The organism is Celeribacter baekdonensis (assembly GCF_003047105.1).
GTDB classification, from domain to species: domain Bacteria; phylum Pseudomonadota; class Alphaproteobacteria; order Rhodobacterales; family Rhodobacteraceae; genus Celeribacter; species Celeribacter baekdonensis_B.
The window spans coordinates 230,687-288,357 of the sequence record NZ_CP028472.1 but is presented as its reverse complement, the minus strand read 5'-3'; the positions used below and the strand labels follow the sequence as shown (position 1 = coordinate 288,357).

General features: G+C 57.4%; 49 protein-coding genes and 5 pseudogenes (2 of these 54 running past the window's edge). 22 read left to right on the top strand and 32 right to left on the bottom strand.

From position 1 onward, the window contains the following. The 3 genes from DA792_RS01360 to DA792_RS01350 all read left to right on the top strand — a co-directional run. Positions 1-145: the 3' end of a RidA family protein gene (locus tag DA792_RS01360; protein ID WP_107717720.1), read on the top strand. Its footprint begins 284 nt before the window's first position; only the last 145 of its 429 coding nucleotides appear in the window; its start codon lies off the left edge, out of view; the stop codon is at positions 143-145. Further along, on the top strand, positions 138-515 hold the full coding sequence (locus DA792_RS01355; protein WP_159075130.1) for a hotdog domain-containing protein: 378 nt from the start codon (positions 138-140) through the stop codon (positions 513-515). The genes DA792_RS01360 and DA792_RS01355 overlap by 8 nt, the downstream gene beginning before the upstream one ends. 142 nt (positions 516-657) lie before the next feature. Beyond that, positions 658-1,122 carry a MarR family winged helix-turn-helix transcriptional regulator gene (locus tag DA792_RS01350; RefSeq protein WP_107717716.1) on the top strand — a complete coding sequence of 155 codons (465 nt, stop codon included), beginning with the start codon at positions 658-660 and terminating at the stop codon, positions 1,120-1,122. A 15-nt stretch (positions 1,123-1,137) separates the two neighbouring features. On the opposite strand, the gene DA792_RS01345 is transcribed toward DA792_RS01350, so the two are convergent. Then, complete coding sequence (locus DA792_RS01345) at positions 1,138-1,671, bottom strand: winged helix DNA-binding protein (protein ID WP_107717714.1); 534 nt, start codon at positions 1,669-1,671, stop codon at positions 1,138-1,140. 126 nt (positions 1,672-1,797) lie between these two features. Here DA792_RS01345 and DA792_RS01340 point away from each other — a divergent pair, with 126 nt between their 5' ends. Continuing rightward, positions 1,798-2,886 carry an LLM class flavin-dependent oxidoreductase gene (locus DA792_RS01340; protein ID WP_107717962.1) on the top strand — a complete coding sequence of 363 codons (1,089 nt, stop codon included), beginning with the start codon at positions 1,798-1,800 and terminating at the stop codon, positions 2,884-2,886. A 63-nt stretch (positions 2,887-2,949) separates the two neighbouring features. Here the strand turns inward: DA792_RS01340 and DA792_RS01335 are convergent, their stop codons facing one another. The 3 genes from DA792_RS01335 to DA792_RS01325 all read right to left on the bottom strand — a co-directional run bounded on the left by DA792_RS01335 (position 2,950) and on the right by DA792_RS01325 (position 5,087). Beyond that, entirely contained in the window at positions 2,950-3,759 is an 810-nt protein-coding gene (locus DA792_RS01335) for an SDR family NAD(P)-dependent oxidoreductase (RefSeq protein ID WP_107717712.1), read from the bottom strand. Then, positions 3,756-4,598 (bottom strand): fumarylacetoacetate hydrolase family protein, encoded by an 843-nt coding sequence (locus DA792_RS01330; RefSeq protein WP_107717710.1) that lies wholly within the window; start codon positions 4,596-4,598, stop codon positions 3,756-3,758. Before DA792_RS01330 ends, DA792_RS01335 begins: the two co-directional genes overlap by 4 nt. Before the next feature lie 63 nt (positions 4,599-4,661). Beyond that, the gene (locus tag DA792_RS01325) at positions 4,662-5,087 is read right to left on the bottom strand and encodes a cupin domain-containing protein (RefSeq protein WP_107717708.1); all 426 of its coding nucleotides are present in this window, start codon (positions 5,085-5,087) and stop codon (positions 4,662-4,664) included. Between the two features lie 558 nt (positions 5,088-5,645). Between DA792_RS01325 and DA792_RS01320 the strand changes: the two genes are divergently transcribed. The 11 genes and pseudogenes from DA792_RS01320 (at position 5,646) to DA792_RS01270 (ending at position 19,066) form a co-directional block, all read left to right on the top strand. After that, on the top strand, positions 5,646-6,440 hold the full coding sequence (locus DA792_RS01320; protein WP_107717706.1) for a cyclase family protein: 795 nt from the start codon (positions 5,646-5,648) through the stop codon (positions 6,438-6,440). 16 nt (positions 6,441-6,456) lie between these two features. Further along, on the top strand, positions 6,457-8,022 hold the full coding sequence (locus DA792_RS01315; RefSeq protein ID WP_107717704.1) for a phytoene desaturase family protein: 1,566 nt from the start codon (positions 6,457-6,459) through the stop codon (positions 8,020-8,022). Continuing rightward, complete coding sequence (locus DA792_RS01310; RefSeq protein WP_107717700.1) at positions 8,019-8,465, top strand: MarR family winged helix-turn-helix transcriptional regulator; 447 nt, start codon at positions 8,019-8,021, stop codon at positions 8,463-8,465. The genes DA792_RS01315 and DA792_RS01310 overlap by 4 nt, the downstream gene beginning before the upstream one ends. An 11-nt stretch (positions 8,466-8,476) precedes the next feature. Continuing rightward, a pseudogene (locus tag DA792_RS01305) lies at positions 8,477-10,620 on the top strand (thiamine pyrophosphate-dependent enzyme). An 11-nt stretch (positions 10,621-10,631) separates the two neighbouring features. Continuing rightward, positions 10,632-12,182 (top strand): indolepyruvate oxidoreductase subunit beta family protein, encoded by a 1,551-nt coding sequence (locus DA792_RS01300; protein ID WP_107717698.1) that lies wholly within the window; start codon positions 10,632-10,634, stop codon positions 12,180-12,182. A gap of 3 nt (positions 12,183-12,185) precedes the next feature. Continuing rightward, positions 12,186-13,730 carry a phytoene desaturase family protein gene (locus DA792_RS01295; protein ID WP_107717695.1) on the top strand — a complete coding sequence of 515 codons (1,545 nt, stop codon included), beginning with the start codon at positions 12,186-12,188 and terminating at the stop codon, positions 13,728-13,730. A 128-nt stretch (positions 13,731-13,858) separates the two neighbouring features. Continuing rightward, positions 13,859-15,397, top strand: coding sequence for an ABC transporter substrate-binding protein (locus DA792_RS01290; RefSeq protein ID WP_107717693.1), 1,539 nt, complete (start codon positions 13,859-13,861; stop codon positions 15,395-15,397). Between the two features lie 67 nt (positions 15,398-15,464). Then, on the top strand, positions 15,465-16,472 hold the full coding sequence (locus DA792_RS01285) for an ABC transporter permease (RefSeq protein WP_107717691.1): 1,008 nt from the start codon (positions 15,465-15,467) through the stop codon (positions 16,470-16,472). Then, positions 16,465-17,328: an ABC transporter permease gene (locus tag DA792_RS01280; RefSeq protein WP_107717690.1), complete on the top strand. Its 864-nt coding sequence runs from the start codon at positions 16,465-16,467 to the stop codon at positions 17,326-17,328. Before DA792_RS01285 ends, DA792_RS01280 begins: the two co-directional genes overlap by 8 nt. Beyond that, complete coding sequence (locus tag DA792_RS01275; protein ID WP_107717688.1) at positions 17,325-18,224, top strand: ABC transporter ATP-binding protein; 900 nt, start codon at positions 17,325-17,327, stop codon at positions 18,222-18,224. The genes DA792_RS01280 and DA792_RS01275 overlap by 4 nt, the downstream gene beginning before the upstream one ends. Further along, positions 18,221-19,066, top strand: coding sequence for an ABC transporter ATP-binding protein (locus tag DA792_RS01270; RefSeq protein ID WP_107717686.1), 846 nt, complete (start codon positions 18,221-18,223; stop codon positions 19,064-19,066). Before DA792_RS01275 ends, DA792_RS01270 begins: the two co-directional genes overlap by 4 nt. A 5-nt stretch (positions 19,067-19,071) precedes the next feature. Here DA792_RS01270 and DA792_RS01265 read toward each other — a convergent pair whose 3' ends face one another. Further along, positions 19,072-20,079: an AraC family transcriptional regulator gene (locus DA792_RS01265; RefSeq protein WP_107717684.1), complete on the bottom strand. Its 1,008-nt coding sequence runs from the start codon at positions 20,077-20,079 to the stop codon at positions 19,072-19,074. 164 nt (positions 20,080-20,243) lie between these two features. Between DA792_RS01265 and DA792_RS01260 the strand changes: the two genes are divergently transcribed. The 3 genes and pseudogenes from DA792_RS01260 (at position 20,244) to DA792_RS01250 (ending at position 22,780) form a co-directional block, all read left to right on the top strand. After that, positions 20,244-21,020, top strand: coding sequence for an SDR family oxidoreductase (locus DA792_RS01260; protein ID WP_107717682.1), 777 nt, complete (start codon positions 20,244-20,246; stop codon positions 21,018-21,020). Between the two features lie 26 nt (positions 21,021-21,046). Continuing rightward, a pseudogene (locus DA792_RS01255) lies at positions 21,047-22,287 on the top strand (styrene monooxygenase/indole monooxygenase family protein). A 1-nt stretch (position 22,288) separates the two neighbouring features. Next, positions 22,289-22,780 carry a flavin reductase family protein gene (locus tag DA792_RS01250; RefSeq protein WP_159075129.1) on the top strand — a complete coding sequence of 164 codons (492 nt, stop codon included), beginning with the start codon at positions 22,289-22,291 and terminating at the stop codon, positions 22,778-22,780. A 60-nt stretch (positions 22,781-22,840) separates the two neighbouring features. On the opposite strand, the gene DA792_RS01245 is transcribed toward DA792_RS01250, so the two are convergent. From DA792_RS01245 to DA792_RS01175, 15 genes and pseudogenes are all read right to left on the bottom strand, one after another. Then, entirely contained in the window at positions 22,841-24,868 is a 2,028-nt protein-coding gene (locus DA792_RS01245; RefSeq protein ID WP_107717678.1) for a sigma-54-dependent Fis family transcriptional regulator, read from the bottom strand. A 57-nt stretch (positions 24,869-24,925) separates the two neighbouring features. Continuing rightward, positions 24,926-25,414 (bottom strand): hypothetical protein, encoded by a 489-nt coding sequence (locus DA792_RS01240; RefSeq protein WP_107717676.1) that lies wholly within the window; start codon positions 25,412-25,414, stop codon positions 24,926-24,928. Positions 25,415-25,765: 351 nt separating this feature from the next. Beyond that, positions 25,766-27,967: a catalase/peroxidase HPI gene (gene katG, locus DA792_RS01235; protein ID WP_107717673.1), complete on the bottom strand. Its 2,202-nt coding sequence runs from the start codon at positions 27,965-27,967 to the stop codon at positions 25,766-25,768. A gap of 108 nt (positions 27,968-28,075) precedes the next feature. Next, positions 28,076-29,646 (bottom strand): annotated as a pseudogene (locus tag DA792_RS01230) (GMC family oxidoreductase). Between the two features lie 12 nt (positions 29,647-29,658). Then, complete coding sequence (locus tag DA792_RS01225) at positions 29,659-30,183, bottom strand: Twin-arginine translocation pathway signal (RefSeq protein ID WP_107717670.1); 525 nt, start codon at positions 30,181-30,183, stop codon at positions 29,659-29,661. A 20-nt stretch (positions 30,184-30,203) separates the two neighbouring features. After that, positions 30,204-30,599: a VOC family protein gene (locus tag DA792_RS01220; RefSeq protein ID WP_107717668.1), complete on the bottom strand. Its 396-nt coding sequence runs from the start codon at positions 30,597-30,599 to the stop codon at positions 30,204-30,206. Between the two features lie 128 nt (positions 30,600-30,727). Further along, positions 30,728-31,771 carry an NAD(P)-dependent alcohol dehydrogenase gene (locus DA792_RS01215; RefSeq protein WP_107717666.1) on the bottom strand — a complete coding sequence of 348 codons (1,044 nt, stop codon included), beginning with the start codon at positions 31,769-31,771 and terminating at the stop codon, positions 30,728-30,730. A gap of 71 nt (positions 31,772-31,842) precedes the next feature. Then, positions 31,843-33,473 (bottom strand): annotated as a pseudogene (gene groEL / locus DA792_RS01210) (chaperonin GroEL). Positions 33,474-33,538: 65 nt separating this feature from the next. After that, positions 33,539-34,342 carry an iron-sulfur cluster assembly protein gene (locus DA792_RS01205; protein ID WP_107717664.1) on the bottom strand — a complete coding sequence of 268 codons (804 nt, stop codon included), beginning with the start codon at positions 34,340-34,342 and terminating at the stop codon, positions 33,539-33,541. Positions 34,343-34,346: 4 nt separating this feature from the next. Further along, on the bottom strand, positions 34,347-35,369 hold the full coding sequence (locus tag DA792_RS01200; RefSeq protein WP_107717662.1) for an amidohydrolase family protein: 1,023 nt from the start codon (positions 35,367-35,369) through the stop codon (positions 34,347-34,349). Positions 35,370-35,460: 91 nt separating this feature from the next. Further along, positions 35,461-35,829, bottom strand: a complete 369-nt coding sequence (locus tag DA792_RS01195; protein ID WP_107717660.1) for an MmoB/DmpM family protein — start codon at positions 35,827-35,829, stop codon at positions 35,461-35,463. Positions 35,830-35,850: 21 nt separating this feature from the next. Further along, positions 35,851-36,912 (bottom strand): aromatic/alkene monooxygenase hydroxylase subunit beta, encoded by a 1,062-nt coding sequence (locus DA792_RS01190; RefSeq protein ID WP_107717658.1) that lies wholly within the window; start codon positions 36,910-36,912, stop codon positions 35,851-35,853. A gap of 48 nt (positions 36,913-36,960) precedes the next feature. Then, entirely contained in the window at positions 36,961-38,019 is a 1,059-nt protein-coding gene (locus DA792_RS01185) for an NADH:ubiquinone reductase (Na(+)-transporting) subunit F (RefSeq protein ID WP_107717656.1), read from the bottom strand. A gap of 78 nt (positions 38,020-38,097) precedes the next feature. Continuing rightward, a complete protein-coding gene (locus tag DA792_RS01180) occupies positions 38,098-39,762 on the bottom strand; it encodes an aromatic/alkene/methane monooxygenase hydroxylase/oxygenase subunit alpha (protein WP_009572589.1) in 1,665 nt (554 codons plus the stop codon). Positions 39,763-40,374: 612 nt separating this feature from the next. Then, the gene (locus tag DA792_RS01175) at positions 40,375-41,619 is read right to left on the bottom strand and encodes an RNA polymerase factor sigma-54 (RefSeq protein WP_254679187.1); all 1,245 of its coding nucleotides are present in this window, start codon (positions 41,617-41,619) and stop codon (positions 40,375-40,377) included. Between the two features lie 213 nt (positions 41,620-41,832). Between DA792_RS01175 and DA792_RS01170 the strand changes: the two genes are divergently transcribed. After that, positions 41,833-42,711: a hypothetical protein gene (locus tag DA792_RS01170; RefSeq protein WP_254679186.1), complete on the top strand. Its 879-nt coding sequence runs from the start codon at positions 41,833-41,835 to the stop codon at positions 42,709-42,711. Here the strand turns inward: DA792_RS01170 and DA792_RS01165 are convergent. From DA792_RS01165 to DA792_RS01155, 3 genes are read right to left on the bottom strand one after another with little or no spacing between them, the layout of a single operon-like run. Beyond that, positions 42,708-42,887 (bottom strand): hypothetical protein, encoded by a 180-nt coding sequence (locus DA792_RS01165; protein ID WP_009572592.1) that lies wholly within the window; start codon positions 42,885-42,887, stop codon positions 42,708-42,710. The genes DA792_RS01170 and DA792_RS01165 overlap by 4 nt on opposite strands. Before the next feature lie 19 nt (positions 42,888-42,906). Beyond that, a complete protein-coding gene (locus DA792_RS01160) occupies positions 42,907-44,046 on the bottom strand; it encodes a WD40 repeat domain-containing protein (RefSeq protein ID WP_107717650.1) in 1,140 nt (379 codons plus the stop codon). After that, a complete protein-coding gene (locus DA792_RS01155; RefSeq protein WP_107717649.1) occupies positions 44,047-44,337 on the bottom strand; it encodes a hypothetical protein in 291 nt (96 codons plus the stop codon). A 50-nt stretch (positions 44,338-44,387) separates the two neighbouring features. Between DA792_RS01155 and DA792_RS01150 the strand changes: the two genes are divergently transcribed. Beyond that, positions 44,388-44,666, top strand: coding sequence for a hypothetical protein (locus tag DA792_RS01150; protein ID WP_107717647.1), 279 nt, complete (start codon positions 44,388-44,390; stop codon positions 44,664-44,666). 344 nt (positions 44,667-45,010) lie between these two features. Next, entirely contained in the window at positions 45,011-45,859 is an 849-nt protein-coding gene (locus tag DA792_RS01145) for a GNAT family N-acetyltransferase (RefSeq protein WP_159075128.1), read from the top strand. On the opposite strand, the gene DA792_RS01140 is transcribed toward DA792_RS01145, so the two are convergent. The 7 genes from DA792_RS01140 to DA792_RS01115 form a co-directional block, all read right to left on the bottom strand. After that, entirely contained in the window at positions 45,838-47,664 is a 1,827-nt protein-coding gene (locus DA792_RS01140; RefSeq protein ID WP_107717644.1) for a sigma-54-dependent Fis family transcriptional regulator, read from the bottom strand. The two genes, DA792_RS01145 and DA792_RS01140, sit on opposite strands and share 22 nt — an antisense overlap. 189 nt (positions 47,665-47,853) lie before the next feature. Beyond that, positions 47,854-48,969, bottom strand: coding sequence for a Fic family protein (locus DA792_RS01135; RefSeq protein ID WP_107717641.1), 1,116 nt, complete (start codon positions 48,967-48,969; stop codon positions 47,854-47,856). Between the two features lie 117 nt (positions 48,970-49,086). Then, positions 49,087-49,536 carry a WGR domain-containing protein gene (locus DA792_RS22380; RefSeq protein WP_199908048.1) on the bottom strand — a complete coding sequence of 150 codons (450 nt, stop codon included), beginning with the start codon at positions 49,534-49,536 and terminating at the stop codon, positions 49,087-49,089. Continuing rightward, a complete protein-coding gene (locus DA792_RS01125; protein WP_159075127.1) occupies positions 49,427-50,713 on the bottom strand; it encodes an RNA polymerase factor sigma-54 in 1,287 nt (428 codons plus the stop codon). Before DA792_RS01125 ends, DA792_RS22380 begins: the two co-directional genes overlap by 110 nt. Then, entirely contained in the window at positions 50,710-50,832 is a 123-nt protein-coding gene (locus DA792_RS23010) for a hypothetical protein (RefSeq protein ID WP_302664910.1), read from the bottom strand. Before DA792_RS23010 ends, DA792_RS01125 begins: the two co-directional genes overlap by 4 nt. A gap of 25 nt (positions 50,833-50,857) precedes the next feature. Next, complete coding sequence (locus tag DA792_RS01120; RefSeq protein WP_107717635.1) at positions 50,858-52,024, bottom strand: thiolase domain-containing protein; 1,167 nt, start codon at positions 52,022-52,024, stop codon at positions 50,858-50,860. Between the two features lie 69 nt (positions 52,025-52,093). Continuing rightward, positions 52,094-53,350: a CobW family GTP-binding protein gene (locus DA792_RS01115; RefSeq protein WP_107717633.1), complete on the bottom strand. Its 1,257-nt coding sequence runs from the start codon at positions 53,348-53,350 to the stop codon at positions 52,094-52,096. 475 nt (positions 53,351-53,825) lie between these two features. Between DA792_RS01115 and DA792_RS01110 the strand changes: the two genes are divergently transcribed. Further along, complete coding sequence (locus DA792_RS01110) at positions 53,826-55,832, top strand: sigma-54-dependent Fis family transcriptional regulator (protein ID WP_107717631.1); 2,007 nt, start codon at positions 53,826-53,828, stop codon at positions 55,830-55,832. 127 nt (positions 55,833-55,959) lie between these two features. Here the strand turns inward: DA792_RS01110 and DA792_RS01105 are convergent, their stop codons facing one another. Together DA792_RS01105 and DA792_RS01100 are read right to left on the bottom strand one after the other, a co-directional pair. Continuing rightward, complete coding sequence (locus DA792_RS01105; RefSeq protein WP_107717628.1) at positions 55,960-56,781, bottom strand: hypothetical protein; 822 nt, start codon at positions 56,779-56,781, stop codon at positions 55,960-55,962. Next, positions 56,778-57,671: pseudogene (locus tag DA792_RS01100) on the bottom strand (hydantoinase B/oxoprolinase family protein); it runs 1,376 nt beyond the window's last position. The gene DA792_RS01105 and the pseudogene DA792_RS01100 overlap by 4 nt, the downstream one beginning before the upstream one ends.

The following is a 57,671-nucleotide window of genomic DNA, read 5'->3' as shown; positions in this document are numbered from 1 at the left end:
GTTTGGCGCCGCTTACCGCGAGGTGATTGGGCGGCATTTCCCGGCGATGGCCGTTGTTCAGGTCGTGGCCTTGATGGAAGATGCCGCCAAGATCGAGATCGAAGCCACGGCGGTTATTCCCCATGACGTTACACCCCATGACTGAGGCGCTTCAACGTCCTGACACGGCCCCCATCCTGGTCACTGTCGCTCCGCACAGCCATGCGACGCCGCGTGGGGCGGTCACCGGGGCGTGGATCATGGGGCAGCTCGATGTGGCGGCGGGGCTTGCCGGGCGTAAGATTGCACAGGGCGATGCCTTGATCCTGTCGATCAAAGAGCTGACCTTTCATGCCGCTCTGAGCGCAGGTGCGGAATTTGTGATCCATGCCGAGCTGACACGGCGCGGCAACAGTTCCTTTAACCTGTTTCTTTCCGCATGGGCTGAGCCGGACAGGGATTGCAGCCTTGTCATGAGTGCTGATGTGGTGCTTGTTGCGGTTGACGCCGATGGTAAGCCACGGAAACTGAATTAAAAAATAGTAAAACAGTGCGCTTTACATAGACCTGACAGAGAAAAACCCATGTGAATTTCATGTGGGTTTTCGCTTTACCTGCGCGTCTATAAATTGATACTTAAAATAAGTTTTGTACGGTAATTCGAAATGGACAGGTGAAATGACTGCGCAAGAGACCCATTTGGTTGAGGATGAAATGCTCGCGCGTCAACGGCTTCGGCTTTGGTTGCAAATGCTCAAGGCCGTGCGCTACGTTGAGGGCTCTTTGCGTGAACGCCTTCGTTCAGGGTATGCCACCACCCTCCCCCGCTTTGATGTCTTGGCCGCTCTTCATTCGGAACCGGAGGGCATGAAAATGAGCGAGCTGTCGCAGCATCTTGTCGTGTCCAATGGCAATGTCACCGGCGTGGTGGATCGGCTGGTCAGTGAGGAGCTTGTTGAACGGCAAACGCTCGAATCAGATCGTCGTGCTTTTCTGGTGCGGATCACCGACAAAGGCCGCGCGTTGATGGATGAAATGACGGCGGAGCACCTCGGTTGGATCGACGAAATGTTCACTGATGTGTCCGAGTCCGACGCGGCGCGGGGCATTTCCATCATGCTCGACATCCGCCACAAAGGGTAACGGAGCTTTGCGTGATCAGCGTCTGTGTGTCGCGATCACGCGCGAGGCCTCCTCATACAGTCCCGAAAGAATATTGAGCGTCCGCACCGCGTCTTTCATCCGTGCGGTGAATTCCGGCAATTCGGCAATCTCGGAAATCAACTGACTGCGGCGTATCTCTGCGTATCTGTCGGTGATTTCACAGCCCCGATCCGTGGCCGCGTAGGTGACCCCCGTCCGACTTGATCCATGTTTGGACACAAGCCCATCGGAAACCATTTTTCGGATAGAATACTGAATGTTAGGAATGTCGTCCCGGTTCATGAGACGGGCGATTTCTTTGATCGTTTTGGCGCGGTCATTCATGCGGATCACATGGAGCAACGCGTTGTCTGGGCCACTGGCGACATAGCCCGATGAGGCGACCAGACACTCAGATTGCCAGCGGCCAAAGCTTTCAAATGTGCGCATCAAGGCGAATTCAAATTCAGTTGCCGCGACCTCTGGCTCATCGGCCGCAAGGTGCCATGTGAAGTCGATGTTTTTGGGCGCTGCTTTTTTTTCCGACATGTGCGGGCCTCCGGTATGGATTTCGATTTAAACAAGTTTTCACAGCAAAATTATCTTGACTCAATGTCTTTTTTAAATGCACTTTTAAATCAAAAATCTATTCAAAACCAACATGGAGAACTGCACATGACCAAGAATAAAATGTCTCAAAAGAACGGGTTCAAACTCGGCACTTTCTCATCCAACTGCTCCTCTGGGATGACGGTGAGCAAAGCGCCGGAACGCTGGGTGAACAGCTGGGAGAACAATCTCAAGCTCGGCAAGATGCTTGACGAGGCCGGGATGGATTTCATTTTGCCGATTGCCCGCTGGATCGGCTATGGCGGCGAAACCGATTTCCACGGTAGCGTGTTGGAAACGGTGACCTGGGCCACGGCTCTTTTGGCCAACACCAAAGACATCTCAGTTTTCGCCACCATTCACACAGCGGCCAATCACCCGGTTGTCGTCGCCAAACAGATTGCAACGATGGATCAAATCGGTGCAGGCCGCGCGGGCCTCAACATTGTCGCGGGCTGGAACAAACCGGAATATGAGGCGCTTGGGCTCACGCTGCCCGACGATCATGAGTCGCGCTATGGCTACGCTCAGGAATGGTTCGACATCGTTCAAAAACTATGGGCCAGCCACGAACATTTTGACTGGGATGGCGCGTCCTTTACCCTCAAAGGCGTTAAGGGTGATCCGTGGCCGATCGAAGGCAGTGTTCCGATCCTGAACGCTGCTGGTTCCGGTTTGGGACGCGAATTTGCCACTCAAAACGCCAACTACCTGTTCACTCCGGCCATTGACCTGACCCGCTCCGTCGATGAGATCAAAGAGCTGAAACAAAAGGCAACGGATAAGGGTCGCGATGTGGGCGTGCTGACATTCAGCCACGTGATTTGCCGCCCCACCGAAGAAGAGGCCCGCGCCTATCACGACAAGATCATGAGCGAAATCGACTGGCCCGCCGTCGACAATCTGGTGAACCTTCAGTTCGCTCATGCACAGTCTTTCCCGCATGATCTTTTGGCGCAAATCCGTGATGTGATGGCGCTTGGCCATGGTGGCTTCCCCCTGATCGGGACACCGCGGCAAGTGGCCGATGGCATCATCAAGCTGCATGACACAGGCTTTGCGGGCACCACCCTGTCCTTTGTCGACTACGTTGAGGAATTCCCCTATTTCCGCGATGAAGTGCTGCCGCTTCTGGCCGAAGCTGGCATCCGCTAACGCCAAAGCAAAGCCCCGATCTCTGAGAGACCGGGGGCTTTTTATCGTGTCGGTGGAGGCGGCTTACAGCAGGCCTGTTTCCTTGGCAACACGGCGATATGCGGCCCCGGCGGTAAAGCCGCCGTCGATCACGAAATCCTCTCCGGTGATGAAAGCGGAGCCCTCGGAGGCGAGAAACAGCACCAATTGGGCGACCTCATCGGCCTCACCGGAGCGTTGCATCGGCGTCAGGTTGATCATCGGCGCAAGGTGTGGCGAATTGCGATTAAGGTCCGTCACAATCAGGCCCGGACAGATGGCATTGACCCGAATGCCCATATCCGCGAACTCCATCGCGGCTGTGCGCGTCAGGCCCCGGAGGGCCCATTTGGACGATGTGTAGGCCGGATCATAATGCCCGGAAAAGCCGCTGTTGGACGAAATGTTGACGATGCTGCCGCCCCCGGTTTCGGCCATGAACGGCGCCGCATGTTTGATGCCGATGAACGCACCTGTGGCATTCACATCCATCACTTTACGCCACTCTTCCACGGACATGTCTTGGATGATCTTGCGATTGATGATCCCGGCGTTGTTCACAAGAATATCCAGCCGCCCGGTCCACTCTCGAACAAGTTCCAAGGCGGCGCACCATGCCGCCTCCGAGGTCACATCGAGCGTTACAAAGCGCACATTATGACCCGCATCATTCAGACGTTTTGCAAGAGCAACTCCGTCCTCTTCCAACACATCACACAATAGCACAGAGGCCCCCGCCGTGGCCAAAAGCTCGGCCTCGATCGCACCTTGGCCGCGCGCAGCTCCGGTCACAATTGCGGTTTTGCCCGACAGATCTGTCAGGGCATTTTTGACGTTCTCGAAATTGATACTCATGCTTGCACCATCCTTTGGCGTTGTTCCCCAAGCCCGTCCGCGCCGAGTGTGACCACCTGTCCGGCCCGCAGGAAAGTCGGCGGCTTCATCCCCAAACCAACGCCCGGAGGGGTGCCGGTTGCAATGATGTCGCCGGGCTCCAGGGTCATGAACTGCGAGATATAATGCACCAAATACGCCACCCCAAAGATCATCGTCTTGGTGTTGCCGGTCTGGCGGCGTTTGCCGTCCACATCCAGCCAAAGATCAATGTTTTGAATGTCGTCAAATTCGTCTTTTGTCACCATCCATGGGCCGACAGGACCAAAGGTGTCGTGGCTTTTGCCCTTGACCCACTGTCCGCCGCGCTCGGATTGAAACGCGCGCTCGGAGACGTCATTGACCAAAGCGTAGCCTGCAACATAGTCCAGCGCCGCGACCTCTGAGACGTATTTGGCGCGGGTGCCAATCACGATGCCCAGTTCAACTTCCCAATCGGTCTTTTGAGACGTGCGCGGAATTTCGACATCATCATTTGGGCCGCAAATTGCGTTCGACGCCTTGGCAAACAGGATTGGTTCGGCGGGCGGTTCTTTGCCCGTTTCTTTGGCGTGATCGGCATAGTTCAGACCGACACAGAGAAATTTTCCCGGTCGTGCGATCGCTGACCCCAGACGCGGTGTGCCCTCAACCACGGGCAAATCCGCCAGATCAAGAGCGGCCAGTTTGACGAGGCTCTCTGGTGACAGGCTCTCGCCATTGATGTCTGCAACAACACCGGAGAGGTCGCGGATTTTGCCCTCGGCATCCAGACAGGCAGGGCGTTCCGAGCCGATTGGCCCATAGCGAAGAAGCTTCATAAAGCATCCTTTCGTAGGACGTCTCCGGGGTTTGATGCACCGGAGACGACAAGGGGATGAATGTTACGCGCGACGATAGCCTTCGAGGGCTTCGTCGGGCACATCAGGCAGGTTGGTGACGAGGTTGTCCGGGGTCCGGCAGGTCAGCCAAACGAGTTCCTCGGTGGTGCTCATGTTGACTTCAACATGCGGCATATACGGCGGCACGAACACAAAATCGCCCTCGTACATGTCGAGGTACTCTTTGTAATCTTCGCCAAAATAGATACGCCCGTGACCTTTCAGGACATATCCGCCGGTTTCGCATTCTTCATGGTGATGCGGCGGCGAGCGGTGACCGGGCTCGTTGCTCACGCGGCCAAACCAGATTTTGGTGGCCGGTGTGTGCTGTGGGCTTACACCCGATTTGCGAACGCATTCGCCAGATTGCAATGTGCTGTCGTCCAGTTCGGTGGAACGGGTGACGACGGGAACAACTTTGTCCGTCATGGGTAGTCCTCCTCTTAAAATAGGTGGGTGCATCGCACCCATGACAGGACAGTGGCACATGATGTTTTAGGCTTCAAGTAAATCTTTGAATGTGCCATATGGTGTTTAAACTCCAAAGACGACCAGAAGGCCTAATCAATCGCGCGCGCTAGGGTGTAGGGCATTACATATGGCCAAAGGCAGGCAGAATCCGGGTCACGGCGGAATGACTGATGCCCCACTCTGATGCCCGATTCTCCTCAAATCCGCCTGAATACTCATATTTTTAGTGGTGTTTAATTTTTAATCGACAGTCGGATACATCACGGAACCCTCAAATTCTCTGAGGTCATCGGATGAGGGAGAGGCCAAAACACCGTTTGTTTTCATGTGGTTTTCTCCGATAACGGCTGGCGCTGAGCACCCATTCCGACGGGTTCGAGACAGGATTTCGTGCAAGAATCTCCGCCAATGCGAAAGATTTTTATCCCAAAATAAACTTTGTACTTGAAGAAAGTTTATATATGCATTTGCATATTAATAATCAAAAACACAATCCACCTGAACAGGGAGCCTCATATGTCCACCCAAGAAACACTCGCAAGCGTTGCTGCTGGCCTGCTTGACGGAACCATCAAAGTCGTCGATTGCACCGCCCCGCTCGGCCCCGATACACCGCTGTTGAAACTGCCGCCAGAGTTTGCCGACGACACGCCCAAAATCGAGATTCATAAGATTTCCGAATATGGTGACCGCGGTCCGTTTTGGGCTTGGAACTGGCTGAAACTCGGCGAACACTCCGGCACCCATTACGATGCCCCGCATCACTGGATCACCGGCAAAGATTTCCCCGACGGCTCCGTCGACACCATCAATCCGCAAAATTTCGTCGCTCCGGCCAATGTGATTGATTGCTCCAAAGACGCCGCCGAAAATCCCGATTTCCTTTTGACCGTTGCGCATGTGAAGGCGTGGGAAGCCGAGCATGGCGAAATCAAAGAAGGCGAATGGGTGCTGATGCGTACCGATTGGGATCAGTACAACACGGATGAGGACAAATACCTCAATGCCGACGAAAACGGCCCGCATACACCTGGTCCGACGGCGGAACTCATCACCTATCTGATGGAAGAGAAAAAGGCACTTGGCTGGGGTACTCAGTGCATCGGCACCGACGCTGGCGCTGCGGGTGGCTTTGACATTCCGTTCCCGGCGCACAACTTGCTGCACAAACACAACCGCTATGGCCTTGCCTCTCTGACCAACCTGAAAGAGCTGCCCGCCAAAGGCGCGATCCTTGTCACAGCGCCGCTCAAGATCGTCAAAGGCACCGGCTCGCCGATCCGCGCGCTTGCGCTCATCCCCGCCGCTTGATCCGGGAGACATGTCCATGACCGCATCCACAGACATTGCCATCATCGGGACCGGGATCAACGCCTTGGTCGCCGGGGCCCTGCTGGCCAAATCCGGGAAACGTGTCGCGATGTTTGAACGCGAAGCCGTGGCCGGCGGCTGTATGCGGTCCGAAACCTTGGCGGAGGGGGTCACCTATGATCCCCTTGCCACAACATTCGTGCTTTGGGTGACGGGCGCGGCCCATGGCGCGCTCGGGGCCGATCTGGCCCGGCATGGGGTTGAATTTTGTGCCACAGACACCCCAACTGGCGTGCTTTTGCCCGATGGCCGGGCGCTGACCTATAAAATGGACCGCGCCGCCAATATGGCCGCTTTTGACGCGGTGCACAGAGGCGATGGCGCACAGCTTGGTGCTGATCTTGACGCTTTTGGTGCCGATGCCGAGCTTTTGTTTGGTCTGATGGGGGGCGACCCTTGGTCAAAATCCACCGCAAAGCTTTTGGGCAAAGAAGCCTGGAAACGCAAACCGCACGGGCTTGCCGCCACCATGGGCGGCGCTTTGCAATCCATGCGCGGCTGGTTGGAAACCTCTTTTGAGGATGAGTTGACGCGGGCGCTTTGGGCCCCTTGGTGCTTGCACGCGGGACTAGGTCCAGAGGCGGCGTTTTCCGGCCAAATGGGTCAGGTGATCGGCTTTGCCTTGGAGGCGGCAGGCGCGCCGATCGTGAAAGGCGGCGCGGCCAATATGGTGCGCGGGCTGATCGCGATCATCGAGGAAAACGGCGGCACCGTGCGCACCTCTGCTGAGGTGTCTGAAATTCTGGTCTCAAACGGCAAAGCGACCGGTCTCAGACTGTCAAACGGCGAGACAATCAAGGCGGGCAAACTGCTTGCTTCCGTCACGCCGCATCAACTCTATGACAGGCTCGCCCCCTCCTCCAAACACCGCGACAACCTACGCAAATACAAATACGGCAAAGGAAATTTCCAGCTTCACTATCTGCTCAACGGCCCTGTGAAATGGAACACTCCGGGGCTTGAGGCCGTTCAGCTTTTGCACATCACGCCCGGTCTGGATGCCGTGTCAAAAGCAGGCAACGAAGCCGAACGCGGGATGTTGCCGGATGTGCCAACGATCTGTGTGGGCCAACCCACAGCTGCCGATCCCAGCCGTGCACCAGAGGGTCAAACTGTGCTCTGGCTGCAACTGCCCGAAGCGCCACGCAGCGTCAAAGGCGATGCACGCGGCGAGATCACCGTGCCCGCCGATGGGCAATGGACAGAGGCCCTGCGCGAAACCTTTGCCGACCGCGTTGAGGCCATCCTGAGCCAGCATATCGACGGGTTCAAAGATCAGATTGTCACCCGTCGCGCGATCTCTCCGGCGGATTTGGAAGGCTACAACATGAACCTTGTTGGCGGCGATCCTTATGGCGGCGCTTGTGCTCTTGATCAGTTCTTCCTCTGGCGTCCGTTTGCTGACACCCTGCGTCACGACAGCGGCATCAAAAACCTCTATCACATCGGCGCGTCCACCCATCCGGGGCCGGGCCTGTCCGGTGGCTCAGGCTTTCTGACGGCCAAGGAATTGGGCGCATGATGGACCGTCCCGAGGATCTCGAAGAATTCACGCCCTATCTGATGAACCGGGTCATGGCGCGCTACAACAAAGGCGTCGAAGCGGCGCTCAAAGAGGTGGGTGTCTCCGTGGCTCAAATGCGCGCGCTCGTCGTTTTATTCGATGGCGGCCCCTGCACGATCAGCGAGCTGTCGGTGCTGACTGTGATCAAACAATCCACCCTCTCGCGCACACTCGATTCAATGGAAAAAGCCGATCTGATCCGCCGCGAAGGACAAGATGGCGACAGCCGCGTGCGCCAAATCAGCCTCACCGATGCCGGACGCGCCGCCTATGAGGCCGCGTGGCCCGCGATGATTGGCATGCGCGACACCATGCTTGCCGCTCTGACGCAAGACGAACGCGCCCTGCTCAACACAATGCTTTTGCGGGTGTTCTACGACATCCGCCATCACGATTTTTAAAGGAGACCCCCATGGCCGAAAGATCATTTGCCAAGGAAGTCCAAAAACTAAAACAAGGCGAAGGTGACACCTTTGCCGGAGAAGGCATCTTAGCCATCACCAAGGCGCTGTTGGAAAACGGCGTAGGCTATGTGGGCGGCTATCAAGGCTCGCCGATTTCGCACCTCATGGATGTGCTTGCCGATGCCGAAGAGATCCTCAGTGAGCTTGGGGTGCATTTCGAGGCCTCAGCCAGCGAGGCCACCGCCACGGCGATGCTTGCGGCCTCAGTCCATTATCCCATTCGCGGCGCGGTCACTTATAAATCCGTCGTCGGCACCAATGTGGCCTCGGACGCCCTGTCCAACCTTGCGTCTGGTGGCGTCACGGGCGGCGCATTGATCATTGTGGGCGAAGATTACGGCGAAGGCTCGTCGATCATGCAGGAACGCACCTATGCGTTCGCGATGAAATCTCAGGTCTGGATGTTGGACCCGCGTCCCAATCTGCCCGCGATTGTCAAAGCCGTCGGGGATGGGTTTGAGCTGTCCGAAGTGTCGAACACGCCTGTGATGTTGCAGGTCGGCATCCGTTCGTGCCACGTCCACGGCCATTTCGAGGCGCGTGACAACAAACGCCCGCACATGACGGTGTCAGACGCGCTCGAAAACCCGGCGCGCAAACTGGACCGGATCGTGTTGCCGCCCGCGACCTATCTGCACGAAGAAGAAAAGCTGACCAAACGTCTGCCCGCCGCGCAGAAATTCATTCTCGATCGTGAGATCAACGAACGGTTCGGCGCAGCGGGCAGCAAAGTGGGCCTGATCCTTCAAGGCGGCACATACAACACCGTGATCCGCGCGCTCAACCGTTTGGGACTGGCCGATCTCTATGGCGACACAGAGATGGATATGTTGGTGCTCAACTGCGTCTATCCCCTCGTCGACAGTCAAATCATGGCCTTCTGTGAGGGCAAGGATGCGGTTTTGATCATCGAAGAAGGTCAGCCCAACTACATCGAACAACAGATCGCCCATATGCTCTACAAAGCGGGAAAATCGGCCAAACTCGAAGGCAAGGGCATGTTGCCGATGGGCGGGGAGTACACCGGGCAAGTCATGGTCGATGGGATCGGCGCATTCCTCTCCGAATATGCGTCGGAGATGCTGCCAGTGGCCAAACTGGCCTCTAACGAAGACCCGATCGCGATCCCTGATCTTTCCAAGGTGCTGCCTGCCCGCCCCCAGGGTTCTGCACCGGCTGCCCGGAACGTCCGATCTTTGCCGCCACCAAATTGGTCGAAGAGGAACTGGGCGAACATCACATCTCCTCTGACATCGGCTGTCACCTGTTTTCCATCATGCCGCCCTTTGATTTGGGCGCGACGACGATGGGCTATGGCCTTGGCCCGGCCTCCGCCGCGGCGTTCCACAATGAGAATAAAAAGGGCCGTCGCTCGATTTCCTTCGTCGGTGATGGTGGGTTCTGGCACAACGGCCTGACCAGCTCGGTCGGCAACGCGGTGTTTAACAAATCCGACAACGTCATTGTCATCGTCGACAATTTCTACTCGGCGGCGACAGGTGGTCAGGACATCTTGTCCTCGCGCGCCACGAACAAAACCAAACAGACCCAAAACTCCATCGTTGAGGCCTGCAAAGGCATGGGCGTCAAATGGATTCGTCAGATTGATCGCACCTATGATGTGACCAAAGTCCGGGACACATTGAGAGAAGCGCTGACCACCGAGCAAGAGGGGCCGAAAGTGATTGTCGCCTCCTCGGAATGTATGCTCAACAAACAGCGCCGGGTGAAACCCGAACTGGCCAAAGCCGCCAAAGAGGGAAAACGCGTGGTGCGGCCCCGCTTTGGTGTGGATGAGGATATTTGCACCGGCGATCACGCTTGTATGCGCCTGTCGGGCTGTCCGTCTTTGTCGGTCAAGGACACGGGTGATCCCCTGCGCGATGATCCGGTGGCCGCGATTGATCAAACCTGCGTCGGCTGTGGCAACTGTGGTGAGGTGGCGGATGCGGCTGTGCTCTGCCCCTCGTTCTTTCAGGCCGAAATCGTGTCTAATCCAAGTGCTGGCGAAAAACGCCGCGCCCGTCGTAGCCAAAAAATCATCTCTTGGCTGCAAAGCCGTCGCGACGCGAAACGCGTGGCTTTTGCCTAAGGAACCGCCTCATGAACATCCAAGCAAACCCGATTGTCGCCCGCCGCTCTCCCGGCCCTGACGGAGAAAAAGTCATTACCTTGGCCGCACTGGCTGTTGGCGGGCAAGGCGGCGGCGTGCTCACCAACTGGATTGTGGCCGTGGCCGAAGCCAACGGCTATCGCGCCCAATCCACCTCGGTCGCGGGCGTGGCCCAGCGGACGGGCGCAACCATTTACTATGTTGAAATGTGCCGCGACACAGGCCGCGCGCCGGTGTTCTCCCTATCCCCCTCGATTGGGGACGTCGACATTCTCATCGCCTCGGAATTGATGGAAGGCGGGCGGGCGATCATGCGCGGTTTTGTGACGCCGGGCCGCACCACGTTGATCACCTCCACCCACCGCATCGCTGCCGTGTCGGAAAAAATCAACCCCGGCGACGGTCGCGTCGATGGCGCAGACGTGGTCGCCGCCATGGGCATCGCGGCGGATCATGTCGTCGCCTTTGATATGGAAAGCGTGGCGAAAAAAGCCGGGTCGGTGATTTCGTCGTCCTTGCTTGGCGCGTTGGCGGGATCAGGCGCGCTGCCGTTTCCGCGCGACAGTTTTGAGGACGTGATCCGTGGCTCTGGTCGTGGTGTTGAGGCAAGTTTGCGGGCGTTTGGCGAGGCCTACGAGATTGCAAAAGGCACCAAATCTGCGCCGCTCCCAGAAGAAGCCACCGCCCCGATCGTTCCGGTGTTGCATATCCCGCAAAAGCTCGCCGCCAAATGGGCCGCCCTTGAGGCCCGCGTTGCGGCCCTGCCGGATGCGGTCAAGGAGATGACGGCCCTGGGTTTGAAAAAAGTCGTGGACTACCAAGATGTTGCTTATGGCGCAGACTATCTCGACATGGTCGAAAAGATGGTCGCGCTGGATGCCGCACCGTTTGATCTCAGCGTAAATGCCGCCAAATATTGCGCCCGCGCATTGTGTTATGATGATCTGTTGCGGGTCGCGGATATCAAAACACGGGCATCGCGGTTTGAGCGCGTCAAAGACGAGGTGGTCGTCAAAGACGATCAAGTCCTGATGCTCACCGAATATTTTCACCCGCGCTTTGAGGAATTCACCACGACCTTGCCCAAATCCATGGGGAAATGGCTGCAAAGACGCAAAGGCATTGAAGCGTTTTACACCAAGCGTTTCGATAAAGGCCGGCGCATTCGCACCGATAGTTTGCGCGGCTTTATGATGCTTTGGGTGGTGTCTTCCCTGCGTCCGATCCGCCGCACATTGCTACGTCATGAAAGTGAGATGGCGCATATGACCGCATGGTTCAACACGGCTATGGACGTGGCCAAAACCGACCCGGCACTCGCCTGTGAAGTGCTGGCCAATTATCGCCTGATCAAGGGCTATTCCGACACCCATGCCCGTGGCCTGTCGAAATTTGCCCGCGTGATGGGCGCGCTTGATCTCTTAAAGGGCCGCAATGATGCTGCCGACTGGATGCGTCGTTTGCGCGTCGCGGCCCTCGACGATGTCAAAGGCGACAAACTTGATGGGGCTTTGGCCACTGTCAAAAGCTTTGCGGGGTAAGGGATGAGCACGCCGATCGTCATCATTGGGGCCGGGATCAACGGCCTTGTCGCTGCGGCCGATCTGGCCGCAAGGGGCAAAAAGGTTCGTGTTTTCGAGCGCGCGCCAACCCCCGGCGGCGCGGTGCGCACCGAAGAGTTGACCCTCCCCGGCTTTCGTCACGATGTCGCGGCGATGAACCTGTCGATGTTCGCAGGCTCGGCCTTTATGGCCCGCCACGGGGAGGAAATGGCACGGCATGGAATGGCATTTGTCCCCATCTCGCGCCCCTTTGCACAGGCGATGGCGCCGGGCGATTATGTCGGCGTGACCACGGATGTGGAGGAGACACTGTCCACCTTTGCCTCCGACAGAGACAAGGCGACATGGCGCGACCTGATGGCGGCGTTTCCCGCCCGCGCCGGTGTGGTCGGTGGGTTGCTTGGCACCCCGATGCAACGCTGGCCCCTGCTCAAATTCATCTGGAAAACATGGCGGTCTCTGGGGACGGCGAAAAGTCTTGAGGTGGCGCAATTTTTGACAAACTCGCCGCGCGCGTGGTTGGAAGAGACCTTTGAAGACCCGCGCCTGCGCACCGCGCTTTCAACATGGGGGATGCACCTTGATTTTGCCCCCGACATCGCCGGCGGTGCGATTTTCCCCTATCTCGAAGCCATGGGTGGTCAGGCCATGGGGATGGTGATTGGTCAGGGTGGTGCCGATGTTGCTACTCGCGCATTGGTCACCATGATTGAGGCGCGCGGCGGTACCGTCGAATGCAACGCCGATGTGACAGAGATCCTGCACACAAATGGCAGGGCCACAGGCGTTGTCGTGAATGGCAAAAAGGTCGAAGCCTCAACCATTTTGGCAGGTCTGGCCCCAAAACACCTGCTGCGCCTCACGGGTGGCACACAGGATGCGCGATTTGACACAGGTCTCGAAAAATTCCGTCATGCGCCCGGAACAATGATGATCCATCTTGCCTTGGACGGCCCTGTGCCATGGGCGGCTAAGGCGCTTGGCAGCTTCGCATATGTCCATATCGGGCGCGACATTGACACCGCCTCGCGCACCTATACCCAAGCGCTTGCCGGGCTTTTGCCGGACACGCCGCTTCTTGTCGTCGGTCAGCCGACAGTGTTCGACCCCACGCGTGCGCCGGATGGAAAGCACACGCTTTGGGTTCAGGTCCGGGTGGTTCCGGCGGAGATCAAAGGCGATGCAAAAGGAGAAATTACCTCACAAAATTGGGAAGATGCAAAGGTTCTGATGGCAGAACGCGCGCTTGATCTGATCGAAGAGCAAGCGCCCGGGTTTCGCGCCACCATCCGCGCACAGTCGCTTGTCTCGCCGCTCGATCTCGAGGCGGAAAACCCCAATCTCGTTGGCGGCGATCAAATCTGTGGCTCTCATCACCTGAGCCAGAACTTTCTCTTTCGCCCTGTGCGCGGCTTTGCCGACGGACACACGCCGATAGAGGGGCTGCATATGATTGGTGCCGCGACCTGGCCGGGAGCCGGGACCGGTGCCGGATCGGGATTTTTTGCGGCACAAATGATCAAGTGACAGACAAATCGACATCAATGTCGTTTGAGTTCTAAGTTTATGCTTTAACTTTAAACTTTATATGCTCAAACTATCGTCAGAAACAGAGCCCGAAAATGGGCCATCTTCAACCAATGGGAGCTTCGCATATGACTGCAAAGACACAACTGACACGGCGCGGATTTATCGGCGCATCGGCGGCCCTGACCGCCTTGATCGCAACGGGTGCACCTGTTTTGGCACAGAGTGCCGACAGCCTGACCATCGCCTATAATATTCCGGTGCAAAGCTGGGACCCGACCACGGGCCCGGCGGCGGTTAACCCGGCGCTGCAATCCATCTATCTCGCCGTGTTCGACCGTTTCATCGACCAAGCCCCTGACCTGTCGTTTGGCCCCGGCCTTTTGACCGAATGGGGTTTCAATGACGACAAAACCAAGATCACCATGACCGTCCGCGAAGGCGTCAAATGGCACAACGGCGACGATTTCACCCCCGAGGATGTGGTGTGGTCCCTGACCCGCGCGGCAAATCCCGAAACCGGGAACCCGATGCAATTCGTCTGGTCGAAAATTGGCAACTTTTCCATTGAGGGCAATGTGATCACCGGCGATGTGTTCAACTTTGAACCGGCGTTGTTCAAATGGATGGCCTTCCTGACCGCCTTTGTCCTACCGAAGAAATACTACGAAGAGGTTGGATCAGACGGGTTTGAAAAGGCACCCATCGGCACTGGCCCCTATATGGTCGATGCTTTTGAGCAGGGGGCCTATGTGCGGCTCAAGGCCTTTGCGGATTATTGGGGTGGCGCACCAGAGTTTGACACCGTGACCCTCAAATTCGTCACCGATGCCGCCTCGCGTGTGGCAGAAATTGAATCGGGCAATGTCGATGTGACCTCGAACATGCCTTATGAGGAATACGACCGTTTGATCGCCAAAGACGGCCTGTACGGTGTGGCCGTGCCGATCACCGATATTGGTATGATTTTTCTGAACGACATTGACGTGATGTTGGACAAGAACGTCCGCCTTGCCGCCCATCACGCGATTGACAAACAGCTCATCATTGATCGCCTGTTGCGCGGATATGGCGTGGCCCTGTCCACCCTCGAAGTGCCCGGCTACGCCGCCTATGACGACAGCATCGTGGTGGAATACGACCCTGAAAAATCCAAAGAGCTTTTGGCCGCATCCGGCTATTCCACCGACAATCCGGTGCGCTTTACCATTCAAACCACACGCGGGTTCAAACCCAAGGATTACGAGATGATCCAAGCCATCGTTGGCATGTGGCGCAAGGTTGGGATCGAAGCCGAAATTGAGGTCTATGAGATCGCCAAGCACTATGAGCTGCGCGCCTCTGATACCTTGGCCCCGGCAGCGTTTTACAACTGGGGCAACTCGATCGGGGATCCCTCGACCTCCACAGGGTTCTCAATGTTCGGCCCGTCGCCCCATGCGGTGTGGGACAGCCCTGATTTGGTTGAAAAAATTGGTCCGCTTTTTGTCGAAGCCGACGAAGACAAACGCATTCAGGGCTACAAAGATGTGTCGCGCTACATCGCCGAAGAGGGCTATGTCATCCCGATTTTGCAATATGTGATGCCGATCGTCTACGCGTCCACGGTGAATGTGGTGCCCTACACGTCTGGCGACTTGCTGCCCCAAGCCATGACCAAATCCTGAGACCCATCAGGCCAAGCACCCGGTCCGCATAGCCTGCGGCCCGGGCCCTAATTCATGTGAGAACCCCATGCTCCTGAAAACCGTCTTTGTGCGGCTGTTGACGACTGCGATCACGCTTTTTGGCGTGGCTGTTGTGGTCTTTATCCTCGTCCGCGTTGCCCCCGGAAATCCGATTGCCATGATGTTGCCGCCCGGCGCGACGGAAAAAGACATTGCCGCCCTCAACGCGGTCTATGGCTTTGACAAAAGCCTGATCGAACAATTCATCATTTGGTTGGGCGGCGTCTTGCATGGCGATTTTGGCACCTCTATCACCCTGCGCCAACCGGTGGCCGAGCTTGTGCTGGGTCGATTGCCCGCGACACTCGAACTGTCCAGTGTGGCGCTGTTGCTCGCGCTGATGCTTGGCGGGTGTGTCGCCGTCATCGGGGCCCGCAAACGTGGGACAGGGACAGAAGTTGGGCTTGATCTGACGAGTGGCGCGATTTTGTCGGTGCCGGATTTTCTCTGGGGTCTGATCTTTGTTTTGGTGTTTGGTGTGCTCTGGCCGGTCCTGTCGATCTCGGGCCGTGTTGATCCCCGCATCGACATTGATTTCACAACGAATTTCTACATTTTCGAAGGGTTGCTGCGGGGGCGGCTCGACGTCGTTGGCTCAACCTTATCGCATATGCTCATGCCTGCGATGTCGCTGGCGCTGCCTTTGGCCGCGATGATCGCGCAACTGTTGAAACAGAACCTCAAAGAGGCGTTGACGCAGGATTACACAACGCTGGCGCGGGTGCGCGGCTTTTCAGAGACCGCAGTGATCTTGCGCGAAGCCCTGCGCAATGCCGCCTTGCCAACCTTGGCGCTTGTGGGGGTTCAGTTCACCTTTCTCATCGGCGGCACCGTGATTGTCGAACGCCTGTTCGCCTTTGAGGGGCTTGGCAACATGGCCATTGATGCCGTGATCAACCGTGACCTTCCGCTCATCCAAGGCATTGTGTTGCTCTTTGCCGCGCTCTTTACCGTGATCAACCTGTTGGTCGATCTCTCATACACATTCCTGAACCCGAGGTTGCGCCATGGCTGATGTCACCACAAATTCCCCCCGGCTGATCCTCACCGACACCAACTTTCGGTTGTGGTTGCCGCTGTTCTGGATCGGCTTGATTGCGGCGGCGGCTCTGTTTGCACCGTTGATTGCGCCGCACGACCCTCTGGCCCAAGATTTGATGATGGAACGCCTTCCGCCGTTTTTCATGGCGGGCAGTGAACCCGGATATTGGCTGGGCACCGACAGCCTTGGCCGCGATGTCCTCTCGCGTATCATTTACGGCGCGCGCATCGCCCTTTTCGTCAGTCTGATTGCCGCCACGACCACGGGGATTTTTGGCTCTGCCCTAGGTCTGATTGCGGGCTATTATGGCGGTTGGGCCGACCGGGTGATTTCCCGGTTGGTCGACATTTGGATGGCCTTCCCGCCGGTCCTGTTTGCCGTGCTTTTGGTGGCCGTGATGGGCACCGGGCTTGGCTCCGTCATCGCCGCGATCGCTTTGATTGATTGGACCCGGTTCGCGCGGGTGATCCGGGCCGAAACCATGGTTCAGGCCCGGATGGATTATGTCGACAGCGCCCGGATTGGCGGCGCGCGGCGTGCCGCCACGTTGGTCAGTGAAATCTTGCCCAATGTGATGCCGTCGATCATCGCGCTTTTGATGCTGGAAATGGGCATTGCGGTGATTGTCGAAGCGATCCTGAGCTTTGTGAACCTGTCGATCTCGTCAGATGATCCCACCTGGGGGTCGATGATTGCCGAAGGGCGAGGTGCCATCCACTTTGCATGGTGGGTGCTTTTGTTCCCACTGATCGCCCTTTTCATGACCGTTCTGAGTTTTTCGACGCTTGGCGAAGGTCTTAAACAACGTTTTGATCCGGTGCTCAAATGACCATGACCACAGCTCACGCCCACACGCTTGACATCATCAACCTCAACATCGCCCTACCGCGTGGACAACGGCTTTTGCGCAACGTGTCGCTGCAATTGGAACCCGGCGAGGTGCGCGCCCTTGTTGGTGAAAGCGGGGCCGGAAAGTCGATGATCGGCAAGGCCGTTCTTGGCATTCTTCCCCATAAGATCAAAAGGACCGAGGGTGAAATTCTCTTGGAGGGGGCGCATCTCAACGCGATGTCCCCGACCACGCGGCGTAACACCGTGGCCAAGATGTCGGCCCTCATTCCGCAAGACCCGCTGACCGCGCTCAATCCGGTGCGTAAAATCGGGCCACAGATCACCGATCCTTTGACCCGGATTCACGGTTGGAGCCATCAGCATGCGCTTGCCCGTGCCCGCGAGCTTTTGGACCGCGTGCATATTCGCGCACCTGACCGGGTGATGCACAGTTATCCGCATGAGCTGTCCGGTGGGATGCGGCAGCGGATTTTGATTGCTGCGGCCTTTGCGCCCTCCCCGCGCCTGATCGTGGCCGACGAACCCACCACGGCGTTGGATGTGACGGTTCAAAAACAAATTCTACGTCTCATTCGTGAATTGCAGCGGGAAACCGGCACCGCCGTTTTGTTTGTCACCCATGACATGGGCGTGGTGGCCAAGATCAGCCAAAAAGTCACCGTGCTCTTTGCCGGGCGCGTGATCGAGGATGCCGCAACGCGGACCGTTTTTGAAAACCCTGCGCATCCGTACACACAGGCCCTCATCGCCGCGACGCCGACACCAAACGTCAGCGCCGAGCCGTTTCAACCGGTGCCTGCGGCACTGATCACCGAATTGCACCGCGAAACACTGGCCGCAGATGCCCTTTATGCTCAGAGAGGTCGCCGATGAACCAGATGACGCACCCCACGCCCCCTGCCCTGTTTTCCATCCGCGATCTGCGCCTGTCTTTTGCGGATCGTGCCCATAAACCCCTGTTTGGTCCGGCTCCGCGTGTCGAGGTTCTCAAAGGTCTCAGCCTTGACATCCCAGAGGGGCGTATCACAGGAATTGTCGGAGAAAGTGGATCGGGAAAGTCGACCTTTGGGCGCATTCTGGTGCGCTTGTTAGCCCCCGAGTCCGGTCAGGTTCTGTTTGACGGCAAAGACATTGGCGCACTGGATGAGGCCGCCCTGCGGCCGCTGCGCCGGGATCTGCAAATGATTTTTCAGGACCCGATGTCATCGCTCAACCCCCGCCACAAGGTGTGGCGTATCATTGCCCAACCGATGAAACGCTATGGTCGGGGTGGCGGACGCAGCGATGCCATCCGAGCCTTGGAAAAGGTTGGCCTGTCTGCGCATTTTGCCGATCGCTATCCGCACGAACTGTCCGGCGGACAACGGCAACGTGTCGGGATTGCGCGGGCAATCGCTTTGGAGCCGCGGTTCATTTTGGCCGATGAAATCGTCTCTGGTCTCGATGTGTCCAGTCAGGCACAGGTGTTGTCGCTCCTGGCCGAACTGGCGCGGGATATGGGGCTGACCTTGGCCTTTATCAGCCATGATTTATCCGTGATCCGCCATCTGTGCGACACGGTTGTGGTTTTGCACCATGGGGAAATCGTGGACCAAGGCCCCGTTGAAGACGTTTTTGAGCACCCACACTCAGAGATCACCAAAGGTCTGCTGTCCGCGATTCCACGCCCGGAGATGGACGAAAGGTGGTGGGATGATATGCCTGAGTCCGCCTGATTGACCTAGGGACGTTTGGCAGCGCGCAGTGTTTCAATCGGGGTGCAGCCAAATTTCCCGCGGTAATGCTCTGAGAACCGACCAAGGTGAAAGAACCCAAGCGCCATCGCCACCGTCGTGACGCTTGTGTCCGGCTTTGGGTTCGACAAATCTTCCCAGGCTTGATCAAGCCGCAGATCGCGCAAAACCGTCATCGGCGCGCGGCCATACCGCGCCCGGCACATACTTTGCAGGGTTCGAACGCTGGTTCCCGCAGCTTGGGCAATGTCTTCAATCATGATCGGATTTTGCAAGTTCTCGCGCATGAACTCTTCGGCCCGGCGGAGGATGCGCGGGACGGGCCCCGATGCGCCTCTCATCACTGGATCAAGATTATGGGTCTGCGTTTGCAACACCCCAATCATCAACGTGCGCTCAAGCTGACGCGCCAAAAGCGTGTCTCCATCGACCAGGTTGGTCCCCTGTTCAGCCTCACGCATCACAAAATCCAAGACGCTCATAAAGGCACGGCCTTCGCCGCCGCGCATGTCATTGGCACCGTCAAAATGAAGCGTCTGACCAGAGGGCAAACCAAATTCGGCGCGCGCGGCATCGAGCAGGGCCGCCTTCTCTATCTGCACCAGCACTTGCACGCAGCCTTCGCTCCAGATCATGCAGGTCGGTGCATCCGGGTTGAGCACACCGCCAAACCCACCGCCAATTTCATGCTGGTTCGATCCATTGGCCACCGAGGCCGAGCCACGGATTGGAAATTGAAACAGGTAGAACCGTTCAAGCTCGCCCGGCGCAATCAGGGTTTTGGCACCATAGGTCATGACATTGATGGACAGGGACCGCCCGGCAAGACGGTTGTGCCGCGCCGCTAGGTGGCCCGACCCGATGGTCTCCAAACGATGATCGCAATACACCCGCGCCACGCAGTCGCGGGTTTCATCCAAATCATCACTCGAAAACAGCGGATGCGCCCCAAGAGGCAAGCCCTCCGTTGCTGGCTGTCCGTCGAAACGAGTCATGCGCCTCCCCTGTTTATGGTCATTCGGGACGTCTGTGCGGTCACCTATTTTAGGCCTAAAGCATATTTTTTCGCAATATGGACTCTGCCCGCGCGAACAGGATAGCGCGCTCCCCCCTCTCTCCGCAAGCTTTCTTTTTATAAAACCAACAAAGGGAGCACAAAATGCGGGGTCTGAAAGACAAAGTGGCGATCATTCCCGGTGGCGCCACGAAAATTGGCGTTGCCGTGGTCGACGCGTTTAAATCCCACGGCGTCAAAGTGGTCGTGGCCGACATTGATGCCGAAAATGGGGAGAAACTTAACAGCGATGGTGTGCATTTTATCCGCGCGGATTTGCGCTCAGATGCGGATATCGACGCCCTCGTCAAAGGCACTGTCGACACCCATGGCCGGATTGATTTTCTCGTCAACGTGGCCGCGACATATCTGGACAACGGGGTTGAAAGCACGCGGGCCGAATGGCTCGAAGCTTTGGATGTAAACCTTGTTGGGTCGGTGATGCTGATGCAATCCGCCCGTGCCGAACTGGCGAAACACAAAGGGGCCATTGTCAATTTTGGGTCCATATCCGCCCGCGTCGCCCAAACAGGCCGATGGCTTTATCCCGTGTCCAAGGCCGCGATCCTGCAATTGACCCGCAATCAGGCAATGGATTTGGCCCCCGATGGTATTCGCGTCAATGCCGTCTCCCCCGGCTGGACCTGGTCCAACATCATGGACAACCTCACCGGTGGCGACCGCGCGAAAACCGACAAGGTCGGTGCCGACTACCATTTGTTTGATCGCGTTGGAGACCCGGAAGAGGTCGCAAACGCCATTATGTTCCTGTGCTCAGACGAAGCCGGGTTCATCACAGGCACCGATATCCGCGTCGATGGCGGCTATACCACCATGGGACCAGAGGGAAAAACCCCGGCCATCCCGCGCCTCATCGACTGACACATAAACCCAACAGGAGAGACACAATGAAACGCATCACAATCGTCGGTGGCGGTCAGTCCGGCCTGCAACTTGGCATTGGCCTTTTGCAAAAGGGCTATGACGTTAAAATGATCCAAGACCGCACCGCACATGAAATCGCCAACGGGCGCGTGACCTCATCGCAATGCCAGTTCGACGCCGCCCTCACGCTGGAGCGCGATCTTGGCATCAATTTTTGGGAAGACGCATGTCCGCCCGTGGAAGGCATTTCCTTTTCCGTCCCCAATCCCGAAGGACCGGGCAAGGTGATTGAATGGTCCTCACGTCTGGATCAAAAGGCCCAGTCTATCGACCAAAGGGTGAAAATGCCGCGCTGGCTTGCGGAATTCGAACGTTTGGGCGGCAAGTTGATCATCACGCAGGCCGACATCCCAATGCTCGAAGCCGAAGCGAAAGCCGCCGATTTGGTGATTGTCGCCTCCGGCAAAGGCGACATCGGCAAGCTGTTTGAACGGGACGCAGAGCGGTCGCCCTTTGACGCGCCGCAACGCGCGCTGGCGCTGACGTATGTGCATGGCATGACCCCCGCGACAATTTTTCGGCCGTCAGTTTCAACCTCATTCCCGGTGTCGGCGAATATTTCGTGTTTCCGGCGCTGACCAAGTCTGGTCCTTGCGAAATCATGGTCTTTGAAGGCGTGCCGGGTGGCCCGATGGATTGCTGGCGCGATGTCAAAACGCCCGCCGAACATCTTGCCAAATCAAAGGACATTCTCAACACGTTCTTGCCTTGGGAAGCGGATCGGTGCCGTAATATCGAACTCACGGATGGGGACGGCATCCTTGCCGGACGGTTCCCGCCGACCGTGCGCAAACCTGTGGGCACGCTGCCGTCCGGGGCGCTGGTTTTGGGGATGGGCGATGCGGTCTGTCTCAACGATCCGATCACGGGTCAGGGCGCAAACAACGCCGCCAAGGCGGCCGGTGTTTACCTTGATGCGATCTTGCGCCATGGCGAACAGCATGGCGATCACCCCTTTGACGCCGCTTGGATGCAGGCCACGTTTGAGCGGTTTTGGGAGTATGCGCAATGGGTTGTGCGTTGGACCAATATGATGCTGTTGCCGCCGCCGCCTTTTGTGCTGGAGATCATGGGCTCAGCTCAGGTCCTGCCGGGGCTGGCGCATCGCATTGCCAATGGGTTTGACGACCCGCGTGATTTCTTTCCGTGGTTTGCCGATCCGACCGCTGCACAAGAGTATCTCACGAGCCTACAGGCAGCGTGACATGACCATCGACACAGCAACCTTTCGCACCACAATGGGGCTGTTTCCGGGGGCGGTGACATTGATCACAACCGGCACCGGCGAGATGCGCCGTGGCATCACCGCCACCGCCGTCTGTTCAGTCAGTGACGCCCCTCCGAGCCTTTTGGTCTGCGTCAACAATCGCACCGGCACCTGTTCGGAAATCATCCGATCTGGTCGCTTTAGTGTGCAATTGCTGGCCCAACATCAAAGTGATGTGGCCATGACTTTTGCCGGGGCGAATGGGCACAGCGGGCTTGCCAAGTTCGACATTGGCGACTGGCAAGAGTGCCCGCGCGGATTACCGCGTCTGCCGGGGGCGCTTGCCAGCCTGTCTTGTGATGTCTTGACCGAAACAACGTCCGGCACCCACCGGATTTTCATCGGCCGCATCGAAGATGTCGTTCAGACCGCAGGCGAGCCTTTGATCTACGCTGGGGCCCAATTTCATCGGCTGCAAAAAGTCGCCTGACGGCAGAAACATAAAGAGGCCAGCGCCCAAGGCCTGGCCTCTTTGCATAGCGCATAACCCTTAAGCCTCAGATGAGGACGGCTTGCGAATGTGATATTGCTTCATTTTGCGATATAGCGTCGGGCGAGAAATCCCCAAAACCGCCGCAACCCGCGTCAAGTTGCCGTTTTCCGAAATCATTGTCTGACGGATGGCCGAGGCCTCAATGCTTTCGAGATCACCAGAATGGCCTTTGAGAATGTTCGGAAGCGGATCTTCTTCGCAGCTGGCGAAATCGTCCTGTAGTTCGGGCGGCAAGTCCCTCAGGCGGACAATGTCATCTGTCTTGATCAGATAAACCCGCTGCACCACATTGCGCAATTCACGCACATTGCCCGGCCATTGATAGGCCATAAACCGTTTGATGACCTCCTCAGAGAAGGTCATCGGCGGACGCCCGGTTTCCTTGGCATAGCTGTCCGAAAAATGCGTAACCAGTTCAAGTAAGTCATTCGCGCGATCCCGCAGGGGCGGCACTTCAATGGTCACCACACCCACGCGATAAAACAGATCGCGCCGGAAATTGCCTTTTTCGATCTCTTGCCGCAGGTCGCGGTTTGTCATCGCCACCAGCCGAACGTCCACCGGGCGGCGTTGACTTCCACCGACCCGATAGATCGCGCGTTGTTCAAGCGCCCGCAGCAGATAGGGCTGTAATTCAATCGGCATGTCACCGATTTCGTCAAGACACAGCACGCCGCCATCGGCCAATTCAAACTTGCCCGCGCGTCCGCCACGCACTGCCCCGGTGAAAGCCCCGTCCTCATAGCCAAAGAGTTCGGCCCCGATCAGTTCGCCGGAAATTGCCGCACAGTTCACCGGCACGTAAGGTGCCTTTTCTCGCGGCAACCGACTATGGATCAACCGCGCGAACAGCTCTTTGCCGACCCCAGTTTCCCCGTGGATCAGCACGGAAACATTGGCTTGCGCCACCCGTTCGGCCAATTCAATCGCGTCCACCATCTTGGGCGAACTGCCGATGATCTGAATCTCATTCTCCGCCACATTGTTGCGCGGTTTGATCGTACAAGACGCAGGCACACGCGCCGCACTGTTGTTATTCTTTAGAAACAACGCCGCTCCGCGATAGATGCCCTCAAACTTCAACCGCTCAACACCTTCCGTCTCTATACTCAGCGGCAGAAGGCGCGTGATCTCCCCGTCTGACAGCTCCTCAAGTTTTGGCAACAGCTTGTGACCGACCTCTAACTCTTTGGACTGTAACAAGGTTTTCTCATCAACCCCACGCCGAAACAGGATGTGCCCGTTTTTATCCAGCAGGATCACGCCCCGATGCACCCGACTGTATTCGGACATCATGAAGGCTTCGAGCAACATGGCGCGCTCGTCTTTCTGCTGCTCTGCGAGCGCAATCTCAATTTCGCGGGCTGAGGCCAAAACCAGAGCAATATTGTGCTGTCGGAAAATCTGGGGCGGACCAGACAGATCGACAACGCCGATGACCTCTTGCGTAAACGGATCGCGGATCGGCGCACCCGCGCAGGTCCAAGCCTGTACGCCTTCCACGAAATGCTCGGCGGCATGCACATAGGCGGGCTTTCCCGTCTTCAGCGCGGTGCCAATGCCGTTGGTCCCGATGGTTTGTTCATTCCAATCTCCACCGATCTCAAGATGGATGCCCTGACCTTCGTCCAGGATCAACTCGTCGCCAATGGCGTCGATGATGACGCCCTGATCATCCGCAAGGATCAAGATCGTTTTGGCCTCTCTGAGATAGGGTTCAAGGCGCTTAAAGGCGGCCGAGGCCGCCTTGCGCAAAGCGGCGTTGCGTTCTTGGCGCAGGAACACCCCGTTCTCGTCAATGATCTTGCGCGACGCCTGCCCCCCGGCATTGACCCCGAGTTCCCGACTGCGCTGCCATGAGGCAAGGATTTCCTCGCGCACAGTGTCAGGTCGCGCCTCAGCATTTTGACCGGAGGACACAAAGCGCTCCCACGCCTCACGGGTATGCTGTTCCGAATAATCGGAACCGCATATCAGCCCCGCAGCTTTGTCATTTTGCATATTGTAATAACTTGTACGGGTCATGATGAGAGAACACGCCTTCCTTTCTCATAGCTGAAGATTCAAAAAGCGCGCCTGTACTCACGTGCTTTTCAGGTCCAACACAGTCTCAAGCTCATTCGCCAGATCCTTTTCGGTGAATTCGCGAGTGATCTCAACGCCTTCCAAGTGTTTCAACAGGGCGTAAAGAGCGTCATCAAGCGGGGAGAAAAATCCGTTTTCCTTGGTTGCAAGAACCAGTTTTTTAGACATGAAGTTACCGCGAATTTCGCCCAGCATCTGAATCTGCAGCCCACTGGATTTATCCGCCAACACAACGCGGTTGTTCAGGCTGACTTTCACATAGGGGTCGGCAACGTCATTGCGTACAGCGGCTTTGAGATCATAGATCATCAACCCGTCGAGCTTAGGCGTCTCGCGCCGTTTCGCCTCTTGTTGGCGCATACGGGTGTAGCCACCGCCGCTGAGCTGGTCGGCGAGTTTGCGGATCACGGGCATATTTTCAGAGATCAGGCGCTTTGCCTTCACATCTTCCGCACGTGGACCTTCTCTCTTCGAGAAAATATCCAATTTCAGTTCCTCCCTGATTAAAAGATTAGCAGTAGTTGTCTCGTCTCACCAAGAGAAAAGACGGGCGTAGATCCGCGAAACACATCAGCAATTTCATGACGAAAAAGACTGAAACACGCCGTATTTTGGAAAAAGATGCAACGGATCAGATGGATGCAGCCTTCTGCGAGACGCCTCATTTCCACAGTATCGGGGCATGAGTGTGCAGAAACTGAACAACGTTTTCTCCGCAGATACGGACGAGAACACGCGGTGGCCTGTGCCAAAGGCGCATTTCCGACGCAGGAAAGGCCAAGACCGAGGTCTGCCAAAGGCCGAAATCCGGCCTCTGGCACTCTTATTCAACTCGGATCAACGCAGATCGAAACGGTCCGCATCCATCACCTTGACCCATGCCGCAACGAAGTCTTTTACAAAGCCTTGCGCATTTGTGCGGCTGCCATAGACCTCGGACAAAGCCCGCAGTTGCGAGTTCGATCCGAAAGCCAGATCAACCCGCGTCGCACTCCATTTCTTTGCCCCCGATGCCCGGTCACGCCCTTCGAACAGCGTTTCAGAGTCATCCACCGGCACCCATTCGGTGTCCATATCCAGAATGTTGACGAAGAAATCGGTGCTGAGCGTGCCGGGACGTTTGGTCAAAACGCCGTGGTCCGATCCGCCTTGATTGGCCCCAAGCGCCCGCATGCCGCCAACCAGGGCGGTCATTTCCGGCGCACTCAATGCCAAGAGCTGTGCCTTGTCCACCAAAAGCGCCTCGGCAGGATAGGTATAGGCGGCTTTTTCGTAGTTGCGGAACCCATCCGCGACAGGTTCCATCGGCACAAAGGACTCCGCATCGGTTTGCTCAGCGGAGGCATCCGTACGACCCGGCGTGAAGGGCACCGAAACGGCAGTGCCGCCGTCTTTGGCCGCCTTTTCAATGGCCGCATTGCCACCCAACACGATAAGATCCGCCAAAGACACGGCCTTGCCACCGCTTTGCTTGGCGTTGAAACCCGTTTGGATCGTGCTCAGCGCGTCCAGAACCTTGGCCAAACGGGCAGGATCATTCGCCTCCCAATCCTTTTGCGGTGCCAGTCGGATACGCGCCCCGTTGGCGCCACCACGTTTGTCCGACCCCCGGAATGTCGAGGCCGAAGCCCATGCGACAAAGACCAAATCCGAGACAGAAAGGCCTGAGGACAGGATCTCTGCTTTGAGGGCAGTGGCATCCGCATCCGTGATCAGGGGATGATCCGCCGCTGGGATCGGATCTTGCCAGATCAAATCTTCGGCGGGAACCTCATCACCAAGGTAGAGCGCTTTTGGCCCCATGTCGCGGTGGGTCAGTTTGAACCAGGCGCGCGCAAAGGCTTCGGCAAACGCCTCGGGGTCTTCATGGAACCGTTTCGAGATTGGCCCATAAATCGGGTCCATCCGCATCGCCATATCGGCGGTTGTCATCATGACTGGAACCGTCGCACTCGACCCGTCGACTTGCGGCGCGTGATCGCCCTCAGACAGGTCCTTGGCATGCCAAATATGCGCGCCAGCCGGGCTTTTGGTCAGCTCCCACTCATAGCCGAACAGCAGGTCGAAATAGCCATTGTCCCACTCGATCGGGTTCGCGGTCCAAGGGCCTTCGATGCCCGAGGTGGTGGTGTCCACGCCTTTGCCAGAGGCATGTGCGTTTTTCCAGCCAAAGCCCATCTCTTGCAGCGGGGCCGCCTCAGGTTCCGCCCCCACGAGCGCGGGATCACCGGCACCATGTGCTTTGCCAAACGTGTGGCCGCCTGCCACCAACGCGACCGTTTCCTCATCGTTCATCGCCATCCGTGCAAAGGTTTCGCGGATGTCACGGCCAGAAGCGATCGGATCAGGCGTGCCGTTCGGACCTTCGGGATTGACGTAGATCAGACCCATCTGCACAGCGGCCAACGGATTTTCCAAATCGCGCTCGCCCGAATAGCGTTTGTCGCCCAACCATTCGGTTTCCGAACCCCAGTAAATGTCTTCTTCGGGTTCCCACACGTCTTGGCGACCGCCACCAAAGCCAAAGGTCTTGCCGTTCATGCTTTCGATCGCGACGTTTCCGGCCAGGATCATCAGATCGGCCCAAGACAGCGCATTGCCGTATTTTTCCTTGATCGGCCACAGCAGACGGCGGGCTTTGTCAAGGTTGCCGTTGTCCGGCCAGCTGTTCAGCGGCGCGAAACGTTGAGTGCCTGTTGAGGCCCCGCCACGTCCATCCGCGGTCCGATAGGTGCCGGCGGAATGCCACGCCATGCGAATGAAAAACGGACCATAATGACCGTAATCCGCAGGCCACCAGTCTTTGCTGTCGGTCATCAGAGCCGTCAAATCGGCCTTGACCGCTTTCAGGTCGAGTTTTTTGAACTCTTCAGCATAATTGAAATCTGGCCCCATTGGGTTCGACGCCGGGGTGTGTTGATGCAAAATCCGTAGATTGAGCTGATTGGGCCACCAGTCCCGGTTGCCTTGCCCCGAAGCATTGGTTGCGCCGTGCATAACCGGACATTTGCCCGCGCGATGCTGATTATTTCCGTCCATGGTTTCCTCCCTTTAAAGTGAAACATATAGTTTTGGCCCATACATTTTAAAGCACGGGACGGGCATCTCAGGGTCCCGAGATGCCCTAATCTAACGCAAGAGACGCGTTCAGAGCGCCTTTTTGCCCATTTCGGATGCGATGTAATCGGCTTGCCGGATCGCCAATGCCACAATGGTGAGCGTCGGGTTTTCCGCCGCGCCGCTGGTGAATTGGCTGCCGTCCGAGACAAACAAGTTGGCAATGTCATGCGACTGACCATGCTTGTTGACCACACCATCACGCGCGTTTTCAGACATCCGGTTCGTGCCCATATTATGGGTCGATGGATAGGGCGGCGTTGGGAAAACGCGGGTGGCGCCCACGGCCTCGTACACGGCAATACCCTGTTTATACGCGTGACTGCGCATTGCGATATCGTTCGGGTGATCATCAAAGTGCACATTCGCCACCGGCAACCCATGTTGATCCTTTATATCATGGTTCAGCGTGATCCGGTTGGTTTCTTGCGGCATATCTTCGCCGACAAGCCACATCCCAGCCATGTTCTCATAGTGATCGAGCGCCGTGGTGAACTCACGCCCCAACCGCCCGGATCAAGGAAGGCCGCCATGAACGGCAGACCCAGAGACAGCGTCTCCATCTCATAGCCGCCGACAAATCCCCGCGACGGATCATGGCGCGCTTCGTCTTGGATAATCCCGGCCATGGTGGTGCCACGCCACATGCGAACCGGCTGATCAAACACGCCGTATACCGATCCGGTCATGTGGCGCATGTAGTTGCGCCCGACCTGACCCGAACTGTTCGCCAAACCATCGGGGAACATCGAGGAGGCCGAATTCAGCAGCAGACGCGGGCTTTCGATTGAATTCCCGGCAACACAGACAATCCGCGCCTTTTGCTCGTGCTGTTTGCCTTTTGCATCGACATAGACGACACCGCTCACCTTGCCTTTTTTATCATGCTCGATCCGCATGACATGGCACCGTTCACGCACTTCCAGATGCCCGGTCGCTTCGCCTTTGGGAATGTCAGTGTAAGCCGAGGACCATTTTGCGCCCCACTTACAGCCCTGAAAACAAAATCCGGTTTGTTGGCACGCCATGCGGTCATCATACTCGGCCGAGTTGATCGCCATCCGGCCCGTGTGGACCTCTTTATAGCCCAAGGCCTTTGCCCCGGCTTCGAACACTTTGTAGTTGTTGTTGCCCGGCAAACCTGCCCGGCCACCCGTGCGCGTGACGCCCAGCTTGGTTTCTGCCTTGGTGTAGTAATCGTCCATCTCACGCGGGTCGATTGGCCAATCCAACAGGTTTGCGCCTTGCACATCACCATAGGTCGTTTTGGGTTTCCATTCGTGGTCCTGGAACCGCAAAGACGCCCCCGCCCAATGGGTCGTCGTGCCGCCAACCGCCTTTACAATCCAGGCAGGCAGGCCCGAAAAATCCTTGGCCACGCGCCAGTCGCCCGAGGTCGACCGAGGGTCCGTCCAGGCCAACTGACCAAAGCTGTCCCATTCGTCATTGATATAATCCTCGGGCAAATACCGCCCGCCCGCTTCCAGCGAGACAACCGAAATTCCTTTTTGTGCCAATTCATTGGCCAACACGCCGCCACCGGCCCCGGTGCCAATGATGACGACAACGCTATCGTCATTCAGATCAAAAGGTGCAGTCATTGTTCAAACCCCTCAAAGCCAATTGATGTCATCGAAACCGCGGTCAATGTATCCGCCTTGCGAAAAGCTCTCGCCCTCGTAGCCAAAGATCGGCCAGACGGCTTTTTGGTTGTACAGGCCGGTCACCAACCCACCGCGGATCTGTTGAAAGAACGGGCTGTTTTCCATCGCGCGCAACAGATCCACCCGGTCACGTTCCCACCCCACGTCGATGTAGCGCCCGTAGCCGATGCCCTTTGCAGCGGCATCCAAAGCCGCGATATTGGCTTCGATGGTCTCGGCGGCCTCGGGCGTGTCATAGCCTTTCATGGCGATGGCGTAATATGCGTTAGAGACCTGATCATGCGGATAAATATCGCGCGCCATTTGGATCAGCGTCGCCATGGTTTCGGACGTCAGATGGTCGACCTCCAAAGCCCAGTTCGCGGCCTCCACCCGGCCCGCAACAAAACCGGAACCGATGGCGAAGCTGGCGCCGAAGACTGCGCTTTGCGACAACAATTGCCGGCGCGTCATACCTTGCTTGCGAAGAGACATGTTTTCCTCCCTTTTCAATTTTACTGATATCTGCCAGCGCGCTGCAGAACTTCGATCTGGTACCCGTCCGGGTCCTGAACAAAGAAAAACCGTGCCAGCGTTTTGCCATTGCTTTTGAAATCAACCACCTTGCGCGGGGCAAACCCCGCCGCCTCGAAACGGGCGTGTTCGGCCTCAAGATCTTCGACGCTGAACGCCAGATGGCCGTAGCCGTTGCCCAGATCGTAAGGCGCGGTTGTGCCCTTATTGACCGTCAGCTCCAGTTCAAATGTGGCCTCTGTGTTGGACAGATAGATGAGCGTGAAATCGTCAAAGTCGATCCGCTCGGCGACCTCCAGCCCAAAGGCCGCGCGGTAAAAGGCGACAGATTGGGGCTCATTGAGCACCCGGATCATGGAGTGAATTGCTTTTGCCATTTTCAGTCCTCTACGCTTGAAAGTTTTAAATGCCCTGCGACCGAGAGCGAGGATGCGGTCGCAGGGCTGATGTCATCGGCAAGGTCAATGGGACGATCCCTTGCGCGTTGACTCACCGGTCCGGGACCTCAGGGGACAATCACCCCACGACCGGTAAACTTGCGTTCATTGAAATCGACGATGGCCTGATTGATGTTGTCGAGACTGTATTCGGTCTGGTGCATCTTCACCTTGCCGTCGGCATTCATTTCCATGAGTTCGACCAGCTCAACAAAGTCTCCCACAAGGCTGCCGCCGATCTTGATTTCGTTCGCGACCAATTCCAACGTCGGCACTTCGACGGTGCCGCCATAGCCGACCATGATCAATTCGCCACCCTGGCGGAGCAGTTTCCAACAGATGTTTTGGGTGCCATGTTCACCGACAAAGTCGATCACAACATGTGCGCCGCCGCCGGTCGCTTCTTTCACCTGTTCGATCAGGTCAGCTCCGCCGTCGAGAACGATGTCCGCGCCCAATTCTTTGGCAAGCACTTGTGCGGCAGGTTCACAATCCACCGCAATCACCCGCGCGCCGCTTGTGTGTTTCAGCACTTGCAACGCGATATGGCCAAGCCCACCAATGCCCACAAGCACAACGTAGCCCCCAGGATTCAGCAGTTTTGCCGCCTTTTTGGCCGCGCGGTAGGCGGTGATACCCGCATCCGCCATCGGCGCAACTTCGAGCGGGGTGATGCCGGTGTTCAGCTTGATGACTGAACTTTCGCTGGTCTTGAAATATTCGGCAAAGCCGCCGTCCAAACCAAGACCCGGGAACAGTCCGTGATCGCAATACATATCATGGCCATACCGGCAGCTCAGGCAGATACCGCAGCTGCGATGTGGGTGACAAATCACTGCATCGCCGGGTTTCACCGAGGTGACGGCACTGCCCACGTCTTCGACCCAGCCCGCATTTTCATGGCCCATGATATAAGGCAACAGATTGCCCCCGGTATCCATGATGTCTTTCCACACACCTTCGATGATATGCAGGTCGGTGCGGCACAAGCCGGCTGCACCGACCTTGATGATCACCTCATCCGGCGCTGTGATCGTGGGAGGACGTACGTCTTCAATCTTCAGCTGCACCTTCATCGTGGGATCATATTCGTAGAGTCTTGCTGCTTTCATGGTCAGGTTCCTTCCGACTGTTCAGACCGACCCCGTGACGAGGTCGGCCACCATTTCATTCACAAACGAGGTCAGGGACGGCCCAAAAGCTCGGCACCGCCCCCGCGCGCAGGGCCCTCGGTCGGATCGGCTTCGCCTTCCGCAAGATCCCCAACAAGCGTTTCGGTTGTCAGGATCAGCTGAGCGACAGAAGCCGCGTTCACCAGGGCTGATGCCGGGACACGCGCGGGGTCAATGATCCCCATCGCATACATGTCGCCAAACTCGCCGGTCGCCGCGTTAAAGCCGTGGCCCGTGGCACCGTCGACAACGGCCTTCGCCACAGCGTCAACATCCGCACCCGCATTGCTGGCAATACGCTGCACCGGCTGGGTCAGGATCGAACGCACCAAGGCCACACCTTTGGCGATGTCTCCCTCGGCTTTGATTGCATCCAGACAGGGTGCGATCTGTGCCAAGGCGGTGCCACCGCCCGCAACAACACCGTCCTCGGCCGCCGCGCGCACAGCGCACAGAGCATCCTCGATCAACTGGATCGTCCGCTTTTGTTCGACCGGGGTGAACCCGCCCGCATAGATGATCGCACTGCCCCCGTCAGTTTGGACAGCCGCTCGCGCAACTTGTCTTTTTCGACGTTCGGAGGGGCGACGTCATATTGCCGTTTCACCTGATTGCGGCGGGCTGTGATCGCCTCAGAATTGCCCTCTCCCCGCAGGATCGAGGTGCCAGAGGCATGTGAGCGCACCACTTCCGCCCCGCCAAGCTGTGCGCGCGTGACTTTCTCGATCTTTTTGCCAAGATCGCGGGCCAAAACCTCACCGCCGGTCAGAATGGCGAGATCATCCATCATCGCGGTACGCCAATGGCCGTACTCGGGCGGATGGACGATCAGGTATTTCCCTGCACCGCCGCCCTCCAGCAACCGGATCACCACCTCGGGTGCGATTTCTTCCGCGATGATCATAAGCGGGCGGTTTTCGCCATCCGCGATGGAAATGGCTGTGTCCAATACCTCAGGCTGAAGAATTTTCTGATCGGTCATCAAAATCAGCGGATGCCGCAGCACCGCTTCCATGTTTTCGCGGTCCGTGACCATGTGGTGCGAGATATATCCGCGCTCGATGGACATGCCCTCGACCACATCCATCGTCGTCTCGATGGTCACTCCGAAATCGGCGGAAATGACACCGCTTTTCCCGACCCGACGAAACGCTTCGGCAACCAAAGCGCCTAAGGTCGGGTCCGTCGCGGACACCTGCGCCACGGCTTCAAGATACTCAGGGTGCGCCTCGCAATCGCGTGAGGAGGCATCAATCGCCTTGATGATCTCTTGCACGGCCAGATCAATCCCTTTGCACAGATCGACCGGCTTCACCCCGGTTTTGGCCAGTTCCACGCCTTTTTGGATCAACGCATTCGCCAAAACAATCGCCGTCGTGGTGCCGTCGCCGGCCACATCGTTGGTCTGCATCGACACTTCGCGGACCACCTGAGCGCCCATGTTTTCAAAACGATCACTCAGTTCGATTTCGCATGCGATGCTCACGCCGTCTCGGGTCACAAGTGGCGTTCCCACCGGGCGGTCGATCATTGCATTGAGACCTTTCGGCCCGAGCGTGGGCTCAACCGCTGCGGCAAGCCGTGCCACACCGCGGGCCAAACACTCCCTCGCGGTCGTTCCATGCACCATGAGTTTAGCCATATCTTCCTCCTTCTGCCCAAGAGATTTCTCAGGCTTCCTCCTAAAACGTTTATTTTATCAGAGACTTATCGCCCCGCGTTGGCTCCGTCGCGGGGCGGCACACGCCCTGCAATAAAATCAACCAGCGTTGGCCCCTCGGGGCCGATCTCGACTTCTTTGTAGCGTGTTTTGGCAAGCCCCCGGCACATCGCGCCGTTGAACTCCATATTGATGCGGGTGCTGCGGAGGTGGACAAGATGCGCGGTCAGCGCGGCGGCATCTATGGGTCGTCCGTCCCAAGTCGGAAAAGCCAGATCATCCGGGTTGACCGCCAAACCTTGAGACAGGAGCAAGTCCAGATACCGAGGCGTCTGCCGCAGTTCTTCTTCGCCTGTGAATTCAATCCGCTGAAGCGCCGCCAACGGCATTGACACGATATCCTCTGCCTTATGCCCAAGCGCCTGAAGACCCAGCAAAACAACCTCTTGCCGCCGGTCAAAGGCTTTGGACATAAACTTCGTAACCACGTCGTCCAGTCGCTCTCCCTTGCAATACTGGGCGAAGATATCGTGGTAATTGCGCCCGCTGTTCACACCTTCATTGACCTCATCGCCAAAACAATGGTCGTTCAGTTGAACGGTCATCTCTTGGACCCAAGGCAGCGCGGAGATCTCCTTGCGGATACCAAAGGCCATCAGAAAGGCGAAATTCGGTGAACACCAGTAGGTGGGGAGTCGAAATTCGACTCGCACCGTTCTTGCATCCAAAACGTCGACGCTCTCGACGAAACCCATGTCTGTAATGGGTTCGTCGAGCTCGGGGTCTGTCACCGCTTCGAGACAGTCCCAGACGTCGAGTTCCAGCTCTGTTTTAAGAGTGGACACCAGCATCGGATCACTCCGCCGCAATCTGAACCGGTGACCCGGCCAATTCGACTTTTTTCTTATTCACATCAATGTCGTACAGACGTGCCGCATTGAGACCGAGGATCTTTTCTTTGATCTCATCGGTCAATTGCACACCCCGTTCTTGGGCGATGTCTTCGGGGATCTGATAGTCCCAGAATTTTTCGACCAACCATTTCGGCGTCCAGATCGCATAATCTGAGCCGAACAACAGCTTGTCTTCACCCAGCCAGAACAACAGCTCCGCCATGATCTCGCCAAAATAACGCGGACGCGAATGAATGAACGGCAGTGCCACGGCCAAACCGCCATAGACATTGGTTTCCTGGGTCGCGATCCAGCAGAACTCATCCAAACGCGGCAGACCGCAATGTTCGATGATCCAGTTCAGGTTTTGGAAATCCGTCGCCGCATAGTCGACATCGCGCACATCAAACGCATCCATCGACAGGGGCGTGATCGTCGGGCCCTTGTGAACATGAACATTCTTGATGCCCAGCTTCTCGCAGAGTTCAAAGCACTTGTAGGCGGCCGGATCATTCAGCGCCCAGCCCTTGCTGTCGCCATTCCATTCGGCCGTGTACATTTTCACGCCCTTAATGTCGAAGGTCTCTTTCATGTAGTGGATGTATTCCAGAGCCTTTTCGCCATCACGCGGATCGAACGAGCCGTTGACGATGAAGCGCTCAGGATGACGCGCCGCCATCGACGAGCTGCGCTCGATTGAGGAGAAACCCTCTTTGTAGAAATCGTTGAGATAGGTCGATTGGATGATCGCCATGTCATCCGGGCCATCAACGAAGAGATCGCGATAGATGTCATCTTCGCTGTATTTTTCAAACTTCGATTTTTCCCAAAGCTCTTCAGATGGGCTCAGGTTGGTGTGATAGGCGTAGAAGCAATCAATGAATTGCTTGCCGTGGATATTCGCCTGATTTTCGGGGCTGCCGTCCCAAAAATGGGTGTGCCCGTCGAGTACGAAAATCTCTTTCCCCTCAGGTGTCTTGAACATGGTTTCCTCCCAAAGTGTCGTGGTGCGTTTGTGTTGGTTTGGATGTTGGGTGAGAGGGCGCGCAGAACCGCGCCCTCCCGTCCTTGCGCCATCAAATATATTCGAACACGTCGTCCATATTGCCGAAGAGGATCACCATGTTGTCATCCACGCGGACCATGCGGCCATAATGCGTGGAGGTGTTCACCTCAAAGATTTCCGCCGTCATTTCCCGGCCAAAGAATTCGCTGATCTCATCCATTTTGAAGATCAGCTTGCCTTCGCCATCCACCCGGATGGTTGCCGGGTTATAGGTGACCGTCACATTCGGATCCTGCCCCATGAATTCCGCGATGGCACGGGCCTCGACGGAGTCGTTCATGGTGATCCCACATTGGTGTGAAATCGTTTGATCGAAGGTGATGTCCTTCATCGACTTAAAAATGTTCTGCTTGGAAGAATCACGGGCATTGCTAGACATTTTTTCATTCCTTTCAGAGGATTAGAGGAGACCCAGCTCAGTGATGATCTGGCTGATCCGCTCTTGCGAAACCGCTTTGACATCTTCGAAAGAGACCGGCTTGGAATGCGGCTGCGACCAGATCGGCTGCAACGCAATGGCGGCTTTGTCGGCCAAGTCGCGGTGCTTGGCGAGCCAGCCTTTGAACAGCTTGCGGTTGTGATCGCCGTATTGCTCATCGTTTGCCAACAGGTAGATCAGGTCCACGGTGTTCGCGAGGTTGCGCTCGTAATCCGCTTCTGCGGCCGAGATCACCGGCGGCGTGATGAAATCATTGTTGGCGGCAGCGGCTTGCATGAAGAAACCAGACCGGATCAATTCGCCGACCAAAGGTTCGAACACGATGTTGATCGCGAAATATTGCTCAAGGTAATCCTCACAGCCCATGATCGTCTCGATCGCTTCGCGGGTCGGCTGCCAGATCGGATCTTCAAGCCAGCATTTTTTGCCCAACTCATCGTCCCAGCCTTCAAGATCCATGCCGATTTCGGCCAGATACAAGGTGATGTCCTGGGCAAGGCGCATCTTGTACGAGGAGTTGGTCAAAGTGGCGTTGTTGATCATCTGGGAGTAGCCATAGCGCTGCGCCTGCATCAGCGAGGTGCCAAGGCCAAATTCCGCATGTTTCCATGCGCCCAGATGTTTTTGCAGGATCATCTGCCAGTTTTTGTCGAAAGACCGCGGCGCACCGGCGCGGCGCGCATTGGTGATCACGCTTTGCACCATGCTCTCGATCTTGGACTGGCGCTGATAGTGGGTGCGTTCCCATTCCTGGTCGGGGGCGCGGAAAGCGTGCCAGTTGCTCGACAGCGCGGCCGTGCTGTCTTTCGTGTAGGCCCCGCCGCCTTTTCCGCCCTCGAATTCAATGATCCAGTCTTGGATCAGGTAGCGCTCGGGATCGGGTTGCACGTCAACTGTGACGTCCTCGTAATGGGTTGCCCGTTTGCCGCGCGGTTCGAAATAGTTGTAACGGCGGCTGGTTGAGCCGATGAATGTTGCGGCACCGGCGGCACCGGATCCTACTGAGCTTGATGTTGCTACCATTGTAGCCTCCCTTTGGTTGGTTTCACGTCACTAGCGTTCGAGCCAGGTTCAATGGCCCGAAGAACCGGAAGTGGGCGTGAACTTGTCGTAGAAAATGCGGTCCGTTTCGAAGTTGCGCATGAACAGAACGGGTGTCAGCGCGTCGATCATCGGCGGCGGTCCACAGGCGTAAACGTCCCCCTCCCCGTCGCAGTCGATCGCCTTTAACCGCGCATCGACGCATTCATGGACAAAGCCGCGTTCGCCAGCCCATCCGCTATCTTCAGCCTCATGGCTGAGCACCGGAATGAACTCGACATTCGGGTGGGCGTCGGTCAACGCCTTGATCTCGTCCAGTTTGAAAAGATCGCTCTGAGACCGTGCACCATAGAAGAAATAGATCGGGCGCTCTTCGCCGCTGACCACTTGGTCGTTCAAAATCGACCAGACAGGCGACATGCCCGATCCGGCGCCGACAAGGATCACGGGTCCGTCGCGTCCTTCGCGTCGGAAGCACATCCCGTAGGGCCCTTCGATTTCGACTTCGGCTCCGGCTTTGATGCCGCCATCGTCGAGTTCGTTGGAGAACCGCCCGTCAGGGTATTTTTTGATGATGAAGCCGAGTTTTTGGGCTTCGCTCGGCGGATTTGCCATGGAGAACGAGCGTGTAATCTTCTCCCCTTTTTCCGTTTTGACTGTGATGTCGACATATTGACCCGCCCAAAATTTGAGAGGCGCATCCAGTTCAATTTGAACAGCGCGAATGTCATGGGTCAGTTTTTGGAAATCGACGATCTTGCCGGAATACTGCTTCACCGGGATCGATTTGGAGAGAACCTCTTCGTCATAGTTCAACAGTTCGATATCAATGTCGCTGTAGGCATGCGCGCGGCACATCAGGATATGCCCGCTGTCTTTCTCCATGTCATTCAATGCGAAGGTGGAGTATTTCAACATCTCCGTTTCGCCATTCAGCTTGACGCATTTGCACGCCGAGCATTGCCCTTCCTTGCACCCGTGAGGTAGCGCGATCCCCTGCCGGAACGCGGCGTCCAGAATGGTTTCGTCTTCCTCGACTTCAAACTCCACTCCGACCGGTTCCAACCGGACAGTATAAATATCCGTCATTGTGTCCTCCCTATCCACAGCGTGCAGACATTGCACACCGGGTGGCGGGGGCCGTCATTCGGCCCCCGCCGCATTGGTTTAGTTACAGGGGTTGATGGTGAAGCCTTCGCGATACTTCGCGATATGCGCATCGCGATCCGTATCCGACATCGCGCGCAGCATGTTCAGCGGCGAGCGCAACGTGTGACCGCGCACGTGTTCGAGCTTCCACATATCCTTGTTGTCGAACCGCAGGTGCGGCTGAGCGACAAGCGTTTCGCCATCTTCGCGGACGAAGTTCAGATCCTTGATGGCATCCGCCAGATCCCAACCGTCGTAGACGCTTTCCCATTCGCGTTTGCCCGAGAATTTGCCCATCGCAGGCGTCGGACGGCCCTCGTATTCATCCGAGAACGCGGAGACTGCGGTCCAACGATCCAGCTCATGCGCAAAAGTGTGCCACTGGCCGTCAATCTGATCGACAACGATGTCTTCACGGACAACACACGGCACCAAGCTCGACCAGCACCGATGCGGATAGACGTAGCCGGTGTCTTCGTTGAAGGTGACAACCGTTTCACCCGGCTTCGACAATTTGGAGTACCATTTCCAGAAGTCACCGAATTCGGCATACCAACCCGGATATTTGTGCTCAAACCATTCGAAATCTTTTTCGGTCTGAGCTTCGATCCGCCAGAAGTTGACAGGCCAGCCAACGGCAAAGAACTGAGCGATCTTGTGAACGTAGTTCTTCTTGGTGATCCGGTTCCAGGCTTCCTGGACGTCATCGTGGTGGACTTTCACACCATACTTCTCAAGCGGAAGCATGTAGGTCCGGTAGTAATCTTCAAAAATCCAACGGTGCCACATTTCCGCATAGGACTCTTTGTCCTTGTCGCGGTTGGTGGTGCCGTATTCGATCAGCGTACCGATGGCGGCATCAACGATGGCGTGGTTTTGCCAGAACGCGTAGCGCAGATCGCGTTCCAAAAGCAGGTGGTTTTCCGGCTCTTTCAACGCGGCCATCAACATCGAGTGACCGTTGCCAATGTGACGGCTTTCATCGGACTGAACCGACAAGAACACGGTGGGCAGCGCATAGTCGCCATTGCGGGCGGCTTCCGACGGCATGGCCACGAAAAGCGTGTTGGTAAAGGCCGTTTCGGCAACCACGGTCAAATACATACAGGCCGAAGTCATCACGTCCCCGGTGATGAAGCCTTCGCCAAATTGGCGACCGATCGTGGTGGCATAGCATTTGCCAAACGCTTCTTCGGTGATGTCAAACCCGGCTGGGTCGATGTAGTTTTCCATGTACCACTTTTTCAGGTTCATCTGAATCGTGGAGTGACGGAATTCGTCCACCATCTGCATGGTAAACCCGGTCCGCAGATCTTCGCCCGGAGCCAGACGTGCAATCATCGCCATGGAGCGCGCAGCCGAAATTTCCGGGAAGGGGATGATGGCCAAGAACAGCTTCATCCATTCGACCCAACGGGGTTGAACGTTGCGGAACATGTCACCGCGCAAAGCGGCGTCAAGGGCACCATAAACGCGGTTGTCCTTTTCTTCCTGCATCGGGAAGTAGGAGCGCAGAACCTGTTTCATCGGATCGCGCGGTGCCTTGGTGATTTTGTAGTCCGTCGGGAACGTGCTGGCTTCCTGCACATAAGAAGGGTTCCAACCAAGATCGGAAATCTTCTTGGTGGCCTCCCCCACCGAAATCCCACGCTGAGACGTGATTTTATTAAGCGTTAAAGTCATGCCATGAGCCTCCTTAAAGCTCTGCGACCGGAAACCCGGTCACCTGTTGGCGGCTTTTGCCGTTGCGTTTGAGCGCCGGTGTTCAATCTCCAGCGGCGCCGGTTTTCGGCAAAGGTTGAAAAGATCGACATCCTTGCGATGGCTGGCATATGCCTTGGCCAATCACCGTCATGCCCTCACTCCCTATCCTTCGTTCTTTGAGACTGCCCCACGTGGAGCAGTTGCTCGCGTCTTGTGCAGGTCTTGTTGCAAACGGCGTTCCACAATTTGAAAAACCCGTGGCTCAATCTGTTAAAAATTATTAAATAACTGTTTTTATTATATATTTTTTGTTAATTTATTTTGCACACTCAAAATCAGGCGCATCCGGGCTCTGAGTGAAACGGACATATTGTCGCATATTGTGTCACTCGGACGTTGCGCAGAGTTACGAAGCGTTACACGTTACACTTGGCCCATTTTACACGTTGCCCGAACGGGTTCAGACGGACGAAAAAACAGGGTGCTCAAAACGCAATATGCCGAGCATTCGCCCGGCACGTTGTCTAAATATTCCCCGAAAATTTTGCCCTGACGCAGACGGATTTGACGTCTCAAAATTGCGCTGCAACCTCAGGCGTAAAGACGCCGTTTCGCTGCCGATGCAAGACCGATTTCCTGACGATATTTCGATACGATACGGCGGGACACGGTGATGCCCTCCACCTGCAACAGCGCCGTCAGCCGACGATCAGACAGCGGACGTGTTGAATCCTCAGACGCCAGAAGGGCCCTGATGCGCGCCTGAACTTTGGGTTTGGAATGTGTCATCTCGACCGAGGCCGCCCCGGCGCAAAGCACCCGCGCCGCGATCACGCCATGGGGGCCTTCGATCAACAACCCATTCAACACGCGGCTCACGGTGCTCGCATGATAGCCGGTGATTTGGGCGACGTCGGACATGGTCATCGGCTCCAAAGCTTCGGCTCCGGTGTGAAAATACGCGCTTTGTCGATCCACCAAAACCCGCACCACCTGCTTTACCGCGGACTGACGCAACTCCAAGGCTTGTTTCAGCGCCCGCGCCCGTGCAAGCGCCTCACGCAACACCGGGGTCTGCGCGCCTTTTGGCATCGGTAAAATCGACATTTCAGATGGTTGACCAGAGAGAAATTCGATCTCCCACCCCGTTGTGGACAACGTCACCCTCACATCCGGCTCACGCAAAAGCGTCGCATCCGTCATGAAAACAGCCCCTGGTTTCGGGTTCAGCCGACGGATCACCGACAGACAGGACATCACCTCTTCCATCTCAAGCCCGGCGGCTTTGGCCAGACAGGCCGGACCACCTTTTTCAAACGCCCCCAGATGGGCCAAAACCCGCCCCAAGGTCTCGGTCATGGCGTCCTGATCTTCCAATTGAAGCCGCAAACACTCCTCCAGATTGCGAGCAAAAAGACCCGCCGGTTCGACACGTTTCTGGATGATTTTCAACGCGGTTTCGATCACCTCGGCCCGGAGACCCAGCGTCTCGGCGATCTGGGCCACCGACCGCCCAAGCCAGCCGGATGGATCAAGCTCCTCAATCAAGGCGATGACCAGTTTTTCCAACTGACCGCCCTGCAAAATCAACCCCGCCAGCTCGCGAAAAACGTGATCATAGAGGCTTGAGGCCTCTTCTACGGCGGTCATTTCAAGGACATCCGTCGCACTGACACCGCCCGCGCGGCGCGGGCGCAGCACGATCATCGGATTGTCCCGCGCGGTCTGTGCAATATGGTCGTCTAACTCGGCCGAGGACATGTTCAACACCTCGATCACCTGACCAATTTTGAACACCTGTGTCTGTCTGGCTCGCATAAGAATGGCTAGCGACATCTTTTTCTCCCTCCGCCCCTCTCGGGGCAACTCCTCCGTCCCAGCTGGGACAAAACTCTGGCCATAGGCGCGATGGCCGGTCTATCGTGACTTAACTGAAACCCGGACACGCAGCCCCATGCACAAGAATGATCCGACTGGCGGAACACTCCCTTTCGAATATGCACCCCCGAACTGTCCTACCCCGGCCTCTCGCCACAGCTTTTGGCCCGCGTGAAACAGCTTTGGGCGGCGAAAGGGTTGGATTTTGATCGCCACTGGCGCGACGGGGTGCGCAGCCTGCCGGGGTTTCGAGCCCTGCCGCGCATTGAAAACGCACCCAACAGCGCCGAGGTGGATTTGGTCTTTCTGTTTGATCAATGCATTCTTTGGGTCCGCGCGTTGCACGCCGTCGCAAGTTGCGCACGCAGCCACCAGATCGAAGGTCTGACCCCGGCGCAATGGCACGGGCTTGCGGCCCTGTCCGCGCGGCTGACCGAACAACTCAGCGCCCTGCGGCTTTTGGCGTTGACGGACCTGCCGATGCCCGCCATGCAAATCGCCCGGTCGATTTCCGAAGATGTGGATATGGCCCTGGTCCTGCTGATCCGTCCCAAACTTGCGCAACGGTTTGCCGACTGTCAAAGCGTTGAAGAGGCGAATGAATTTTGGCGGCGTCACATCGCAGGCGGGCGGGTTTTTCGGACCATTTCCGAAAAGCTCTATACCGTCGGCATTGATCACTCCGCAGACACCGATTACGCGAAGTGGCGCAAGACGGTGCTGACCACGCTTGGGGCGGCGGTGCACAGCAACGCGCTCAACACCCATGTCCCGACCCGGCAGCACACCAACGTGCTGGCGAATGACGACAGTTTGCATTTTGCCACGTTTCGGATTCATGAACTCTGTGCCTTCGCTCAACTGGTGGAACCGGATTTGACGAAAATATTGGATGTGGCGGGCGTCGCAGCCGCCAACACATCCTCCTCGACCGCCCCGCTTGCGCGGTTGGCCGGACCATTGAACAGTATACTTGTGAGCCAGATTCAAAGGCTGGCGGCCCCCGGAACGACGCCCACCGGGATGCGGCAGGCGTCAAAGTTCCATTAGTGCTTGAGGTCTTCGGCTTGGCCAAGGCGGTTTTCGGCCACCCAGCGCGCGGCCAGAACCAGCGCCCCCGCCGCGAAATCTTTGCCGTGCTCCTCAACCATCTCTTCGGCCACTTTCGCAAGTGCTTGGAAAAAGCGGTCTTTGCTTTGTTCTTCTGTGGTCAATGCTTGTGTCATTGATCCTCCTCCCTTGGTTTTATTGTTTGAACATGTCGTCTGGGAACGTGACGATGGACACCGTGCCATCCTCGGCTCCCAGTGCCAGATGTGTGCCGGTCCCGGACCACGCGACCGAAGTGACAGCAACGCCGGTGCCTTCGCGCAACATCATCTCCTCGGGCTGTCCCACCCGGCAAATCGTGACCAACCCGTTGCTATACACAACGGCGCAAAGGTCACGTTTGCCGTGAACCGACAGCCGATCCACAATCGTCAGCCCCGGTTTGCCGGTCGTGATCGGGTCCCCTTCGTGATCGCCAAAAGGCAGTTCAGGCAGCGCCCAACCCACCACGCGGAAGGCCCCGGACGCGACCATGGCCCGCGAGGTTGCGCTGAAATCCACCGACTGCACCGCCTGTGGAAAATCAACAATCCGATCTGCGGTCCCGGCTGCGGCATCCACCACCAGAACCGATTTGTCGCGACACCCCGCGATCAACCAACGTGCGCAGGGCGACCAGCGCATCGCCAAAACCTGTCCCTGACAGGGCAGTGTCGTCACAGGCTCAAGACCATCGGTTTTGATGAGGCTGATATGCCCCGCCCCCCAACACGCCAACAGGCACCCATCGTCTGACACCGCGATGTCACGCACATCATGCGTCAACTCTGTGCTGCTCAGCGGCTCCCCGCCCTCAGCACTCACAACCGAAATTTGATCGCCGCGCCCGACCACGATCCGTGCCGCGCCTGGCAAGGCGCTCAGTGCCGTGATGTCAGCGCCCTCACTGGGCAACAACCGCAGAAGCTGGCCACGCGGCGTCGCCCGCCAAAGCTCTTCGCCCTCGCTATGGACAAAGGCAAATCCCTGTGGCCCAAGCGGGCAGATTTTACTGTCTGACAGCGCCGTGGCATCCCGGCTGGTCAGAGGCATCGGCAGTGGTTTTTCCCGTGCCCGAATGGTCATCCGGCCGGTGTCGAGTTCCTGCCGTATCCGTTTTTCCGGGCCTTCGGCATCCTTCACGCCGATAAACGTCATGCGACCGTCGGCCTGAACCACCGCAAGCGCCGTTCCGTCCATGTTGAACAGAACCTGCCGGATGTTTTGGTCCAAGTCCCATGTCCGGGCCAACAAATCAAAAAGCGAGAGCGCCTGAGGTGGCATGTGCTGTGTCATTCAGTTTTCCTTTTTCATAACGGTGTCGATTTCCGCATCCAGTGCGGAAAGACGCCCTTCCAATGCAGTGATGATGTCGGCGCTGCGCTCCAACGCGGCCTCGTTTTGGCGGCGCTCGACCTCGCGGCCCTCATCGACCACGCCGTCCTCTTCGTCCTTCATATCCAACACCATCATCCCGCTGGCTTTTTGGTTCAGCCGCATGTGCTCGACATTGGCCGCCGCGATGTCCTGTGTGACTTTCAGACGGTCCATGAGAATATCTTGAAGGCTGCGTGATTGACCTGTCATTGAGACCCCCTTTAAATGAGTGCTGTTTTACGCATTGAAGGGCCGACACGATGATTGATCCCGCCGACATTCGATTTTTCCAAACGCTCGCCTTGGTGTGTACCCAAACCGATGGCCTGGACACGCCCTGTCAAAACGCCATCCAACAGGCGCTGGAAACCCGTGATCCGCAGGACATGCGTGCGGCACGCCACGCCGTTGATGCGCTGGACGATGGGCTCAAAGATCGGATTTTGCAGCAGGTGCATCGGCTGATGGCCACCGATATTTCTGCGATTTGGGATGTGATGTCCTACGCCTCGGGGCAAACCAAAGAACGTCCGAACTGAGCCCGCATCGTGCAAACCATACGGCCCTGTTTGTAATGTCTCGTGCACGGCTATCCCCTCCCCTGAACATCCGATCTTTGTCTGGGTCAGGCTATCGAAGCGACAGGATGACGCAATGGAATCCGCTTTAAACAGGTGGTTTTTTGCCCAAATTCGTGGCGCGTTAGAAAAGTTGTAAAATAGCTTTACGTTTTCATTTTGCGGTTGGAACATATTGTTCCAAAAGAGATTTTTCTGCAGTGCAGTATATTTTCCAAATCGCGATTATTTCCGAATCAGCTTCTTGATTTCGTCCGATGATTCGCGCTGTTCTGGGTCTATCGCAGGCCAATTCAGAGAGCCCCATGACCCGCTTTTCCACCGATCAGGCACCGCAAGATTTCGTCCTTCGTCAGGTCCAGAAAAAGGATCTGCCGACCCTGATCCAACAGTTGAACGATCCCCGGATCGCCCCTTGGCTTGCCGCGCTGCCACAGCCCTTTGGCCCGTCAGATGTCGATGCGCTGCTGGCTCACGGCCAACATCCCGATGAACATCTCTTTATTGTCGAACACGGCGGCGCAGTGGCGGGGTGTCTGTGCATCGGGGCATCGCTTTGGTATTGGCTCGACCCGGCATTTTGGGGTCGCGGGCTGATGCATCAGGCGCTAGAACGCGCCGTGACCGCCCATTTCGCCGCGCTCGCGCCACCGCTGAGCGCCACCTGTCACACGGACAATGCGGCCTCGCAGACCTTGCTGACGCGGCTCGGGTTTTCACCCGCCCCAACCCTGCGTAAAATGTTTTTCCAAAGCACACAATCGGCAGAGTTGTGCCGCGATTTTGTGATGACACCAGAACAATGGCATCTGTTGCACCCGCCGTTGATTGCCCTAAATGACGTCTGCCTGCGTCCGGCGGAGCAAAAAGACGCCGTGACCCTCGTGCGTATGTTGCCCCATGCCGGATCGCCGATCTGGCCGGCCCCCGAAACGATCCGCGCATTCATCGAAACGCACCGCTTTCGAGGTCCACCACGCGGCCTTTTTGTCATATTGGATGCGCATCGCCGCAGCTTAGGCATGGCGCTTTTGACAGAAAACACGCCCGCTTTGCGCTTTCTCTCAGAAGAAGACGCGACCCGTCACCAAGATCAAATCTCCGCCGCATTGGCGCAAGGCATTGGTGCTGTTCAGTCTTTCAAATGCGAATAAACCGTATTGCGCGAGATGCCCAAACGACGAGCGGTCAGCGCCACATTGCACTGACAGATTTGAAAGACACGCCGCACCTCGAGGCATCGCTTCTCTCGCATCGGAACCCCTAAGCAGCGGCCACAGGCCCTCGTTTCACTCTGGTGCGACGGAAAGAAATGCTCCACCTGCGTCTCGCGCACAATCCCGGCGGGACAGCTTGCCACCAAGACCTGCAAATGATGCCGCAGATCGTTTAAATTGCCGGGCCGCTCCATCGACGCGAGCTTGCGCAGGGCCTTGGCTGACAGTTGATGTTGCGACGATAAATCCGTCAGCATGATCCGCGCCAATTTATCGAAATCAGTGCGCGCCTTGAGCCCCGGCAAATCAACGGTCAGCATGTTGACGCCCGCAATCGTTCTGGTGCGGATATGCGTTTGATCCTGGTGTGGCTGATCCGTCGCCACCACATACCAATGCCCCGCCGCCACATCTCTGCGCACACTGTCTAAGAGCACGTTCAACTCATCTGCGGCCAGGCCAGCCAGAGCGGAAACATGTTCCAACAGCAATGTACCACCCTGCGCCAGAGAAAGCCCCGAGGGGGCGGTGGCCTGCATCAACTCCCCGATCACCCCGCGCATATCCGTGTCTTGGGTCAGCCTGCGGCAGTCTACGACGATCAACGGTTTTGCCGGATGCAGATGTCGGTGTATGACCTCGGCCATCGCTGTTTTGCCGGTTCCCGTTGCGCCGTGAATGCACACCGGCTGGCCCACATCCGCCGCCCGGCGCGCCACACGCAAACATTCGCGCAGCAGCTCGTCATCAAAAACAAGCTCCTGTTCCTGAGGCTCTAATCGGTACAGCCGCGGAGCGCGCAGCGTCACCTCCTGCGCTGGTCCGCGACCCGAGCGCGGCCGTGACATGGGGCGCAGCCGGGCGAAATAGCTGGCATTCAACCCATCCGAAAGCTCGACCGTGTCGCCTTGGATCAGTTTGCGCAGGATCGACCGGAAAGAGCCGCCAAAGATGTCGCTGAACCGGTTCATGGTCAAAAAGTTCATCCCCGACAGCAATCTGGCCGAACTTCTGTTGGCGCCGGTGACATAGCCGTCCTCAGTCACCGACACCATCCCCACACTCTGCGTCGCCAAATATTCGACCCTGGGATGGAACTGTATGATGTAATCTCGACGATGGCTTTCGATGAACAATCGGTTTTCAATATTCGTCGCCGCCAGACTGACCAGAGCCTTGGTATGATACTGTCGATCAGACACCTCGGAGGACGCATCAAGCAGCCCAACGATCTTGCCGTCTGATGCAAAAATCGGGGCGCAAACGCAGGACACCCCACCATGGCGTGTAAAAAAATGCTCAGGCCCGGTCACCATACTGGTCTGTCCGGTGAACAACGCCAACCCAAGCGCATTTGTACCGCGCAAATCTTCGCGCCAGATCGAGCCGGGTCGCACACTGCGCGAACACTCAGCGGCGTGAAATTCGGCGTCCATGATGGCATCCAAAACGGTCCCGTTCGCATCCGCAAAGGCCGTCATATAGTTCGTACCGGCAATCTGCGAACTCAGGAGTTCAAGTTCTGGCCGAACGATTTCCATCAGCCGTTCGTTCTGTTGACGTGCGAGTTGCAGCTCCTGATACGAGATCACCGCATCCACCGGCTCGCCACCGGGTTCCAGCCCCACGCGCAGGCACCTTTGCCAACTGCGCGCGATCTCCTCAGGCATCGCGGCATGCGCAAATCGTTCACCTGCGTCTAACGCGGCGCGCGCCTGCAGAAACGTCGTTTTCATGCTCATGACACAGTCTCCCCCTCCTCAGGTGGCAACAGTGTTACCCTGAAGCGTGCGAAATCAACGGGAATGTTCAGTTTTTGAACACCGAATGTGACGCCTCTGCAAGGAACTCGAACGCCCAGCCCCTCTGCGGTTCTGCGCGGGTCACAAGGCACAAATGCTCCGATACCTGTCGCCCGCACAGGTCATCACTCACCGATCCTCACCAGAAAATCTAAGCACATAGCTTGTACTGCGCCCGCCCGCGTCTTGCTTGGCAAGAATGTCGCGGGTCACAAGATCGGTGATGTCGCGCAGTGCCGTATCCGATGAGGTTTTCGTGATTTTCGCCCATTTCGAGGACGTGAGTTTGCCCTCAAACCCATCCAGCAGCCGATTGATCATCTCCCGCTGCCGAGGATTGAGGCTTTGATCTTTGAGCCAATCCCAAACCCGCGCTTTGTACAGAACCGATGTGAAAATCTCTTCCGCATTGGTAAAGGCATGTCCGAGGCACTCCAGAAACCAAATCACCCAATTTGAAATGTCCAAATCGCCTTTTTGCGCGCGCTCCAAAGCGGCATAATACGCCTCGCGTTCCTGTCGGATCTGTCCAGACATGCTATAAAAGCGCCGAGATATGCCTTCAGATCGGGCCAAGGCCATGTCTGCAATGGCCCGCGCAATCCGTCCATTTCCGTCTTCAAAGGGATGGATCGTGACGAACCAGAAATGCGCAATCGCGGCTTTCAAAACCCCGTCAAGCCGCCCATCGTTGTTAAACCACTCAAGGAAATCCTGCATATCCTCGGTCACCCGACCGGCCGCAGGCGCTTCAAAATGCACCCGTTCCTTGCCATAGGCACCAGACACAACCTGCATCGGGCCCGAAGTTTCGCGCCGCCAATCCCCAACTGTGATTTTGGTCATCCCGCTACGCCCTGTCGGAAACAAAGCCGCGTGCCAGCCGAAAAGCCGGTCTTCCGTCAACGGATCTGAAAACTTCTGGGTCGCATCCAGCATCATTTCAACAATGCCATCCACATGCCGATCGGCGGCCACCAGCCCCCCAACATCAAGCCCAAGCTTGCGTGCAATGGACGAGCGCACCTGTTTCTTATCCAGAGTTTCACCCTCGATTTCACTCGATTTTGTGACATCCTCGGTGAGCACGCTAAGAACCGCCTCAGCCTGCGCGTCAAACCCAAGGGCCTCCATCCGGCCAATCAAACGGCCTTGTTGATGCCGAACACGGCCAAGACTGTCAGCAATGGCTTCGCTCTGCCAAACGAACTTTGGCCAATCTGGTTTTTCGTGGATATACGTCATATTCACCGCACTCCTTGCGGGAAATATGGGGTGTTTGCGCCGCATCGTCAATCTTATTCGCCGCAAATTATGCGGTAATTATTGCCAACAATCGCCGCACCAAGGAATATTTGCCTTTCAAATCAACTCAAGCTGAACCGGGATTGTCGCATATCCACGCCTATTCTTTGCACGCTTTATGCCCTCAAGGGCCCGTAGCGCGTCGTCTTGCGTGGCGAGATACGCACCCCTTTTTTGACCGCCAATCGCTCCGATGCGACCCCATTCCCGGATCAAACACCATTCCCCAAACAGCGTTTGGTCAATGCTGAGCGCATAGAACCTGCGTTGTCGTTTGAACGGGACTATTTTCTCAAGACGCACCTGCACGAGACCGCTTTCTAGTGGAATGTTCCACCACTCTACTCTCAAATGCGGCAAAAGTCGCGCATCACATCTTGCGCGCAAAGGCCGGCTGTCATTTGCGTTCAGATGCGGTGCCGATCCCGGCGCGTTTGCGCCAGTTGGCCAATGTCCGACGCGACATCGTGATGCCACGCAGGGCAAGGGCGTCCACCAGTTGAGCATCGGTCAAAGGAGCCTTTGGCGGCTCAGCAGCAACCAGCGTGGTGAGGATGGCCGCAATCGCATCTCCCGCAAGGCTGCCACCATTGCGGCAGGCGACACGCCCCCGGCCAAAAAACGCATCCAGTGTCACCACGCGCTCGGGCAATTGCATCAAAAGCCCGTTGCGGATACGCCCCACCGTGGTTTCATGAAGGCCCAAGGCCGCGCCCACCTCGGCGTTGGTCAATGGTTTTAACCGTGTCGGCCCCTGTTCCAGAAACGCGTGTTGAAATGCAATCGCATAGCCCGCAACCCGCAGGATCATTTGGCTACGCCGCGACAAGGTGCGCTCCAGCCATCGGGCGGTTTCCAAACCTTCCTTGCTGGAGGGCTCGGCCAGATGCGCCACTTGGACCTCCGGTGTGCTGGCCCGGTTCATCACCACCTGCCACCTGTCCTGTGAATCCCGACTGACGATCAGATCAGGCACGCGGCGGGGTGCTGGGGCGGAGTCGAATTGCGCACCCGGTTTGGGGTCGAGGCTGCGTAAAAGCGTGACCATTCGCCCCAACTCCGGCGCGTCGACACCGCACCGATCCAACAACAGCGCCGTGTCGCCACGCGCCAAGGCCGGTAGGTTGTCCAGCAGGTGCTGCATGGGGACATCCAAAGCCTGTGCCTCGGCCAATTGCAAACGCAAACACTCGGCCAACGACCGCGCGAACAGCCCAGTGGGTTCAACCTCCTGCAAGGTGAGCAACACCTGTTCCGCTTTCTCAGGCGCACAACCTGCCGAACGGGCCACCTCCTCCACGGTCTCACCCAACCAACCCGAAAGGTCGAGCGCAGCGATGAACGCCTCGGCAATGGCACGCTCATTTGCGGTTTGAAAAAGAAGCCCCACCTGCGCCTGGACATGGGCGTAAAGACCCGTCGCCTCGGCACCCATGCGATCGGGATCAAAATCGGCAGCCCCGGCCATGAGACCGGGCGTGCCCCAATGCCTGTGCTTGCGCACTGGCGCCGGGTCTTCGGGCATTGGCAGCGTGACCTGCACATGCGGATTGTGCGCGGCCTCTTCGATCAAAAGACCGCTCAGCTCGGCATTGTCCATTTGCAACAGATTAAGTGCCCGTTGCATCGTCTGTGACATCCGCTGAGCCGGATATTGCACCTGATGCAGACTGGGGCCTTTCATGGTGTTGATCCCAAAAGCGCACGCGGGTTCAACGCCATGAAATCGGACCAGATCAAGCGGCACGCGGTGGCACGGCCCACCCGATCCTCTATGCTCTCCGACAGGTTGGTCAAGCGCATGCGTTCCTCCCCTCAGCCGCGCACCTCAGACGTGGCCTGTTTCCAAGACGGTCGCATAGTTTGCCACAGCCGCGCCACCCATATTGACCACAACGCCAAGGCGCGGGGCCTCCACCTGAATCTCCCCCGCCGTACCGGTCAATTGCCGAAACGACAGCGCATGCATCGACACGCCGGTGGCGCCGACCGGATGGCCTTTGGCCTTGAGCCCACCAGACAGGTTCACCGGCAACCGCCCCCCGCGATAGACAGAACCGTCCGCCAACACAGTGGCGCCCTGCCCCGCGTCACACAGGCCAAGCGCTTCGTACATCAGCAATTCCGCGATGGTGAAACAGTCGTGCACCTCGGCAAATCCCACATCATCCACCGTGATCCCCGCCACCGCATAGGCCTGCGCCACGGCCCGTTTCGGACCTTCAAAGCGCAAAATACCATGACGCGACATGGGGAGAAAATCCGACACATGCACGGCAGCACGGATATGCGCACTGCGCGTATGGGCCGCCGGATCGGCACTGAGCACCACGGCGGCGGCACCATCAGAAATCAGCGAACAATCCGACAAGCGCAGCGGCGGCGCGATCAGCGGGTTCTTCTCGGTCACCTCGTTGCATTGCTCAAAGCTCAGATCGCGGCGCATTTGGGCCAGTGGATTGGCCAGAGCATTCTTGTGGTTCTTCGACGAAATCCGCGCCATGGCCTCACTCGGATTGCTGTAGCGCTCAGCATAGGCTTTGGCCGCGATGGCAAACACTTGCGGAAAGCTCAACCCGGCCTCACTCGGATCGCTTTGATACCCGGCACGGCCAAGCGAGGCGGTCACTTCGGGCGTGCTGCGGTGGGTCATTTTTTCGACACCCACCACCAAAACACGCTTGGCCCGACCCGCCAAAATAGCGTCCATCCCGGCGTAAATAGCCCCCGAACCTGAGGCACAGGCATTTTCAATCCGCGTCGCCGGTTTGAATCGCAATTGGTCGTCGGCCTGATGGATCAAAGACGAGGCAAACCCGTCGTCGGACATGCCAGCATTGAAATGTCCAAGATACACCGCATCAATGTCTTTGCCGCTGATCCCAGCTTCCGACAATGCCTCGCGCGTGGCGTCGACGATCAGGTCTTCTAGGCTGCGGGCATCGAGCCGCCCAAACGCGGTGTGGCCACTGCCCACGATATGAATGCCAGTCATGTTATTCTCCTTTGTGATTGTCATTTTGCCGCCCCTCTCTGAGCGACCTTGGGGTGACGGAGAGGTTCATCACCCAACTGATCCATGCGCATCGCGCAAAAACCGCGGCTGGATCACAAACGCCTCAGAGATCATCCCCGGTCGTGACGCCAAGGGCATCCGTTCGTTGAGCCAGTTGCGCGTGGCCAAATCCGGCAAGGCGGCCGCACGGCGCAGCGCCAACCTGTCCGCCGGAAACTCAGTTAACAGGGCGCGGATTGCCTGTTCATCCTCAGCCGTCAAATCCTCGCCTATCACCACCACCGCACCCTGCCCCGCGCGCAATGCCCCGGTCGCATCCTGTTTTGGCCAGCGCGCCATATGCACGGGCGCATAGGCGGTATCCTGCACGCATTGAATGGCGGTTGGTGTGTCGATCCCTTCAACCGCCACAATGCCTTTGAGGCGCAAAATCTGACCCGACCAGCGCGCAAGGATTTCACCGATCCGCACAGAAAAGCCCCGCCAGGCCACCGGCTTTGGCAAGCGCACGGAAAAGCTGCGGACGCGGCCGCTGTGGTGGTCATGTGTGACGGGGGAAAACGGCGCGGAGATCGTTTTCGTGCGCGATCCTGACGGGACATGGGCCTGTAACCAGCCTCCAAGGTCCTGCGGGATCTGTTCCGGCGCATAAAGCCCGCCGCCCAACACAGTGCTCACGGCCTCAACCGCCTCCGCCGCACTCATCCGAGGCGCGGCGGGGTTCAGCGCCCTCAAAGCTTTGGTCAGCTCTGCCCGTGCGGCGCGCGTTGCAAGGTCGGTTTTAGACAAGACGATACGGTCCGCCATACTGACCTGAACCCGAGCCTCGCGATGATGCGCCAGCTGGGCGGAGGCATGTTCACTGTCCACCACCGTGACGATCCCGTCACAGCGGAAACGGGCGGACACAAACCGATCCTCCATCAACGCCCGCACCACTGGCATCGGATCGGCCAGACCCGTGGTCTCGATCACCACACGAGACACCTGCGGAATATCGCGCCGTGCCATGCGGTCGTGCAGCCGCTTCAGTTCGGCGATCAGATCGCCCTGAACCGAGCAGCACACACAGCCAGATTCGAGAATCACCAAGGCCTCATCGATTCGCTCAACAAGGTGGTGATCAATGCCAATTTCACCGAACTCATTGATGAAAACAGCCGCCGAGGCCATTTCTGGCAGGCGCATGAGCTGATTTAAAAGTGTTGTTTTTCCGGCCCCCAAGAACCCGGTCAACAGGGTCACAGGCACCCGCCCAACGTCCGCAGGGCGCGCCAAAACAGCAAGGTTTTCGGGCGTTGTCATCGGCTTTCCTCCATCCATCCTCCCAAAAGAGAAGCAGGTTTCGTTCCACTCACGACTTTTCAGGCCAAACAACGGCTTGCCGTGAGCGTGCTTCAAACCTCTTCTCCAAAGCGTCCGGTTTTCGGTCTGAGCGCGGCCTGAGGGGCGTCCGAAAACCGGACGGTGGTGCCACGGTGCGCACAGATAAAACGCGGTCAAGACGACCGCTTCGTGGCTAAAAGGCCCGCACTGTGCGACACGCCCAATATGCATCGCGAGGACATAAACGGCCCCACAGGCTCAGCCGTGCAGGCCCCTTAGACCCCCGGCACAGACAGGCCAAAACGCAATAATTGTGGTGGAAAAGGCAAAGACTGTTAAACTACCGCGATAAAAATGCGCAAAGACGCGATTTCGGTCGCTGTCTTGGCTGGTGGACCATCTGCTTCGGGGAGGAAGCAGCCACCACTCACGCAACACTGGGAGGAGAACTGCAATGCCGGGAACCGCCTTGCGCCAGACATTTTCACGTCCAGAGAATGACCCGCAAATCATGACATCCTGGGAACGATTTCTACAGGGCGATGAACCGGGGTCTGATGCGCTGCGCCGGTTGATCGACGACTCTTGGCGCCGCTGCCAGGGCAAGGTCGATCCCACACGGGATCAGGCCCCGGTCCCCTTGGATGGCGATCCTCTGTATGGCCTTTTGGAAACCAACACGGAGCTTGTACAGGCCAGCGTGTCGGTGATGCAATCTGCGCGCGATTTTTTGCATGAAACCGGAACCGTCATGGTGCTGACCGATGCGGCTGGTGTGGTTTTGTCGATTGAGGGCGACACCTCTTTGCGTGACCCGGCTGAAAACATTCATCTGATGCCCGGTGCAAGTTGGAGTGAGGCCAGTTGTGGAACCAACGCCATCGGAACCGCGCTTGAAATCGGCCAACCGATCCAAATTCATTCCTCCGAACATTTTTGTTCCGGGATCAAACGGTGGTCCTGTTCGGCCAGTGTGATCCGTGATCCGATCAGCCATACGATCCTTGGCGCGATTGACATTTCCGGCCTGACAGACAGCTACAGCCGTCACGCTCTGGCGCTGGCTGTTGCCGCGTCTGGACGGATCGAAAACCGTCTGGCGCGTCAGGAAATGAAATTGCGATATCGGTTGCTTGACCACTATCTCGACCGGCTGAACAACGCCGGAAGCGACGGGTTGATCGTCTTTGATCGCCAAGGCCGCGCCGTCAAAGCCAATGACAGTGCCGCCGCGTTGATGACGCAACTGGCAAAGGGCCGCAATGATCCGGCCCTCACCATTCGCGATCTGACACTGCCCTGGCGCGATGGCAAGCTTGTGCCCGAAAAAATGCCGTCTTGGGTGGATCAGGACTGGATCGAGCCCGTCCATGTACAGGGACATCGCCTCGGCTCGATCCTTGTGCTACCCGACCGCAATGCCTTGGTCCAACGCAACAAAATCCACGACATTCCCCGCCCGCAGTCCGCACCAACCGATGCGTTTAACCGCCTGATTGGTGCCGCACCAAATTATGTGGCGGCGCTGAATCGGGCGCGACAACTGGCGAAAGCCTCGGTTCCCGTGCTGTTGCTGGGCGAAACCGGCGTTGGCAAGGACGCTTTTGCCCATGCCTTTCACGACACCGGGCCAGATCAAAAGGGCCCGTTCATGGCGGTCAATTGCGGCGGGTTTTCACGCGAACTTTTGACCAGTGAATTGTTCGGCTACGCGGAGGGCGCTTTTACCGGGGCCAAACGTGGCGGCATGATGGGGAAAATTGAAGCCGCCGATGGCGGCACATTGTTCTTGGATGAGATTGGCGAGATGCCTCTCGATCTGCAACCGCATCTGTTGCGGGTTTTGGAAACCGGCGAGATTTGCCGCATCGGTGAAAACCATCCGCGCAAAGTCCACTTTCGTCTGATCGCGGCGACCAACCGCGACCTCAAAGCCGAGGTGCAAGCCGGTCGATTCCGAATGGATTTGTACTATCGGATTGCCGTGACGTCTTTGGCGCTTCCCCCCCTGCGCGATCGGCGCAGCGATATTGTGCCGCTTGCGGAGTATTTTCTGGCCCAGATCGCGGCCCGGTATGACCGTCCGGTCCCACGGGTCGGGCATGGGATGCGGCGCGCCTTGGAGCAACATGATTGGCCGGGCAACATCCGCGAATTGCGCAACGCTTTGGAAGGCAGTCTGCTGGTCTGCGAGGGCGACTTTTTGGAGGCAGAGCATTTGCCATCTGAGCTTGGTCTGCCAGATGATCTGAGCTCTGACGCCCCCGCGCCGGATCATGCGGGGATCAGCCCCTTGGAGCTTGCTGAACGCGAGGCCATCATGACCGCAATCCGGGCGCATCAGGGCAACTTGACCTCGGTCGCGCGGGATCTGGGGATCGCGAAAAGTACGCTCTACATCAAACTGGAACGGTTTGGGTTAAAAGAAAGCGTCGCGATCCTACGCACGGTTCAACACTGACCTCACGAAAAACGGCGCCCCGGAGGAGGGGCGCCGTGATGACCTTGGCGTCGGTTTGAAAACGTCCACCCACTGGTCAAATCCGCCCGTGGGGAAGGGCGGAATTTGGGACATATGACCCGTGCATCTAGCCCCGCAGCTGAGCAATCGCGTCCAGCACCGCCTCTGGCGCATGTCCAACGGGGATCTCCGCAAAGGCAAACTGACCGGCCCCAATGTCCGGCAATGTGCCCTGTCCAAACAGATCAAGACTGACATCCCGGCCTTGGGCGCTTGCATCCGTGCCTATGGTGGCGTCAAACACCGCCGCTGACTCTGGGGAGACATCGCGCCCGACCACAGCCCAACGGTAGTGTTTGGCCGCATTCAGGATCGGAGAATAGCGGGAGGCCGGACCGGGGCTGGCGCCCTCTTCCACCAACAGCCCGCCCACCGGACGCGCGGACACACAGCGCAGGAAATCGGCCATATACATGGCGGCATCTTCCACCGCATCATCGTCGACCTCAGCCGGACGATCGACCATCTGTTGCGCCTCGGCCAGCCAAGCCCCCGGAGCTGGCATCACCAAAACCATCGGCACCTGAGCTTGCAAATTGGCGGCAACGGCCTCAGTCACCTCGTCCAAAAGCTGGCGCGGCCCCTCCTCTTCGAGCATCCGCCGCAACGGGTAGGTCACGCGCTTCTTGCTGGCCATATCGGCGCGCAAAGCGGGATGGCGATGCACCCAAGAGCGGAACAAATCCCCCAAATCCACCTCCGCAACATCGGCCCGCAGCAACCCGCGTGCCTGAGAGAAAAAAGACAGGTATTTCGCCGCCCCGTCCGCCCAAGGATCGCCACTTTCGCCCAGCAGAAGCCGCCGGGCATAGCCCGACGACTTCAACCAGACCCGCAGCGCCTTCGTACCCGAACCATCGGGCAGATCGTCTGCTAGGGTTTGGCTCATTTCTTTTCGTCCCCCATGGCACCTGCGGCCTCAAGGCGCGCTTCGAGTTCCGCGATGCGCACGTCTTTGGGGTGCATCATGTAATTCGGACGCGGTTGGTCGCCGCGGCGGATGATGTCCGGCGCGCCCATATAGAGCGTGCCAACATCATCGCCCCAACATCCGAAATATTGCAGATGCGACGGCGGCTTTGGTTTGTTCCAGCCTTTGACAAACTCAGCATAGGGGACCGAGCGTTTGATCCGGGCCTGACGTTCTTCGGCACGCGCGGCCTCGGTGGCGTCAAAATCAATCGCCAGCGTTGCGGCATCAAAGACCACTTTATAAAGGCGTGCGGCCACTTCGGGAGAGATCAGCCCCTCCTCGATGTCCTTGATGATATTTTCCGGATCGCGTTCCAGAAGATCACCATAGCCTGCGCCCGCGCCTTGGCTGATCATGAACAACTCGCCGCGTTTCGAGATCTCGAACCCCATGCCCATGTGATGGGTCGAATAATCGGCGTCCTCGAACGGTTGTTCGTTCATGATCTCTTCGATCGAGTGGCGGAACCGCTCTGGTTCGTTCATCAACACGTCATAGACATCAACATCCTTGACCTTTGACAACGGATAGGTGCCGCAGGCGTAGCCGCCAAACAGACCCTGAAGCGGCGGGATTTTGGCCCCTTGCGCCGTCGTCATGAACCCCCATTGTTCGGAATCCTTGGTGGCCACCATCATGGTATAGCCCTGACCACCGCGATATTTACCGGGGGCCACAGCGTCGCGGGTCATTTTTTTGGACACGAGCTGCAAGAAGGGCACTTCCTCCTCGTTCAGCTCCTGCTCACCGATGTCGGCCATGGTGGCAAAGATCGGCGCCAAAGCATGTTCGCCATCGCGGCTTGA

Coding starts and splice junctions, on each gene's coding strand:
- DA792_RS01200 (WP_107717662.1), bottom strand. CDS start 35,369: ATGTTCAAGACACCTGAGGGGAAAGAGATTTTCGTACTCGACGGGCAC.
- DA792_RS01205 (WP_107717664.1), bottom strand. CDS start 34,342: ATGCTGGTGTCCACTCTTAAAACAGAGCTGGAACTCGACGTCTGGGAC.
- DA792_RS01275 (WP_107717688.1), top strand. CDS start 17,325: ATGACCATGACCACAGCTCACGCCCACACGCTTGACATCATCAACCTC.
- DA792_RS01285 (WP_107717691.1), top strand. CDS start 15,465: ATGCTCCTGAAAACCGTCTTTGTGCGGCTGTTGACGACTGCGATCACG.
- DA792_RS01135 (WP_107717641.1), bottom strand. CDS start 48,969: ATGACGTATATCCACGAAAAACCAGATTGGCCAAAGTTCGTTTGGCAG.
- DA792_RS01165 (WP_009572592.1), bottom strand. CDS start 42,887: ATGACACAAGCATTGACCACAGAAGAACAAAGCAAAGACCGCTTTTTC.
- DA792_RS01310 (WP_107717700.1), top strand. CDS start 8,019: ATGATGGACCGTCCCGAGGATCTCGAAGAATTCACGCCCTATCTGATG.
- DA792_RS01140 (WP_107717644.1), bottom strand. CDS start 47,664: ATGAGCATGAAAACGACGTTTCTGCAGGCGCGCGCCGCGTTAGACGCA.
- DA792_RS22380 (WP_199908048.1), bottom strand. CDS start 49,536: ATGCTCAACTGGTGGACGCCCTTGCCCTGCGTGGCATCACGATGTCGC.
- katG (WP_107717673.1), bottom strand. CDS start 27,967: ATGGACGGAAATAATCAGCATCGCGCGGGCAAATGTCCGGTTATGCAC.
- DA792_RS01265 (WP_107717684.1), bottom strand. CDS start 20,079: ATGACTCGTTTCGACGGACAGCCAGCAACGGAGGGCTTGCCTCTTGGG.
- DA792_RS01270 (WP_107717686.1), top strand. CDS start 18,221: ATGAACCAGATGACGCACCCCACGCCCCCTGCCCTGTTTTCCATCCGC.
- DA792_RS01320 (WP_107717706.1), top strand. CDS start 5,646: ATGTCCACCCAAGAAACACTCGCAAGCGTTGCTGCTGGCCTGCTTGAC.
- DA792_RS01125 (WP_159075127.1), bottom strand. CDS start 50,713: ATGAAAGGCCCCAGTCTGCATCAGGTGCAATATCCGGCTCAGCGGATG.
- DA792_RS01155 (WP_107717649.1), bottom strand. CDS start 44,337: ATGACAGGTCAATCACGCAGCCTTCAAGATATTCTCATGGACCGTCTG.
- DA792_RS01105 (WP_107717628.1), bottom strand. CDS start 56,781: ATGAGCCAAACCCTAGCAGACGATCTGCCCGATGGTTCGGGTACGAAG.
- DA792_RS01220 (WP_107717668.1), bottom strand. CDS start 30,599: ATGGCAAAAGCAATTCACTCCATGATCCGGGTGCTCAATGAGCCCCAA.
- DA792_RS01295 (WP_107717695.1), top strand. CDS start 12,186: ATGAGCACGCCGATCGTCATCATTGGGGCCGGGATCAACGGCCTTGTC.
- DA792_RS23010 (WP_302664910.1), bottom strand. CDS start 50,832: ATGCGCTTGACCAACCTGTCGGAGAGCATAGAGGATCGGGTGGGCCGT.
- DA792_RS01300 (WP_107717698.1), top strand. CDS start 10,632: ATGAACATCCAAGCAAACCCGATTGTCGCCCGCCGCTCTCCCGGCCCT.
- DA792_RS01180 (WP_009572589.1), bottom strand. CDS start 39,762: ATGACTTTAACGCTTAATAAAATCACGTCTCAGCGTGGGATTTCGGTG.
- DA792_RS01335 (WP_107717712.1), bottom strand. CDS start 3,759: ATGAGTATCAATTTCGAGAACGTCAAAAATGCCCTGACAGATCTGTCG.
- DA792_RS01185 (WP_107717656.1), bottom strand. CDS start 38,019: ATGACGGATATTTATACTGTCCGGTTGGAACCGGTCGGAGTGGAGTTT.
- DA792_RS01150 (WP_107717647.1), top strand. CDS start 44,388: ATGATTGATCCCGCCGACATTCGATTTTTCCAAACGCTCGCCTTGGTG.
- DA792_RS01250 (WP_159075129.1), top strand. CDS start 22,289: ATGACCATCGACACAGCAACCTTTCGCACCACAATGGGGCTGTTTCCG.
- DA792_RS01330 (WP_107717710.1), bottom strand. CDS start 4,598: ATGAAGCTTCTTCGCTATGGGCCAATCGGCTCGGAACGCCCTGCCTGT.
- DA792_RS01190 (WP_107717658.1), bottom strand. CDS start 36,912: ATGGTAGCAACATCAAGCTCAGTAGGATCCGGTGCCGCCGGTGCCGCA.
- DA792_RS01160 (WP_107717650.1), bottom strand. CDS start 44,046: ATGACACAGCACATGCCACCTCAGGCGCTCTCGCTTTTTGATTTGTTG.
- DA792_RS01345 (WP_107717714.1), bottom strand. CDS start 1,671: ATGTCGGAAAAAAAAGCAGCGCCCAAAAACATCGACTTCACATGGCAC.
- DA792_RS01350 (WP_107717716.1), top strand. CDS start 658: ATGACTGCGCAAGAGACCCATTTGGTTGAGGATGAAATGCTCGCGCGT.
- DA792_RS01245 (WP_107717678.1), bottom strand. CDS start 24,868: ATGACCCGTACAAGTTATTACAATATGCAAAATGACAAAGCTGCGGGG.
- DA792_RS01260 (WP_107717682.1), top strand. CDS start 20,244: ATGCGGGGTCTGAAAGACAAAGTGGCGATCATTCCCGGTGGCGCCACG.
- DA792_RS01315 (WP_107717704.1), top strand. CDS start 6,457: ATGACCGCATCCACAGACATTGCCATCATCGGGACCGGGATCAACGCC.
- DA792_RS01290 (WP_107717693.1), top strand. CDS start 13,859: ATGACTGCAAAGACACAACTGACACGGCGCGGATTTATCGGCGCATCG.
- DA792_RS01225 (WP_107717670.1), bottom strand. CDS start 30,183: ATGTCTCTTCGCAAGCAAGGTATGACGCGCCGGCAATTGTTGTCGCAA.
- DA792_RS01325 (WP_107717708.1), bottom strand. CDS start 5,087: ATGACGGACAAAGTTGTTCCCGTCGTCACCCGTTCCACCGAACTGGAC.
- DA792_RS01355 (WP_159075130.1), top strand. CDS start 138: ATGACTGAGGCGCTTCAACGTCCTGACACGGCCCCCATCCTGGTCACT.
- DA792_RS01110 (WP_107717631.1), top strand. CDS start 53,826: ATGCCGGGAACCGCCTTGCGCCAGACATTTTCACGTCCAGAGAATGAC.
- DA792_RS01280 (WP_107717690.1), top strand. CDS start 16,465: ATGGCTGATGTCACCACAAATTCCCCCCGGCTGATCCTCACCGACACC.
- DA792_RS01115 (WP_107717633.1), bottom strand. CDS start 53,350: ATGACAACGCCCGAAAACCTTGCTGTTTTGGCGCGCCCTGCGGACGTT.
- DA792_RS01340 (WP_107717962.1), top strand. CDS start 1,798: ATGACCAAGAATAAAATGTCTCAAAAGAACGGGTTCAAACTCGGCACT.
- DA792_RS01120 (WP_107717635.1), bottom strand. CDS start 52,024: ATGACTGGCATTCATATCGTGGGCAGTGGCCACACCGCGTTTGGGCGG.
- DA792_RS01195 (WP_107717660.1), bottom strand. CDS start 35,829: ATGTCTAGCAATGCCCGTGATTCTTCCAAGCAGAACATTTTTAAGTCG.
- DA792_RS01175 (WP_254679187.1), bottom strand. CDS start 41,619: ATGTCGCTAGCCATTCTTATGCGAGCCAGACAGACACAGGTGTTCAAA.
- DA792_RS01145 (WP_159075128.1), top strand. CDS start 45,011: ATGACCCGCTTTTCCACCGATCAGGCACCGCAAGATTTCGTCCTTCGT.
- DA792_RS01215 (WP_107717666.1), bottom strand. CDS start 31,771: ATGAAAGCAGCAAGACTCTACGAATATGATCCCACGATGAAGGTGCAG.